Genomic DNA, 57,671 nt, shown 5'->3' with positions numbered 1-57,671 from the left:
ATGCACATCTTCGTTTCGGCGGCCGGCACCGACAATCGCCCGGGTGCGACCGGCCGCGCGGTCCCCGGGTACGAGGTGACGATCCTCGACCAGGCAGGCCGCGCGATACCGACGGGGACAGGGCGACTTGCTGTTAAGGGCCCCACCGGCTGCCGCTACCTCGATGACCGACGCCAGGCTGACTATGTCATCGATAGCTGGAACGTCACCGGCGATACCTATCGTCGCGATGAGGACGGCTATTTTCATTTCGTGGCGCGCTCGGACGACATGATCGTCTCCAGCGGCTACAATATCGGCGCGCCCGAGGTGGAAAAGGCGCTGTATGGGCATCCGGCCGTGCTGGAGTGCGCGGTGATCGGCGTACCCTGTATCGAGCGCGGCATGAAGGTGAAAGCGTTCATCGTAGTGGCGGAGGGATATACGGCTGACCCGAGCCTGGCGAAAGCGCTGCAGGATCACGTCAAGGCGGCGATCGCTCCTTATAAATATCCGCGCGAAATCGCTTTTCTCGATGCGCTGCCGAAGACCGCTACCGGCAAGATCCAGCGTTTTGCGCTGCGCCAGGCATCCGTGGAGACAAAACCTTGACTGACTTTGCAACGACCCGTGGCCTGTTCAAGCTTCCCGAGGGCATCATCTATCTCGACGGAAATTCGCTGGGCCCACTGCCACGCGGCGTCGAACGCCGGTTGCTCGACACCGTGAATGCCGAATGGGGTGATCGGTTGATTCGCGCCTGGAATGAAGCTGACTGGATGACCATGCCGCGGCGGATCGGCGATCGGGTCGGCCGCCTGATCGGCGCGCCAACCGGTAGCGTCGTGATGGGGGATACGCTGTCAGTCAAAGTCTATCAGGCTCTCGCGTCGGCGCTCGAGTTGAACCCGGAACGGCGGGTCGTCCTCACTGACAGCGGCAACTTCCCGTCCGACATCTACATGGCGGAGGGGCTGCTGACCTCGCTCCAGCGCGATTATGAACTGACCATCGTAGCGCCCGAAGAGGTCGAAGCGGCGATCGACGAGACTGTCGCCGTTCTTTTGCTGACCGAAGTCGATTACCGAACGGGCCGGCGCCATGACATGCCCGCGCTCATCCACAAGGCGCACGCGGCGGGCGCGCTGGTGATTTGGGATCTTGCACATTCCGCGGGCGCGTTGCCGGTCGATGTCACCGGTGCCGACACGGATTTTGCGATCGGCTGCACCTACAAATATCTGAACGGGGGCCCGGGTTCGCCCGCCTTCATCTATGTGGCGCCGCGGTTCGCCAACCAGGTTCGCCCCGCCCTGTCGGGCTGGATGGGACATGAAGCCCCCTTCGCGTTCGACCTGTCCTATCGTCCCGGTGCCGGCATCGAGCGCATGCGCGTCGGGACCCCACCAATCCTGGCACTCGCCACGCTCGACGCCGCGCTTGATGTCTGGGAAGGCGTCGATATGGCTGCGATCCGTACGGCGTCGCTGGACCTGGCGGAACTGTTCATCGCCGAAGTCGAAAGCCGCTGTCCTGACCTTGTGCTCGCGTCGCCACGCGACGGGGCCCGGCGCGGCAGCCAGGTGTCCTTCCGCCACCCGGATGGATATTCGGTCATGCAGGCGCTCATCGCCCGCGGTGTGATCGGCGACTTTCGCGCTCCCGATATCCTGCGATTTGGCCTGACCCCACTCTACATCGACAAGCGCGATATCATCGGCGCTGTCGACATCCTGGCCGACGTCATCGACCGCCGACTGTGGGATTCGCCCGAATATACGACAAAAGGACTCGTCACATGAGCGGTTGCCCCTACAATCCGGCAGTCGAAGGAGCAGAGATGTCTTTTGACGGCCGCATGTCCTACGGCGACTATCTCCGTCTCGACCTCATCTTCGATGCCCAGTCACCCTTGTCGGATGCGCACGACGAACTGCTGTTCATTATCCAGCACCAGACATCCGAACTGTGGATGAAACTGGCGATACACGAACTCCGCACAGCGATCGGGGCGATCCGCGACGATCATCTTCAACCCGCGTTCAAGATGCTCGCCCGAGTCTCGCGCATCTTCGAGCAATTGAATAGCGCGTGGGACGTCCTGCGGACGATGACGCCAAGCGAATATACGAGTTTCCGGGATTCACTCGGCCAGTCGTCCGGCTTCCAATCGCATCAATATCGCGCAATCGAGTTCCTCCTGGGCAACCGCAACCTCGCGATGCTCAAGCCGCATGCCCATCGGGAAGACATCACCGCGCTCCTGGAGGCGATCCTTGCCACGCCGAGCCTGTACGATGAAACGCTTCGCTTGCTGGCGCGGACGGGTTTAGACATTGGCTCGGATGCTGAACGGACCGACTGGCGCGCCTCACGGCAGGAGAATCCGCAGGTCCTTGCGGCCTGGGCGAGAATCTACCGCGCCCCGGAAGAACATTGGGCGCTTTACGAACTGGCCGAAAAGCTCATCGATCTCGAAGACTATTTCCGCCGATGGCGGTTCAACCACGTCACCACCGTTGAGCGCATCATTGGTTTGAAGGCGGGAACCGGCGGGACGGGCGGCGTTTCCTATCTCCGCCGCATGCTCGACACGGTATTGTTTCCCGAATTGTGGAAAGTCAGAACCGAGCTCTGAGAAAGTGCCGGGTCTGACCGCGCAGTCACGAGATCCTCGGCCCGCCACGTCGCGGCCCGCGCTGGCTCCATTCAGCACCGGTCACCCGAAACGGCGCCTCCGTGATGCGCATCTGGCTTTCCCAGGAATACCCGTGGGGAGCTTCTGAACCGATTCGACTAGTTCGGACTCTTTATCGCGTCCCGGCGGTCATCATCGAAAAATTACGCGAGCCGCTACCGGCAGCGAGCAGATCTGGGCGTGCAACCACCGGCGCGTCCCGCGCGGCGACGAGGGCAGCACCACGACCGGCGGCGAATGGGCGTGTGTTTCCATGAAACGCCGATCGACGAAGGGCTTGCTGGAGAACAGCGCTGTGCGGGTAAGCGAGCTTGCTCCGTTCGCCGACAAGAACGACACCGCGCACACCAAGCCGGTCCAGTATGGCGCTCGCTTCGCGCGGCGATCGTGCGGTCAGCGCGTACCCGCGCCCCATGAAGTCGCTGGTCGACAGCCATTGTGAGGCGCGCGCAACCCAGATGCGGCGTCGGCCGCCATCGGCATAGGCAGCAGCGGCGATCACCGCGCCCTCACCGCCCGCGCGGCCGTCGACCAGCCAGACGCCCGGCCTATTGACCATTGCTCGCGCAATCGCCGGAGCCCCTAGATCAGGCTTGATGGTCGCATGCATCAAGGTCGTGATTGGCACGATGAAAGCGAGGGCAACGCTTGCTGCGGCGGCAAGACGTCCCAGGCCATGAACGTTCCACAGCGTTCGGACACCCAGCGCCGCCAGTAGAACGCACCATGGCAACAACGGTAGAATATAGCGATCTGCCAGTGCGACCGGAACGCCCGCCTGGAAGATCAACGTCGCCAGGATCGTAGCGAGAGCGATTCTAACGACCGGTCCAGAACGGGGATCCCGCCAATCATGGATCGCCCCGACCGACGCGAGGAGCAGCCCTACCCAGCCGATATTGTCCCTGACCGCCGTGCAATTGGTCGCAAGCGAGGCCCAAGCATAGGCGAATCCCGGCTGGTAGTTGAAGCCGCCGGCCGAGATACGGAAGGAGATCAGATACCAGGGCAGGATCAGGAGAAAGGTGATCGCCCCAACGGTCCAGAGCCGCTTGTCCGCAAGCAGCCTCCATCGTCGCGACAGGCCGATCTCGATCGCGGGGATGAGCACGACCAGCGTGCCATTGCCCTTGACCAGGGTGGCGAAGACCGCGAGCGCGCCGAACAGCGCGTAGCGCCTCCAGGAGGGATGTTCAGCAGCGGCGAGCCAGGCGATCGCGGCAACGCCGACGACAAGCGCCACCGGCTGATCAAGCAGGAAATAGCGCGCGCTTTCCACCGTCAGCGGCAGTAACAGCACGACGAAAGCCGCCGCGATGGCGAGGCGCGGTGCGCCCGACCGGAACAGTCCCCAGCCAGTCAGAACGGCCGGCAGACCGGCAATGAACGCGCTTATCATTGCGGCGCCGAATGGTGAGGGCCGCATGATCGCGAATGGCGGTGCGAGCAGCGCATACCAGCCCGGCGGCCAATGACCGATCGAAAGCTTGGGAAAGTGCGCGTAAAAGTCCCGCGCGAAGGTCATCGGCGCTGGCAAGCCGGCGCGCAGCCAATCGGCGATGAAGAGCGTGTTGACATAATGCGCGGATTCATCGGGATCGAGGAAGCTGCGCGACAATCCGCCAGTCATGCCGGCAAGCGCAAGGGCGGCAAGCCCCAGTAGCAGCCCCAGTGCGAAAGTTCGCCGAACATGACCCCCGTAGAGCATAGGGCTGTCCTAGGAGCCGGCGCTTGAAAAATTCCTAATCGCAATATCTTCCGGCAAGTGGCCATGCCTGAAGGCACAGGGCCGATGCTCCTTGCGAAGCATCGGCCCTGCCGTTCCATATGTGAGATATATTAGCTGATGGCGGGATTATTGATCGCGTTCAGATATTTGAACCAGCTCGATCCGGCATTGACACCGAGTGCTGCCTGCTCGCTCTTTTTTTGGTTACGCCACCCGGTAACCGTCGACTGGGCCGTATCGATATCCGAGCCGGACAGGCCAAGTTGATATTTGAGTTGCGATGGCCCGGCAATCAACTGGTCGAGACCCTGGCCGTCGCGATCGATCGTGGAGCCGCTCACGATGATCTTGTCCCATGTCGGCCCGTTCCCGTTCTGCGTCGCAACCGCCGCGTAGTTTTGCGGCAGTGACGCGACCGTGCCGCTTGCAGCCGCGATCGCTGCCTGTGTCCAGATCACGAACTCATAGTCGGCGCCACCGCCCGGATTGGCGCGCGGTGCCTGATTGATTCGGCCAACGACCCGCTGCCTGTGCCTGGCGATCAGGAAGTCGAGCACGGCACCCGCTTTCGTCGATGCCGCACGCACCGCGGCATTGAAGCCGAGCTTTTCCCCGATCGACAGGGCCGTCAGCCAATAACCGGCGAAGAAGTCATGCTGGCCGAAGCCCGGGCCAACAGGGAACATCACGCCGAAGCGGGACGCACCGGCATAGGCTACCTTGGCGGTGTCGGTCTGTCCGCCAGTATAGACATTGGTTGGCGGGTTATCGAAGCCCGGCGTCGAGGTCTTGTGATTGTCGCTGAACCATTCGAAGTCCTGCCTGACGAAGGCGATCACCTCAGCCCGGCTATAGAGACGGTCGGAGTTGGAGGAGGCCGTCTTCCAGGCGAGCGCCGCATGGAGAAACTGCCACGCCCCGTCCCGCTCGGCCCACCGCGTTGCCGACGGCTCGGCGATGATGATATTCCAGTAGAGCCGATCCTGATCCCACATCTTGTGGCCCAGAAAGGCAAACTCCGGCGATTGCCAAAGCATCGAACCCCAGTGCGGAAATTGGTGCGCGTGGGCCGCATCGATCTCGTTGGTGCCGAAATAGGGCTTGTCCGCCGCCGAGCCCTTTGATGGCACATAGGTTCGGAAGGGGTTCTGCGACGCGACCAATGTGTAGGTGGGACCGCCCTGGATGTAATAGGCGCGATCTGCCGGCGTCGAGGCTTCTCCGGGTCCATAATAGTGGTTGCGCAACGTAATGACCCGCGTCGCATTGGCACCCTTGAACAATGGCACGCAGCGCCCTGCCTCGAAGCAGTGATACGGATCGCTGACATAGCCGGTGACGAAATCGAGCGCGATTACTCCATAGGGTTTCGCATCATGCGGCCTGCTGGCCGTGATGTCATACATATATTGCGCAACCGGCTCGGCGATCGCCGCGCGGTCGTCACGCACGCCGCCGGGCCCGGTGATCGGCGAACGTCCCATCTGATTGAACGGCGTATACCGCAGCCAGGTCGACGCGACCGCCGCGAGCGAATTCCCCGAATAGAGCGACGCGCGATAAGGGTCCTGCGTCACGTTGACTTGCGGAGTCAGCGTTGCGTAGTTGCTCGGCTCATATGACATGACGCGCGTGTTGCCGAAGCCGTTCAGCTGATCATTGCCAAGAATCCGCAGGTCACCGCCATTGTTCGAGTAACCGGTGTGCATCGCGTAAGGAACGGTCAGATCATATCTCGGCAACTGAGCGGTAATGACCGCCTGGGTATAGGCAGTCGGGGTTCCGGACCGCCAGATCACACCCGAACGGACGGTGCCATGCGGGTACCATTTGTTGGTCGCGTTGGTGATCGCCGCACCGTTGCCGTCATAGCTTCCCGCGAAGATGCGCGGGATATCAGTGCCGTTCAGCGCGCCGCCATCGGGACGCTGGACCCGCGCGATGAGGTTGCCGGCGCTATCCTCGATCCGCCATTTGTGCGGAACCATGTAGCTTTCCTTGCCGGTCGGATCGCCAAAGGGATTGCTGGGCATGGTGGCAGGCGTCCAGTCGTACCCGAACTGGAACTGAACGTAGCTGCCCACGCGCACCGCTTCGCAATAATAAGCGATGTTGTTGATCACGGGCACCGGGCCCTGCGGCAGGCATTCGGTCCATGGTGCCTGGAGGCTGTAGAGTTGCGCATCTTCAAACCGGCAATTCTGGCGCGCGGGCTTGGTCATGACGAGAATATTGGCGTGGCTGACCGCAGCACCCGTCGACCAATCCTCCAGCACCGCACGATAGGCGGATCCCGCGGCGACCACCAACGGCCCAACTACAACGTCTACGCCTTGCGCCGCTCCACCGCTCGGCTGGTACGTGACGGTTTTCGCAGCTTGGGGTGTCGAGACGCCCGTCGCGTCCACGTACAGATTCTGCACGCGCGTTGCCGAGGCAACGCCCGAACCGACCGGGACATAGCTGTAGCTGGGCGTGAGGACATCCAATGTGAAGCCAAGATTCCTGATCTTGAGCGCCGTGCCCCCGGCGGTGTTCCCGGTCAGCGCGTTGCTCTCCATCGCCGCCGAGGCGGTAAGACGGGGCTTGATCGTGGTCGTTTGCGCCGGACCGACTTGCACGCCGGCCCGGAGAAAGACGATCGTCCCGCCCGCGCCGCTCGCATTGTCGGTATAGCGGACCGAGACATCCTCGGACTGCGTGTTCGAAAAGGCAGCGCTGCTCGTGAACTCCTGTATCGTGCCATTGCGTTCGATGCGAATGACGACCGTACCCGCGGTCGAGTTGCCGAACAGGGTCATACCTCCTTCGCCGTAGGAATAGACCGAAGCGACAACATAGCTATTGGCCGGGATGATGCCGACGAACTTGAGGGTCATGCCCATCGGCGCCTGCGTCTTGCTGGCGTCGGGGCTGGTCGGAACATTCAATCCAAGCGCGGGACTGGCGAGATAGGTGCCTGCGGCCAGATTGAGGAAAGTCCCGTCGAAGCTCTTGCCCGACCCGATGATCGCGATTTGGGCACTGGTGGCCCCCCCGCCAGTCTGGGTCGGGGAGAACGGCCCCGTCGCGTTGCCGAGCGGATAGGCTGAACCCGTCGTTGTCGTCACCGTCGTCGATGTCCGTTCGACGAGTGACAACCCTGCGGGGACGGTCAGCGTATAGCTGGCGGCCGGGCTCGGCAGATAGATATCGAGGGGGAAACGCGTGCCGGGATCGCCGTAGACGGTTATGCTGCCCATCGGGGGCTGCGTCGTGCCGAAGTCGGTTGAGCTGTCGCCGATCGCAACGGTGAAGTCGGCGGTAGCGCCGGCACCGGCGCCGCCCGATTGTGCGCCAAAGCCCTCCAGAATCAATGGATAGAGAGACGTTGCGACATTTTCGAGCCGGATCCCCAGCCAGCGCGCAGGAGAAGCACCAGTCACCGCTCCGCTGATCTTCTTGTTGCTGAACGGTTCGGTCGCGCCGTTTGCGATGGTCAGCGTGTTCAGCGCGGTCACGGTAACGCCGTCAGTGCTGATAAGCGCCTTTGCGGTGATGCCAGTCCAGCGATCGCTGGTCTCACCGCCATAACCGACACTCATCAGGAAATCGCCAATCTGGCCGAGCGCGACGGCCGAGCCGACATCCATGATCATATCAACCGTAACCGGCCCGGTTGCGCTGCCGGGATAGTTCGGAATCCAGTAATTATTGTCCTTCACCGCCTGGACACCGACCGAGCCGCCATCGCTCAGCGCCGGCGTCGAGCCGCCAGGCTGGAAGACCCGGGTCTTGACACCAACCACGGAACTTGCGGAGATTGACGCTCCCGAGCCCGAGCTTTCGACCGCGTGGACGCCAAAATAGACGGGGTTCGCCAGTAGCGGGATCGAACCGCTGCCGGTCTGCGCCTGGACCCCAAGCGCCTTGACGATAAACGGATATTTGATCGGCACGTTAAGCAGACGAATGCCGACCCACCGACCGCTTGTGGCGCCGTTTACGGTGCCGTTCAGCTTCTTCTGACCAAATTGATCGGCGGCGTCAGGCGTGATCGTCAGGGCATCGAGCGTCGCGATCGTCACCCCGTCGGTGCTTGCCAGGGCGACTGCGGTTATACCGGTCCACTGGTCAGTGGTTTGGCCGCCATAATTAAGGCTCATGACCCAATCCACGACCTTGCCCAAGGTCATCGCCGTGCCGATGTCGAACAGCATGTCGACTGTCAGCGTCCCCGTTCCGCCGCTCGGAAAATTCGGGAACCACATATTGCCGTCCTTGATCGCCTGCACGAACGTGGCATCGCCGACCGTGAACGCAGGCGCCGTGGTGCCCGACGCAAACACCCGCGTCCTCAACCCGACGACCGACGAGGCCTGAATGGTCGGCCCGTAACTTCCGGTCCCACCAGGGCGCGTCACAACCAGGTTTGCCGCTTCAGCAGACGTCAGGGTAGCGCCAACCGCAAGCGGCGCCGAAGCTGCAGTCTTGCGAACAGAGGCGATCTGCGCGGGAATTTGGGTGACAGTAAAGCCGACCGAGCCGGTAGCGCCCGATGTCGTCACCGCCAGGTCTTTCTGCGTCGATCCATTGGCGAAGACGAGCTGATTAGGTCCTATAATCTGCATGATTGTAACTCCGGTTTCCAGAAAAGGCCAACGCGCCAACTGGAACATATAGAGAACAAATCATTTCCAACATTGCAAGCCGCATAAATTTCGTACTTGTAAAACAACGACTTCGGCTTTTCTTACGCGGAGAGTGGACTCGGTACCCGAAACCGTTCGCCTGGACCGCCAACCTCGAACGCGTCATTGCTGCTGAACGGCGCTGGCACAACGCGTTCCAGATCAATCTATAGTTTGAAATCAAACGCTTGATTCTCATTCGCGCGATGACGGGAGCCGTCCATTGTTGGCGACAGGCGGGATGCGATCGCGCTGCAGAAGGCCGATCATCGCATCGTCAGAGTCGATCGGACCCAACGCCCCTTACCCTACCTGGAGCAGCCTTTGCCGGTCATCCGCTCAGATGTCATAGCTTGCAGGTTTGTCCGGCAGCGAAAACCTTGACGACCCCGTCAGTGCGATAGCGATTCCCACCGCCGTTGCGGTGCCACACGCCGCCCCGAACGCCCGATCCCACGGTGCCCAGAAACTTTCCGCCGTTGTTCAGGAGCAGGGTGCCGATCATGTCACGTTCGCGATCGACATCAGGTCCGATACGATGCGTAATCTGCAGCGTGAACAGGCTGAGGCCGACACCCCGGTCGAAGCTTGCCGCAGCCAGCCAATCTTCGTCACCGATGCGCCACAGCCTGACATGGTGACGCTTGTCTGCGCTTTTGCCTTCCTCCCGCTCGAACGCAAGGTCTTCCTCCCGATCAGCGACGTAGAGCGGACTGACCGGCGCTTGCGGATAGGGTCGATGGAACACGACGCTTTCCGCGATCTTCAAACCGGAACCCACCGTGACGTCATCCGCACTTGTCCAGCCTCCCTGAGAGAAAGCGCAGATGATCTCGGATTTCGATCCCCTGATCCTCAGATTTATGGGATCGCCCGGAATATCTTGTGAAGTGTAGGAAACCAGTTGGTGCCTGTCCGCCATCAGCTTGTGCTCATGGCGGCTCCACAACCGCGGTAATCCGGCATAGGCCATGATGAACCAGATGGCGGGAAACAGGGCGACAGTCAGCACCGCCAGCAGAAACCAATGTCGCGGTTTAGGCGCCTTCATGAAGCAGCAGGTTGGCCAAGTGCGGCGAAGCACACAAGATCAATAGCTTCCGCAGCTGAGAAATAGATCGACGGGTGAGGCACGACGCTGGGAACGACCTTCGATGCGCCGGGTTGATGACCCAGGCGGGCAACTCTGAGATTTGAGGAGAGTATCATGAGCGTCGAAGGCAAGATCAAGGAGGCCGCTGGTTTCGTGAAGGAGGAAGCCTTCGAGCACGGCAAATCGCCGGAGAGCAAGAAGAAGGCCCAGGAGGGCCGAGACCTTCGCAACGAGGGCCGCATCGAGGATGGCAAGGCTCCCAAAACGACGAAGCCCGGCACTGGCGCAAAGTAACAATGTTTTACCATTTCGTAATGGAGCGCCGCCCTTATCAGGCGGCGCTCTTTGTGTGTGGCGCCGTGGCTATGCAGCCATGCCGTCAATTTGTGCCCGGATTTGCCTTGCCGATCAGCAATCAAAATTCGATACTCTAAAAAATCCGCCGATTTCTGCGACTGTCGGGCGGTTATCGGATTAGCTCTGTTGGTAGAGCAGCGATTTCGTACACCGAAGATCACGGGTTGGATTCCCGCAACTGCACCACACCGACTTCCTCGGGATTCGGTCCTGCATCGCGATGCCATCCTCATGCACGATAGGAGGCGTATCAGGCCGCGGCGGCCGACGGCAAATAGCCGAGCGTACGACGAAACGCCGCGGCAAATTTGCCGGCGTTCCAATAACCAACATGGCTTGCCACCTGCGTGATCGGCATCCCCGACACAATGAGCTGCGCCGCACGTTCCATGCGCAGACCGGTCAGCCACGCATAGGGCGCGAGCCCGGTCCGTGCGCGTAATGCTCTGGTGAACCCGCTGGGATCCATGCCGGCGACAGCCGCCAGGTCTACGACCGACAGCTTGTCGCCGAGCCGGGCATCGACATAGGCAAGGACACGGTTGAGCCGAGCATGCGACAGGGGGTGCGTGCGCCTGCCCGCTCGCTGTGGCGTGTCCAGTTCCAACAGCCGTCGCAGGATCAACGCGATCCCGTGCTCGAAGAACGCCGTGGAAGCGCCGTGGATGTCGGCCTCGTGGTGGAGGGCGGTCAGGACCGAGGCCAGCAACGGATCTTCGTGGAAATGGCATGCCTGCTGCTCCAGGCGACCGGGATCGATCGGCTGTGTCACGATTGCCGTATCGGGGACGATCGCCAGGCCAATCATCCGCGCCGTATCGCATGCCGCCATGCCTGAACGATCCGGCGGCGTGATCGTCAACGTGCCAGGCCGCCATACGCCTTCGAGCCGGGCGCCCCCTACCCGCTGCACCAATCGCGTGTGGCCGCCCAGGCACAGGCCGATCCGCAAATGCGGACCATTGGCGATCGGTCCTTCGAACGCTGGATAATGCGCCCGCACCAGCAGGCCCGCACCATCCGGCAGGCGATGCACATCCCCATCCGCCGCCGCGTGGGCCTCGATTCCGGCGCGATCGGCAGCGATCCTGCCCTTAAATCCCGGATCGGAGCAATTTATCCCGGATCGGAGCGGTGAATCAATCATGAGACATTATACCATAAGAATCATTCTCAACAATCGCCGTTCGGGGAACCATGCAACGCCAACGTCTTTATTCGAGTTCCGCCCTTCTCATCGCTTGCACGCTCGCTCGCCCTGCTTTCGCCCAGGATGTCAGCACGCCCGCCGTCAGTCCCCCCAGCGACATCATCGTCACCGGCACACGCCGTGACACCCGGCTTCAGGATGCCGACATGTCGGTGACGGTGCTCGACCGAAAGGCACTGGATGAGGCGCGCATCCGCGACGTGCGGCAGCTCGACGCCGTGGTGCCCAATGTGCAGTTCAATGAAAGCGGGCAGCTTGGCAGCACCTTCATCTCGATCCGCGGCATCGAATCCAATCCGTTCATCGTCAATCGCGCGGCGGTCTATATCGACGGCATCCCGTTCCGCGAGCTGTCGAACGCGGTGCTCAATCAGGTGGAATCGGTCGAGGTGCTGCGCGGTCCGCAGGCGACCCTGTACGGCGCCAACAGCGAATCCGGCCTGATCGTCATCAATACGCGTGCGCCCACCGACCATCTGGTGGCTGAAGCGCGCGCGACCGGCACCGCCTTCGGGCATGGCATGGGCGGCACGGTGGACGGGTTCGTGGGGGGGCCGCTGGCCGGCGACCGGCTGGCCGGCTCCATCGCCTTCAAAGCGGGACAGGCCGACAGCTTCCTGCGCAATCTTCAGCCCGGCCAACCCCGGGGCAGCCTGCGCGAGCTGTTCCTGCAGGGCCGGCTGCGCTGGCAGCCGACCGACCGGCTGACCGTCAATGGCACCGCCTATATCCTGTCCAAGCTCGCGCCCGGCATCTTCGACCAGGAATATGTGCCGCTCGACGTCGATCTCTACAATCGCACCTATGCCGATGCGTATAATGGCGGACGGCGAATCGGCCGGTACAGCTATATCAACGACGCGCCCAAGCGCACCGTGCAGCGCGAGATCGTGAGCGGGCTCAGCGCGAGCTATGATCCCGGTTATGGCAAGATCGACGTGGCGCTGTCCTACCGCCAATATCGCAGCAATGCGAAGGGCCTCGATTTCGACTTCACCGCTCTGCCCACCGCCGCCGGCCAGGACTACAAGAACCGTAATTTCTGGAATGCAGAGGTGCGCTTCGCATCACCGGCCGGCAAGCCATTCAACTATATCATCGGCATCACGCATTATCGCGAGGATTCCGACCGTTTCCAGACCACGTTCGTCGGGCCGGGCACGGTCGATTCCTACAAGCCCGCGCCCTTCCAATTCGCCCATTCGCGCGACTGGGGCGTGTTCGCCTCGGCCAACTGGTCCCCGGTCTTCCTGCCCAAGCTGACCCTGGGCACGGGCATCCGCTACGATTCCGCGCATCGGGCAGCACAGCAGAATGCCGGGCAGATCGATCTCGGCGGCGGCAACCTGTTCCTCTATCGCGATGCTTCACTTGCCGGGGATTTCCACGCGGTGCTGCCGCGCTTCTCGATCCGCTACAAGGCGTCGCCGCAGCTCAGTCTCTACGCCAGCAGTGCGAAGGGCTATATACCGGGCGGCTTCAACCTGACCGCGGCTCAGGCCGATCTGCCCAACGACGTGCTACGATTCCGGTCGGAAACGATGTGGAGCCACGAAGGCGGCTTCAAATGGCGCTCCGCCGATGGTCGGATACGGCTGGCCGCCGCGGGTTTCTTCATCCGTGCCAGCAACTGGCAGGAAATCCAGGTCGCGACCGACCCGTCCGGGCGGATCATCTCGTCCGACTATATCGGCTCGAACGCGTCGATCGAGAGCAAGGGCTTCGAGCTCGAGGCCTCCGCCGAGCCGGTGCGCGGCCTGACGCTGACCGCCAATATGGGCTATACCGATGCGCGCTATCGCAATCTTCAGGTGGACGCGACGACCAACGTCCGCGGACGGCGGGTCAAGCTGGTGCCAGCCTATGACGGCTATCTCGCCGCGCGCTACCAGACCCGGAATGGCCTCTTCGCGCGCGCCGAACTGTCATTGACCGGCAAGGAGTCGCTCGAGAGCCTGGGCCAGGCGGTGCAGCCGGCAACGCAGACGATCGGCCTGCAAGCCGGTTACGAGAAGGATCATTGGGCGGCGCGCCTCTTCGTCGACAATCTCACTGATGTCCGCCGCGCCACCGGCCTCGCCTTCCGTAACCTCGCCTTCGGCAACGATGGCAACTGGTACGCGCCGGTCGGACGATCCCGGCAGGTCGGCATCGAGCTGGGATGGAAGCTTTGAACGGCAAGGAGAGCGATGTCGCCAGGACCATATACACGCCCGGCGGGAGGCGCTCGCGCTGTCAAACTCGCGCCCTCAAATCTGCCGCGCTCCCGTCCTTCGGTACCGTAGAACAGAGATGCCGCCGTAGAGAAGTATCAGCAGTGCGAGATTGACCAGTTCGCCGCGTTGCTCATCCAGAGTCGCACCCATCTGGTTGATGCCGACCATCAGGCGAATGCCCGGTGTCGTCGGCAGCAGGCGGGCAATGAGCGTCAGCCACTGCGGTGTCGCTTCCATCGGCCATGACAGGCCGGAAAGAAAGAAGATCGGGACGGACGTGACGATCCAGAGCTGGATCGGCCGCTCGCGCGTGCGGAAGAAGCTGCCGAGCGCCAATGCTCCCGCCACGGTTGCCGCCACGAACAGTGTGGCGGAGACGATCAATGCTATCGGATCAGCCTGCGCGCGTGGATAATCCTGGAACCAGAAGACGAAGCCAGTGAACCACGCGATGTTCGCGCAGCCGATGACGAAGAAGGCAAGTGCGATGCCGAACAGGCTGCGCGGATCGAGACTGGGCGTGCCTTGCTGCTCGCGCATCGTTGCGGCGAGCATGGCGAGGCCGATGAGCAAGGTTTGCTGGATGATCAGAAAAGCGACGCCGGGGAAGATCGTGCTGCCATAGCCTTCCCGGGTGTTGAACAGCGGACGCTGGATCATCGCAAGCGGGGCCGGCGCGGGCGCCCCCTGCGCCATCGCCTGATCGGCAGCCGCCTCGCGTCCCACCGCGCCGAGGACCGCTCCGACGCCGGCCAATGCGGTCGAGGTGCGCAGGAGATAGGCGCCGTTGCCATAGAGTGCGACTACCCCCTGACCTCCCGAAAGGATGCGCCGCTCGAACCCCTCCGGGATCACGACGATGGCGCTGACCTGTCGCTCCCGGAGCTGGCGCAGCGCTGCGGCAGGCGAAGGAGGGCGCGAGACAATCTCCGCCTGTTGCACCGCGCCGAGGCGATTCTCCAGCGAGCGGCTGGTGCCGCTATGGTCCATGTCGACCACCGCCACCGGCATCCTGACCGGCACCTCGCCGGAATAGGCCGACGGATAGAAGAAGGCGTAGACGATGCACGATCCGATCAACAACATGAGGGCGGATTGATCGGCGAAGATCGCGCGGAACGTGGCGAGGAAGGCGCGGGCGATCATCGCCGGCCCCATGTTTCCGACCGTCGCGCAGCCGCCAGATACCGTGGCAGACCCACGCAGCCGCCGACCAGCAGGAAGGCGAGCATCGCCAGCGCCTGCCACAGCGACTGGCCGACTGGCGCGCCCATGATCCATTGTTCGGCCAGCAGCTTGGCGAAGGCCGAATAGGGCAGCAGCGCGCTCCACAATCGCGCGAAGGCGGACGCCGATTCGACCGGGAAGATCGCGCCGGCGAAAGCGAAGGAGGCACCGGCGTAAAGTCCCGCGACCGAGAGCGCCTTGCTCATCGTCAGCGTCAGCCCGACGATCAGCAGGGTCACGCCGATATAGGCGAGGTACATCGCGACATAGCCGGCGAGCAGCAGCGCAACGCTCCCCGCGACCGGCCAGCCGCGCAGCGCGGCGAGATAGCCGATCGCCAGCAGCCCCCAGCCCGTGAAGATCGCGAGATAGGGCGCAAGTTTTCCCGCGACGGCGGCAGTCGCCCGTACCGGCGTATCGCCGCCGATCCATGCGCCGATCGTGCCGTCCCGCAGTTCGCGGCCCAGCGCGCTGGCCACTGCGACCATGAAGATGAGATGGAGCAACGCGGGATGGATCAGCGCAACGAGTTGCAGTTCGTAGCTGCCCTGCGGGTTGAACAGCACGGCGCTTTGCGCGGCGACCGGCGGACGGCGTACCTTGCCCGGGCCGACGGTCGCGGCGGTCTGTGTGGCGGCGAGCGTCGCGGCATAGCCCTGCACGACATTGCCCACCTCGCGCAGCGCCGCGCCCGAGGGGGTGGAGTAGCTGGCATTGTAGAAGGTGGTGACGCTGCCGGTCGTACCGCGCAACACCGCCCGTTCGGTATTCGCCGGGATCAGCACCACGGCATAAGCGCGGTTGCGATCGCACCAATGCGCTCGGCCGCACGCATGTCTGCCGGCCGGGCGCGCGCGACGCGAAGCCCTGGCGCGGCGTCCAGCCGCCGCGTCAACTCGCGCGAGACGGCCGTGCCGTCCTCATCGACCACCACGATCGGCAGGCCGCGCATCACCCCCGAGGAAAGCTGGACCGCCACCACCGCCATCAGCAGCAGCGGCACCCATGTCACCAGCGCCAGATCCCAGAAATGAGTAGCGAGAAAACGCAGTTCCCGGCGCTAGTGAGCTGCCGAAGGCGCCTCCCACGCCGATTATGCCGGCCAGTCGAACAACACGGTCATGCCAGGCCGCAGCCCCTCGACCGGCACGACTGGCACGACGCGGACTTCGAAGCTCTTGATGTCGAACCCGCTCGATTGCCGAGTCGCGCGCCATGTCGCGAAATCGCCGGCCGGCGCGGTGTAGACTCACGCGGAAGCGTCACGCGGCGGTCGCTCGAGCGCGGGGATCGTCGCCCTCGAGTCTCCTTGCCGCGAACGCCAGCCCGTGGAGCTGGTCCTCGCGCACGTTGAGCGTCACCCACGGGTGCGCGGTGTCGGTGAGGACGAACACCGGGAAGCCCTGCGGCACCAGTTCGCCGGGCTGGGCGAGCCGTCTTGCCGAGTTCGCCGTCGGCCGGGGCGAGGACGCGGGTCTCGTCGGCGGCGGCCTTGACCTCCGCCACGGCGCCGCGCGCCTGCTGCACCTGCCCGCTCGCCGCCGCCTTGTCCTGCCGTCGCGCGCCGGCCAGCGCGAGATCATATTGCGCGCGCGCCGCCTTCGCCTGCTCAACGGAAGCGACAGCGTTGGTGCGGGCTTCGTCGGCCTTCTGCCCGGCGATGACCCCTTGCTGGTAGAGCCGCTGGGTGCGTACGCGGATGTAGTGCTGCGCCAGATCGGCGGCGGCTGTGCGCACGGCGCCATTGCGCCTCCGCCGCGCGGATATCTTCAGGCCGCGCGCCCTCGTCCGCCTTGCTCTCCACCGCCTGCGCCGCGGCCAGCACACCACCCGCCTGTTCCGACTTGGCCACAACCTCCGGACTGTCGAGCGTGTAAAGCAATTGTCCTGCCTTCACCGCCTGCCCTTCCTCGACATGGAAGGCTGCGATGCGACCCGTCACCTTGCTGGTGATGCGCACCTCGCGGGCGTCAACCATGCCCTGGATCTGGTCGGGCGCGGGGCGATAGGCGAGCCACAGGCCGAGCGCGAGCAACGCCGCGACGACCAGCGCACCGATCAGCGCGATCGGGCGCCGCCGCCTGGCGAGGCCGGGGGTTTCGTCATCGATCGCGGTATCAGTCATGGGATCACCTTATCCGCGCGGGCGAGATAATCGGGCATCCGGGACGTCTGGCCGCTCATGCTGAGCAGTTGCGCGAGCGCCTGGACATAATCATTGGCCGCCTGGGCGCGCTGTATGCGGGCCCGGCCGAGGCCCGAGTTGCGCGTCGATCACGTCGAGCGAGGTGGTCTGCTGCTCGCGATAGGAAAGCGTCTGGAGCCGCAGATTCTCCTCCGCCGAGACAAGCGCGCTGTCGAGCAGAAGAAAGCGCCTGCGCGCCGCCTCCGTCTCGCCCCATGCCTTGGTCACGCCAATCTCGAGCTGAGTGCGCGCCTCGCGCAGCCCGGCCTCCGCCTGCGCCACCGTCTCGCGGGCTGCGTCAACCTGTTGCCGCCGGCCGAGCGCCGGACATCAGCTTGTATTTGAGGCCGATGCCGGCCGACCAGTCGGGATCGGTCAGCAGCGAGTTGCGCCGGTCGAAATTATACTGGCCGAAGCCATAGATCGTGGGTCGCAGCTTCGATTGCTGGACCGTCACCCCGGCGCTGCGCCTGATCCTCCAGCGCCTTCAACCGCGCGAGCTGCGGATGAGCGTCGAGCGCCGCCGCCTTGAATGTGTCGAGCGGTTCCAGCGGGCGCGAGTTGACGCCGAGCGGGCTGACCGGATGCACGCCGGCCGGCACCCGCAGCATCCCGGCCAGCGCCGCATTGGCGGTGCCGAGGTCTGAGATCGCCTTCTCATATTCACGCGCCGCATCGTCTCGCGCCACCTCAGCCTGAAGGCGCTGCGCCCGGCTGATGAAGCGCGCTTGTTCCAGCTTCGTCGGCGTCGGCGACGTGGCGGTTGAGCCCGTCGAGCACATCGCGGCGGACGCCCAATGCGCGCGTCCGGCCAGTTGCTGGCCGTAATAGGCCTGCACGAGCTGGACGACCGCGTTGTCCACCGCGATATCCCGATCGGCCCTGGCCTGCGCGACCTGAGCACGCGCGCCGGCCTGAGTCCCTGAAATCTGCCCGCCGGCATAGAGCGGCAAGGTGGCGGTGACGATCGGCCGCGTCGACGGTCCGTTCCTGCTGGAAGCTTCAGCGGATCGCGAATGCCGAACGATTCAGCGACCGGCGCCAGTGACCCCAGAGGGAGATAAAGGGTCTTCTGATACTCGAGCAGTTGCGCCTCGACATCCACATCGGGCCGACCGAGCGTGCGCGTTGCGCCTTCCTGCGCTTCTTTGCCACGCAGATTTGCGGCGGAGGCCTCGATCGCATCGGAGCGCTGGAGGAGCCTGTCCTGCGCGGACCGATAGTCCAATGCCAGCGGTTCCGGAACTTGCGCGAAGACCGGCGATGCGCAGAAAAGTGTGTAAAACGATAACGCCCAAACGCGCATCGACCAAACCCCGCGAACGCCAAGCTCGAACTGATGACGATCATTCGGTTTTTGTAAAGAGCGATTTATTGGTGATCAGCGCGCGCGGTGGATCGGGCGTATCTCATCCATTTCCAGCGCTTTCTGTCCTGTCAGCCATAGCGCCACTGGTCGCGCATGAAATGAGCCGCTAGGCATGCCCCCTCCCCGGGGTTGCGGCTAGTGAACCGACGTCAGGCTGCCGCGGAAGCTGTCTGATCGGCTCCGAACCGTCGCCGATAGTCCCCCGGCGCCAATCCCACCACCCGGTTAAAGACCCGGCGGAAGGCCGTGGTATCCTCATACCCGACCGACCATGAGACCTGGTCTATCGGACGCTTCGTGAACTGGAGCAACTCGCGCGCCTTTTCCATCCGTACGCACTGGGCATATTCCGTAGGTTTGGTGCCGGTGGCTGCCTTGAACCGTCGCAGGAAGGTGCGCTCCTCCAGTCCCGCCTCTCGCGCCATGTCAGCCACATTGACCGCGCGCGCGCCTTTGGCTTGCAGCCAGTGCTGGACCTTCAGGATCGCCTCGTCACCATGCGTCAGCCGAGGGGCGAAGCTGCCGAAGTGGCGCTGCTCGCGCCCGCTCGCATCGACCAGGAAGAAGCGGCTGGTTTCGACCATGATGCTCGGACCGAGCAGGCGGTCGATCAGGCGCATGCCAAGATCGGTCCAGGCCATCAATCCGCCGGCCGTGATGATGTCGCCATCGTCGATCACAATCTTCCCTGGCTCGACCTTGAGGTCGGGAAAGCGGGTCTGCAAAAGGTCAGCGAACATCCAGTGGGTGGTCGCGGATCGCCCGGAGAGAAGTCCGGTCTCAGCCAGCAGGAAAGCGCCACCGCAACTGGACGCCAGAACCGCCCCACGCGCGTGCTGCGCCGTTAGCCAGCGCGCGAACGGCACGGCTTCCTCTGTGGTTACTGGGCCAGATAGTCGCCCCGGTACGACGATGATGTCGGGGAAGCCGTCAACGCCTGGATGAGTGTCGTGGCTACGATCGAACTCGCCAGCTTCGTCGGGCGACCAATGGCTCAACCGCAACGCCTGCCCACCGCGCGACAGGGAAAAGTCGCCGGCTGTAACCAGCATATCGGTCATGCCATGGACCATCGCCGACTGGCAGCCACGATAAAGCAGGATGCCAACCTCGATCTCCGGGTGCGTCCCTCGCGGCTGAACGTCGGCAGCGTGGTCTTTGACGGTCATCGCACGATCACCCGATTGTCAGTTTTGGCTCCGTTTTTGTCGGAACCGCCGATCCCGATGCTGCCGCATCCGCCGTAGCTATTCAATTGCGGGATGGAAGCAGGTCCTCCCGGTCAAACGAGAGGCTAGGACGATGGCAAAGGTCACCACCGCAGACGGCACCGAGATCTTCTACAAGGACTGGGGTCCCAAGGACGCGCAGCCACTGTTCTTTCACCACGGCTGGCCGCTGAGCGCGGACGATTGGGACAGCCAGATGATGTTCTTCCTCGCCAAGGGGTATCGCGTCATTGCCCATGATCGCCGCGGCCATGGCCGGTCGAGCCAGACCGCAGAAGGCCACGATATGGACACCTATGCCGCCGACGCTTTCGCCGTGGTCGAGAAGCTCGGCCTGACCAACGCCGTTCACATCGGTCACTCGACCGGTGGCGGCGAAGTCACTCGCTATGTCGCGAAATATGGCAAAGGCCGCGTCGCGAAAGCCGTGCTGATCAGCGCGATCCCGCCGGCCTTCATGCAGACCGAACGCAATCCCGATGGCGTGCCCAAAGATGTGGTGGACGGCCTTCGCGACGGCACCGCCAACCACCGGTCGCAATTCTATCAGGACATCACGATCCCATTTTACGGCTTCAACCGCAAGGGCGCGACGGTGTCGCAGGGCATCCGGGACAATTGGTGGCGCCAGGGCATGATGGGTGCAGCGATCGCCCAATGGGAATGCGTCAGGGTGTTGTCGGAGACCGAGTTCTATGACGATCTCGCCGTGATCGAATGCCCTGTCCTGGTGATGCACGGTGAAGACGATCAGATCTGTCCCTACACGATCACGGGCGCGCGCTCGGTGAAGCTTGTCAGGGATGGCCGCCTCATCTCCTATCCCGGATTACCGCATGGCATGCCGACCACGCATGCCGATATCATCAATCGGGACCTTCTCGACTTCATCCGGAACTGATCCGAACAACATTTCCCGGGAAACAACGGGTCGAGGGTGAAGCGCCTACCCTCGACCCACTCCTGTCTGCCTCGAAGGTCATAGTGGAATGGCCGCTTCTAGGATCGACGGCTGCACCCTTGGGCAACAACCATCGGCGGACCGGGGTGTCCGCCGCACAAGCCGCCTGCCCCAGGGCCAGACAACGGCGATCTCCGATCATCTCGCTGATGGGCGATGGCTGCATCGCCCGATCAATTCCGGCTGGCACGTGACGCTGGGCATATCGTCGGCAGGACAATTGCTCCAACCCTCGCATCGGATCAGTGCCGGGTGCGCCACCAGTCTGCATAGACCCCAGGCTCTGCCGCACCGTCCATCGGCAGGTGGCGAATGATCATCGACTGAGCGTCGAATGGCCGTGCGAGATCGGCATAGATCGCGGCGGTCGAGAGGCCGAACGGCTCGGCTTCCTCATTGGTATAGGCGAAGGACACTCCGGCCACCCCGGCCATCCGCATCGCCGCCATGCACATCGGGCATGGATGGCCACTGGCATAGACCGTGCACCCCGAAAGGTCGGCCGAACCGAGCTTCCGGCTCGCAGCGCGGATCGCGCCCAATTCCGCATGAGCGGTGGGGTCGTGGGTGGCGATGATCTCGTTGACGCCGGTCGCGATGATTGCGCCGTCCTTCACTACCACCGCGCCGAACGGCCGGCCGCCACATGCGACGTTTTCCCGCGCCAGATCAACCGCAGCGCGCAGGAACCGGTCGTCGTCGCCCGTCGTCACTTGGCCATTTCCGCGTCCCAGCGCGCGACCTTCGCCCTGGTCTCCGCCAGCAGCCGGTCGAGCGCCGTGCGATCCTTCACCGCGCCGCGCAGGATCACGGTGTCGATGCTCTGCGTCGCGCTGATGTCCTCAAGCGGGTTGCGATCGAGCAGCAGCAGATCGGCCTGTTTGCCCTTTTCCACCGAGCCGTAACGATCGAGCACGCCGAACCATTTCGGCCCCGCACGTGTCGCGGCGGCAAGCGCCCCGGCAGGGCTCAGTCCGTTCTTCACGTAGAGTGCCAGTTCCTGATGAAGGGCCAGCCCAGGATAATCGAACGAATTGAGGAAGCCCGCGTCGGTGCCGGCCATGATCGTCACACCCGCCTTCTCCAGCATCGGCATCACCGCCGCCGTCTTCTGATATTGCTGGTGCCGCGCCTCGATCTCCGCCGGCGTCGCCTTCGCGCTACGGTCGACGCGCCATTGATAGGTCTTGCGGATTCCCGGCCCGATAAGGCCAAGGAAAGCGTCCTTCGAATGATCGTCGCTGTCGAGATAGGCGAGCGTTCGTTCGATATTGAGCGTCGGTGTCACGAACACGCCGCGGTCGCGCAGCCGGGCATAGGAAGCCATCGCGGTTGCCGGGTCGAAGCCGGCGGCAAGCTCGGCCTGTGCCTGCGCGCGATCAATGCGGCCGGCGCCGAAATCGGCCGCGATCCGCGCCTCGTCCTTCACGCCCGCTTTATAGGCGTAGCTCAGATGCTCGATCGAGTTGATCCCGGCATCGACCGCCTGCCCTACCGTGAGCGCCATCGGGATATGGCCCGAAGCGCGCAATCCCGCCGCGCGCACCTTGCCGACCGCGTAGAGGAACAGTTCCGGCTTCAGCGTGCTGTCGGTGATCTTGACGAAATCGACCTTAAGCCCGGCCAGCTTCGCCACCGCGGCGTCGACATCGGCTTCGGAACCGGTTTCCAATGTGCCCTTCCAGACGGGCTTGATCCCCTCGATCTTCGGCCCGGAGGTGAGCAGTCGCGGACCAAACAGCTTGCCGTCAGCGATCTCCTGCCGCCAGCCAAGCACATCATAGGGCATGTCGCCCGCGCAATCGCGGATAGTGGTGATACCGTAGGCGACGTAGAGCGGCAGCAGCGCCTTATTCTCCTCGGCCAGGTCCGGACCGCCACCGAAATGCACGTGCATGTCCCACAGGCCGGGGATCAGGAAGCGGCCCTTCCCGTCGACCTCACGCCCTGCCCCCCACGCCTTCGCTACCTCCGCGTCGTCGCCGACCGCGACGATCTTCTCGGCGCGGGTCGCGACCGCCTGATCGGGGATGGTGCGGGCATGTTCGACGTCGATCACCGTGGCATGCCGGATCAGGACATCGGCCTGTTCCCGCGCCACGGCCTGGAACGGCTGGAGCAGCATGGCCGCCGACAACATGATGCGAGCAATCTTCACCTGCGCCACCCTTCTTTGATCGCGCAAGACCTATCGCGGACAGGCGCCCATGCGCAAATTAGATGTTTTGATGCATATCATCCACTATGTGAATGTCGCCATGCTGGACCCTCGTCTTCTTCAGGCCTTCGTCGCCATTGCCGAGCACGGCGGCTTCACCAGTGCCGCGACCGCGCTGAACATGACGCAATCGACGATCAGCCAGCAACTGGCGCGGCTCGAGGAAGCGGTGGGCCAGCGATTGATCGACCGGAGCGCTCGGCCCGTCATGCCGACGCCAGCGGGCGAACGGCTGCTTGGCCATGCACGGCGTATTCTGGCACTGCAAGCGGAGGCGGCCCACCTGCTCGCCGACCCCGCCGGCTCGCATGCGGTGGGTATTGGCGTCGCCGAAGACATCCTGACCCCGGCGATGGCCGGCGTGTTCGCGGCTTTTTCCGAGATGGATCGGGCGATCCGGCTGGACGTGACGACTGGGCTCAGCCGTGATCTCTCGCGCCGGTATCGAAATGGCGAGTTCGACGTGATCGTCGTCAAGGAGCCCTTGGCGAACAGCGACTGCCGAGCATTCTTCGTGGAGCCGATGGCGTGGTTCGAAAGTGCCTCGGCCACCCGCGACTGGCCCGACCCGATCCCCCTGGTGACGTTTCCCCCGGGCGCCCTCTATCGCGAAGAGATGTTCGAACGGATCGAACGCGAAAAACGACGCTGGTACATCGGATTCACCGGCAACAGCCTGTCGAGCGTTCTCGTGGCCGTCGAGGCCGGCATGGGGATATCGCTTCTGCCCTGTCTGTCGACCCAGGGGCGAGACGTCCGCATCCATCGCGCTTTGGGTGAAGAGCAACCGATGGCCGTCGCACTCTACGCCTGGGAAGCGAGCGGCCGTATTGGGCAACTCGTCGCCGAGATGGTTGTGCTGCTGGCCTGGAGAAGCGCCCAATACGGGTCGTAACGTCTCGCCGGACGACTGGCTCGACCAACGACACCCCCATCTCCCCCATATCGAGGTCGCTATCGGGGCTGCGACGCCCGCATCTTCATCGGCCCTGCCCAGCGCTCACGCGCCAGTCCGCGCCTTGCGTTTGCGGCTGCGGAATTCGGCGACCTTGGCCTTGTTCCCGCACCCCGACATCGAGCACCAGCGCCGGTCGCCCGATCGCGACGTATCGACAAAGAACAGGGTACAAGCCGGCGACTGACATTGCCGGATGCTGCCGGCCATCTCACTCCCGAAAAGATAGATCGCCTCGCGCGCCAGCGTCGCGAGCAAAGCGCTGGCCGGCCCCATCATTCCGATCGTGCCTTCCGGCGACAAATGGGGAATCGCCGGCGGATTGGCGGCGATTGCATTGACGATCGCACGCGCGGCGGAAGGGTCCGCCCCTTCCGAAAGCCGGGCGTTGGCCAGGGCATAGATTGCCTCCCGCAAGGCGTGCGCCAGCGCGAGATCTGCCTCGGTGGTTTCGGGGAGCGTCGGGGTCAGGCCAGCCGCCACCAGCCAGCGCGCCAGATCCTCCGGCGCCTTCAGCAATTCTCGCGGTGCTGGCTTCAGTCGGGCCTGCAGCGTCGCTGGCAAATCGATCGCACTATGTCCGCCACGAAACCGGAAGCCATCGCGCTCATCGGCCGGATGTCCATGATTTTTGGCCTGCATCATGTAACCCTATTGACAGGTTTCTCATCTCCGAGCAATCAGTAACCTCATTAACAGGTTACACGTTCACCGGAGGAATGAGATGAGGTTGCCCCATGCCGTCGCTGCCGTTCTGGCCGCGACCCTCGCGATGCCGACCGCCACTCAAGCCGAGGACTTGGCTTCGCTTCAGGGCAGATGGGTGATGGACTCGGCTTACGAGATTCATCCCGACGGGAGCCGGACCACCAATTATGGCGAACATCCGAAAGGTTTGCTGACGGTCGACTCGTCCGGGCACTATAATCTGCAGATCTTCAGGGTCGGCCGTCCGGCTTTCGCCAGCGGCGACAAAACAAAGGGCACAGCCGAGGAGTATCGCGCGGCCGCGCTCGGTTCGAGCACGCATTTCGGCACGGTGGCGATCGACCGCACCAGGCACCAGCTCGTCTTCATGGTCGAGGCAGCGTCCTTTCCCAATTGGGAAGGGAAGACTCAGGTACGCGATTATACGTTCACGGACGGCGTACTGACCTACGCCGTTCCAGCCAGCGCTTCCGGCAATGGCACGACCGCCTATTCCGTCTGGCGGCACATCCCGGACGCTGTCCGGTGAGAAACGGGGCCACCAATCTGGCCTGGACCGATCACCACACCCGTTTTTCGGCGAGCGTCGCCGACAGCGCAGCGGCTCTCGCAAGGGAGCATCGTGGCAGCGCCCGGCGGGCAGATCCAATACGCGCAGGGGAATAATCCTGATGACCGGAACTCTGAAAAATCAAACCGTCGTCGTGTTTGGCGGCAGTGACGGAATCGGTGCCGCAGTCGCCGAATTGGCAAAGGTCGAGGGCGCTCGCGTCGTGGCGTTCAGCCGCTCGGGCGGCGCCCCCGACGGCGTCGAAGGAAAGGCCGTCGATGTCACTGACCGCGTGGCGCTCGCCGCGGCATTGCAGACGGTCGGCGCGATGGACCATCTGGTCTACACCGTGGGTAGCCGGATGGGGTCGGCGCCTCTCGAATCGCTTGGCGACGAGGTGCTGCAACATACGTTCGAGACCAAGTTGTTCGGTGCTGTCAGGGCGGTACGCACGGCGCTGCCGTATCTGGGACCGACCGCCTCCATCACCTTCACGTCGGGGCAGGTGTCGCGCAAATATGGTGTCGGGACGTTGGTGAAGGGCACGGTCAACGCAGCCGTGGATGCCGCGGGCCGTCATCTCGCCAAGGAACTCGCGCCACGTCGAGTCAACGTCATCAGTCCAGGTGTCGTCGATACGGGCCTGTGGGGTGAAATCGGGTCGGAAACGCGCGCCGCTACCATCGCGCGCGTGTCAGGCTCCCTGCCCGTCAGGCGGATTGGTGCGCCACGGGAACTGGCTCAGGCCTATCTGTTCGTCATGACCAACGGCTTCGTCACCGGGGCGCTGATCGACGTCGATGGCGGGGGCCTTTTGTGAAACGCTCCCTGCGCATCGTCGCTGCGCTGGGATCTGCGGCCATGTCGCTCAGTGGGGCGACGGCCGCACAACCCGGTGCGCGTATCGATGCGTTCCACAAACTGCTGTCCAAGCAGTGGGAGCATCAGCTCCAGACGAATCCCGAAGCCGCTACGCTATTGGGCGATCGCCGCTACAATGATCGATGGACCGACGCCTCGCTGGCGCATGTCCGGTCGGAACGCAGCGCGACGGCGGCGTTCCTCAAGCGATTTGCCGCGGTGGATACCACCGGTTTCTCCAGCGAGGACAAGCTCTCCCATCTCCTGATGGTCCGCCAGTTGCGGACAACGCTGAAAGGATTCGATCTCAAGCTCTATGAGATGCCGATCTACCAGTGGCGCAGTTCGACGCCCCTGGCGCTCCCCACTTATGCGGCGGATTTCCCGTTCGACACGGTCAAGGACTATGAAGAGTATATCACGCGCCTGAAGCGCATCCCCACAGTTCTGGATCAAACGGTCGAGGTGGCGCGACAGGGCCAGCGCGACAAGCTGATGCCGCCGGCATACCTGTTGAAAAAACTGGTCGCGCGGATCGACGGCCTGGTCGTGCCATCCGGCACGGACAGCGTCTTCGCCCAGCCACTGACCCGCTTTCCGGCAGGTATACCGTCGGCAGCGCGAGATCGCATCAGCGCCGAGATGGTGACCGCCATCGATGACGTGGTCAGGCCCGCCTATCGACGTTTCAACCGCTTTCTGGCGAACGATTACGCGCCCCATGGTCGCGCCGAACCCGGTCTGTGGAGCCTGCCGAACGGCGATGCGATCTATCGGTATCTGGCCGAGCAGCAAACGACCACCACACAATCCCCGGAACATATGCACGAGGTCGGACTGGCCGAGGTCAGCCGGATCGAGGCGGAAATGGCCCTGATCGCCAAGGGGCAAGGTTTTTCGGATCTCACAAGCTTCCGCGCGGCGTTGAAGACCGATCCCAGCCTTCATGCCTCCTCACGCGAGGATATGTTGAACCGGTATCGCGGCTTCATCGCGCAGATGAAGCCCATACTCCCCAAATTGTTCGGAGCCTTGCCCAGGACCGATCTGGTGGTCGTGCCGGTTCCCACCTTCCTCGAATCCGCCGCGCCGATCGCCGACTATCATCAAGGGACGCCAGACGGATCGCAGCCCGGCAGGGTTTACGTCAACACCGCCAATTTCGAGACTCGCTCAACGCTGTTGCTTGAATCGGCCGCGTATCACGAAGGCGTTCCGGGGCATCACCTGCAATTTTCGATCGCCCAGTTGCTGCCCGGCTTGCCGCCCTTTCGGCAACAGGCTGACTATACCGCCTATATCGAAGGTTGGGCGCTCTACGCCGAACTAGTGGGCAAGGAGGTCGGATTCTACAAGGATCCGCTGTCCGACTATGGTCGACTGTCCAGCGAACTGCTTCGCGCCGACCGGCTCGCGATCGATACCGGGGTTCACTTCAAGCATTGGACGCGCCAGCAGATGGTGGATTTCTTCCACGCCCATTCCGGCGAGGATGAAACCCAGATTCAGGCGGAAGTCGATCGCTTCATCTCGATCCCTGCCCAGGCGCTGTCCTACAAAATCGGCGAGCTCGAGATCCTGGAACTGCGCGAGCGCGCCAGGTCCCGGCTTGGCGACCGGTTCGACATCAGGGGCTTTCACGACCGGATCATCGGCGACGGGGCACTGCCGCTGGACGTGCTTGAGACCCGCATCGATGCCTGGATCGCCGGGACTCGAACCACTCTACCCGCTTCACCACGAAAGGATCGATTCTGATGAACCGCCTTGTTTCTGGCCACAGCCGCATGCTGTGGACCGTCTGCCTTGCCGGCGCCGTTGCGGTCACCGCATATCCAGCCCTGGCGCAGCGCGAAGGCTCCGCTCCCGTCACCAGCACGGCCGCCACACGCCCCGACGCCGACAAGGCGCGCGATGTGGACCGCAAGCCGACGACCATGATGCAGTTCGCCAAGGTCAAGCGCGGTCAGACCGTGGTCGATTACCTTCCCGGCAAAGGGTATTTCACCCGGCTGTTCAGCGATGCCGTCGGTCCCAAGGGAGCGGTATATGCCGTATGGGACCAGATCCTGATCGACCGGCTGAAGGGCAAGCCGCTTCCGCCGTCGGTTTCCGGAGAGCCCGGACGCAGTAACGTCCATGACGGCGTCGCCAATGCCGATACGCTGGGCGTGCCCGGCAAGGTCGACCTGGTCTGGACCTCCCAGAATTATCATGACGTCCATAATTGGGCAGGCGCACAGGGCACCGGCGCGCTCAACAAGGTGATATTTGCCGCCCTCAAGCCAGGTGGACTCTATGTCATCGTCGATCATGCCGGAACGCCGGGACTCGACGATGCAGGCATGGCCAAAGTGCACCGGATCGACGAGACATTGGTCAAAAGCGAGGTCGAGGCGGCCGGGTTCGTGCTCGACGGCGAGTCCTCGGCCTTGCGCAACGCCGCCGATCCCCGGACCGCCGCTGTTTTCGACCCCGCCATTCGCGGAAAGACCGATCAGTTCGTCCTGCGCTTCCGCAAGCCCCGCTGACCTCCGCCCCGCTCGTGAAAATCATAGCTCGGCCGCAGCCTGCGGCACGGCCGCCGGCTTCAGGCGCTCCACTCGCTATCCCGAGCGGGTAACCCAGATGCGGTCGTGCCCCAGATCGAAGATCACCCGGGCGTGCCTGAAGGCGTAGAGTCCAACCATCGGCCGAGGTCCGTCCGTCACTTCTGTTTTGGGGACCTCGACGCCCCCGACCTTCACCGCGTTCGCGGGCCCGAAACCGGGAGCGGTGATGCCCCCGACACTGGAGAGATCGAGGCGCGCGCTCAGCGGCGCGCCACCATCCGCCGCAATGTTCACCGACAGCGTCCCGTCAGGTTCGTGCCTGATCGCGATCTGCTGGGAACGACGTTCCAGCCGACGCGCCTCGCTTGCCGAAAGCGGTTGCAGCACATGATGGGCGAAGTCGATCTCGATCGGGTTCTCGTCGAGCAGGTCCTGCCCGATCCGCAATGCCGCATCCGGGCCGGGCTCTGTTTCGACCGCCGCGACCCTTGCGCGAAATGACTCGGCACGGAGATGAATTGCTACGTCGGGGCCGCCACCCCGCATCTTCACATGGTCCGCCAGATCTGGAGTCATGGCCGAGGTGGCAATGCCCGGCGCAACCGAAACGCGAACCGTCTTTTCATCGACTCGTCCGTGCAGCAGCAATGCCGCCCCAACCAGGATGAACTTGCCGCTGGTCGCCCCGATCACGCCCGCCATGATTCAATTCTCCACGACACCGCCGCCCGCAGCCTGAAACATCGCGACGGTGTCCGTCAGGCGTGCTGCACGGGCCTGAATGAGCTGACCCCGCGCCTGCGCGTCGGCGGCGGTGGCGTTGAGCAAGGCGAGCGTGCCGACATCCCCCAACTCTAGCTGGCGTCGGATGAACCCCAGCGCACGCCCCGATGCGTCGCTCGCCCGCGCCGCGGCATCGAGCGCATCCGCGTCGGTACGCAGGCCCGTGAGCGCGTCGGCGACGTCGCCAAAGGCTTGCAGGACCGCCGCGCGATATTGCGCCTTGGCACCGTCCAGCGCGGCTTCGGCCGCATGCTGTTGGTGACGCAGCGCGCCCGCATGGAATATCGGCTGCGTGACACCGCCGACCAGCGACCAGAATGGATTGCCGCCCTGGAACAGGTCGAACAGATGCTGCGCGGCGCCCCCGGCGCTCGCGCTGAGCTGGATATTCGGCAGCCGGGCCGCAATCGCCACGCCGACATCGGCACCCGCCCCTTCCAGTTGCGCGCGCGCTGCCCGGATATCGGGGCGGCGCGCAACAAGATCGGACGGAAGCGCCAGCGGCAGGTCGTGCGGCAGGGCAAGGGCGCCAAGGTTCGGCAAAGGCGGCAGCTCGACGCCCGCCGCGCGGCCGAGCAAAGTACCGATCACGATGCGCTGGTGCGCCTCCGCCCGAACCAACGCCGGAAGCGCGGCTTCGGCGGTCGCCAGCGCTGTCTGCTGCGTGGCGATATCGGCCGCGCCGACCGCGCCGAGGCGCTGGCGCTGAAGCAGGTTCCGCAGGATATCGCGATTGACCGACACACTTGTCTCGCCCGCTGTGACCTGGTCGGCCAGCGAGGCGCGCTGGATCACTGCTTGCACGAGGTTTGCCGTCACCGCGGCGCGAGCTGCCTCGAGCCGATGGCGCTGCACCTCGGCAGCCGCGCGCGCCGAGCGAATATGCGCATGCGTCCCGCCGAACAGGTCGAGACCGTAGCTGACCGTCACCTGCGCGGTGTGCAGCGTGTAGAGATATTGCGATGAATCAGTGACCGCAGGCGCAAGCGCGTTCGAGACACGCGTTCGCTGCGCCTGGTAGCTCGCATCGACCTCCGGCAGAGCCGCACCGGCGGCCGCGCCGGCCTGCTCCCGCGCCTGGCGCAGGGCGGCGTCGGCGACGGCAATATCCGTTGCGTGCGCCAGTGCCTCATCCACCAGCGCCATGAGCTCCGGCGATCCGAAGGCACGCCACCAGTCAGCCGCGACCACGGTATCCACGGTCGCCTGCTCCGGCCCAGCCTGCGGCGCGAAGCGTTGCTGCTGTTGTTGCGGCGGCAAGGTCGCCTTGGGATCGAGATCGCGCGGGCCCGCCGCGCAGGCGGTGACCATCAACGCGAGCAACGGAAGAAAGAGAGGCTTCATGTCCGAACCTCCCCATGATCGGCTTCGGGCAATGGCAGGTGCCCGACATCTCGGCCATGCGCGCCCCGATATTCCGGCGCCACGCGCCTGGAGAAGCAGTCGATCAGCACAGGCAGGACCAGCAGGATGAGAAGCGGCGCCAGTGTCATCCCGCCGACCACGACCAGCGCGAGCGGCTTCTGTACCTGGCTGCCGATACCGTTCGACAAGGCAGCGGGAAGCAGGCCGATCGCCGCGACGAGACAGGTCATCACCACCGGGCGCAGGCTGTGCCGCACCGTCGTCGCCAACGCGTCCCGCCGCGTCACGCCTTCGTCGATCGCATGATTGTAGGTCGTGACGACCAGGATGCCGTCCATCACCGCGATGCCGAACAGCGCGACGAACCCGATCGCCGATGAAATGCTGAATGCCGTCCCGGTCAGCGCAAGCGCAAGCACACCGCCGACGATCGCCATGGGGATCGCCGAGAAGGCGAGCAGGCTGTCCCGGATCGAACCGAAATTGGCGTAGAGCAGCAGCAGGATCAGCAACAGGCTGACCGGGACGACGATTTCGAGCCGGGCGACGGCATTGTTGAGATTGTCGAGTTCGCCGGCCCATTCGAGATGATAGCCCGAGGGCAGATGGACATTGCGGGTGATCCGCGCCCTCGCCTCGTCCACCGCGCCACCGAGATCGCGCCCGCGCACCGAGAATTTTATCGGGATGTAGCGTTCCTGATGCTCGCGGTAGATGAAGGACGCGCCCGAGGTCAGCCGAACGTCGGCCACTTCGGACAGCGGGACCTGGATCGTACCGGTGCCGTTCGGCGCGGGCGCGCCTACCGTGATGCGGCGGATCGCATCGACTGTGTCCCGTTGCTCGGGGCGCAGGCGCACGACGATCGGGAAGTGCCGGTCGGTGCCCTTCTCGTACAGCTCGGCACTGGACTGCCCCCCGATCGCCGCAGCCACCGTCGCATTGATGTCGTCGGGGGTCAGCCCGTAACGTGAAGCTCGAGCACGATCGACGTCGATGCGCACGGTCGGCTGGCCGAGCGACTGGAACACGCCGAGATCCTCGATCCCCTGCACCTTCGCCATCTCGGCCTTGATCGCATCGGCATATTTTTCGAGCGTCGGCAGGTCGGGTCCGAACAGCTTGATCGAGTTCGCGCCCTTCACACCCGACGCCGCTTCCTCGACATTGTCCTCGATATATTGCGAGAAGGAAAAATCGACGCCGGGATAGCCGGCCTGCAATTTACTGGAGAGTTCGGCCGTCAGCGTTTCCTTGGTCACACCGGCGGGCCAGGTACCGAAAGGCTTGAGCGGCACGAAGAATTCGGCGTTGAAGAAACCGGTGGAATCCGTGCCGTCGTCGGGGCGGCCATGCTGCGAGAGCACTGACTCCACCTCTGGATATTGCGCGATCATCCGCCGCACGCCGTTGACCACGGGCTGGCCGGCCTCGAGGCTGATCGAGGCCGGCAGGCTCGCGCGGATATACATGTTGCCTTCTTCCAGATGCGGCAGGAACTCGATGCCGAGCGACCGCACCCCGACGACCGCCGCGCCGAGGAGCAGCAGCGCACCACCAAGGGTCAGCACGCGGTTGGCCAGCGCGAAGGCGGCCGCTGGCTCGTACCAGCCCCGCAGCCGAGCGACGATGCGGGTCTCGACCTCCGACAATTTGTCCGGCAGCAGCAATGTCGCCAGCACCGGCGCGACGGTGAAGGTCGCGATCAGCCCACCCGTGATGGCGTAGGCATAGGTCTTGGCCATCGGTCCGAAAATATGCCCTTCGACCCCGGCCAGCGTGAACAGCGGCAGGAAGCTGGCGATGATGATCGCCGCCGCGAAGAAGATCCCGCGGCTCACTTCGTGGCTGGCGCCAAGCACCGCCGAGAAACGGCTGGCCATGGTGTAGTGGCCGTGCCCGTTTTCGACATGCGCCGATCGTTCGACCATGTGGCGGAAGATATTCTCGACCATGATGACGCTTGCGTCGACGACCAGCCCGAAATCGAGTGCCCCGACTGACAGCAGGTTCGCGCTCTCGCCCTGAAGCACCAGGATCAGGATCGCAAAGGCGAGCGCGAACGGGATTGTCGCCGCGACGATGATCGCGCTGCGCAGATTGCCGAGAAACGCCCATTGAAGGATGAAGATCAGCAATATCCCCGCGAGCAGATTCTCCAGCACGGTATGGATCGTCAGGCGAATGAGATCGGAGCGGTCGTAGACCCGGTCGAGATGGACGCCGGGCGGAAGCGCGCCAGATGCGTTGATATCGGCGACCTCCTTCTGCACCGCCTGGATCGTCGGCATCGACTGCGCGCCGCGCTGCATCAGCACGATGCCCTGCACGATGTCGTCGCGGTCGTTGTAGCCGGCGATGCCGAGCCGCGGGGCGTTGCCGATCTGAACATGGGCGACGTCCTTCAACAGGATCGGCTGCCCGTTCGCCGTGCCGACCAGCACATTCTCGATTCCGGAAACTGACTGGATAAGCCCGACCCCGCGCACGATCGCGGCCTGTGCACCGAAATTGATCGTCTGCCCGCCAACATTGCCGTCGCTCTTGCCGAGCGCGGCGAGCACCTGCCCGACCGAGACGCCGTGCGCGGCCAGCCGGTCATTGTCGATCACGACGTCATAGGCACGAAGCTTGCCGCCCCAGCCGGTCACGTCGATGACCCCGGGAATGCGCTTGAAGCGACGTTGCAGCACCCAGTCCTGCAGCGTCTTCAGGTCCATCACCGAATAGCCGGCCGGCGCGCTGAGCTTATAGCGATAGATTTCCCCGACCGGGCTCGTCGGCGACAGCGTTGGCTGCGCGCCCCCGGCGAGCGGCGGCAGTTGCGAGAGGCGGTTGATGACCTGCTGCTTCGCTGCCTCGTTGGTCAGGTCGTAGCTGAACTGTATCTTGATGTCGGACAGGCCGAACAGCGAGATCGCGCGGATCGCCGTCAGGTGCGGGATGCCCGCCATGCCGACTTCGATCGGGATGGTGACGTTGCGCTCCATCTCCTCGGCCGAAAGCCCCTGCGTCTGCGTGACGATCTCCACCATCGGCGGGACGGGATCGGGATAGGCCTCGATGTTGAGGTTCCAGAAGCCGACCACGCCCGCGAGCAACATCGCGGAGAAGATGCCGACGATCAGCAGGCGCTGGCGCAGCGAGAACTCGACGATGCGGTTCATTCGCCAAGACCCGCCTCGTTCACGAACAGCGCTCCGGCCGTGACGATGCGCTCGCCGGGCCTGAGGCCCGTAAGCACGACGACCGCACCGTCCTGCGCGTCGCCCGCGGTTATGGCGCGTGCCTGCAACAGGCCGTCGGGACGGACGACCCAGACACGCGCGGAATCACCCTCATGGATCACGGCAGCGGAGGGAACGCGCAAGGCATTGCCGCGCTGCGGCCGCTGGATCGAGAAGCTGGCGAACATCTGCGGCTTCAATGCGCCATCGGGATTGGCAATGGTCGCGCGCACCGGCAACCGATGAGTCTGCGGATCGAGCGCCGCCCCGACGAGATCAATGGTGGCGTGGAAGCTGCGCCCCGGAAGAGCCGGCGTCGTCACCGTCACCGCATCGCCCAGATGCACCCCATTGGCATCGCCTTCGGCGATCTGCGCGATCAGCCAGACGTGCGACGGGTCGGTGATGGTCATCACCGGCTTGTCTCCTCCCTGCGAGACATATTGCCCCGCCGAGACATCGCGCGAGGCGATCAGCCCGGCGATCGGCGCATGCAGCGTGGTGCGATCGTGGATGCCGGAGACTTCGCCAGCCCCTTCAAGCTGCCCGATCTCACCGGGCGACTTTCCGAGGATCGCAAGCTTGTCGCGCGCCGCGCCTAGCGCTGCCGCCGTGGTCCTCGCGGCGGCCTGCGCCGCGACCAGATCTGTCTGCGCCTGCAAATAGTCCTTTTGCGCCCCGCCTGCCGTTTCGAAGATCTGGCGCTGGCGTTCCGCATTGCGTGTGGCGGTGGCGAGTTGCGCCTGCGCGTTCTGGAACGCGGCGCGCGCGGCGAACAGCCCGCTGCGTGCATCGACGAAGTCGCTCGTCTTGACCAGCAGCAGCGGCTGGCCCTGCCGCACATATTGACCCGCATCGGCGAGCACACGCACGACTTGCCCAGCATAAGGCATCAGCACGGGCGTGCTGCGGTCGCCATCGACCGTGATCGCCCCGCTCGCCAGGGTGCGGTCTTCCGATGCCGCATAGCCGACCCGGATCGTCTTCAGCGCAGCCATCTGCTCTGCGGTCGGCCGGAAGGTGCCCGGCGGCGAGGCAGGAGGGGCGACCTGATCGCGACGCGTCATGCTTCCGATCGCCAGCCACAGCACGACGATGCCGACTATGACAGCCACGGCGATGGCAAGCCAGCGCACCTGCTCGCGGCGTGGCAACGTCTGTATCGTGGGCAGCGGGTGTGGCGATGATGGAGCGTGCATCGGAAGGCCTGTTACGGTGGGGCTGGCACCCCTAGGCAGGCTCGCTTACAGCGGGCTTACAAATTGCTGCGTTGCGGAAGAGCGAGACGATGCGAATTCTGCTGATCGAGGACGAAGATGCAGTGGCAATGCCGCTCGTCGACGCCTTGTCGCGGCGCGGATTGACGGTCGATCGCGCACGTACCAGCGAGGAGGCCGAGGCATATCTCGAGGCGATCGACTATGCGGCCGTCCTGCTTGATCTGGGTCTGCCTGACGAAGACGGCATCTCGCTCCTCATGCGCATGCGCGCGCGCGGCGATGCCCGGCCTGTACTGGTGCTGACCGCGCGCGGCTCGATCGACGCGCGCATCCTTGGCCTGAACGAAGGGGCCGACGAATATATGGTCAAACCCTTCGACGTCGACGAACTGCATGCCCGCCTTCACGCGATCCTGCGGCGGCGCGACGGCTATGTCGGAAAGTCCCTCCGTTGCGGCGCGCTCGAGTTCGTCGTCGAGACCCGCATGGCCTATGTCGAATCGCAAGCGCTCAGCCTGTCGGTGCGGGAAACCGAGTTGCTGGAACTATTGTTACGCCGGGCGGGCAAGGTCGTGCCGAAACGCATCGTCGAGGACCAGCTGTTCGGCCTGGACGGCGATCTCGGCTCCAATGCGGTGGAAGTATATGTCCATCGTTTGCGCAAGCGGCTCGAGGATTCTGAGACCCGCGTGCGGATCGAAACCGTGCGCGGCGTCGGCTATATGATCGTTCCTGTCGCATGAGGTTGGCGATACCTCGCTCGCTGCTCGGGCAGTTCGTCGCGCTCCACGTGGCGGTCGCACTGGCGGCGGCGATCACCCTCTTGTGGAGCGCCTCCGCCCTGCTCCACCAGACAGCCGATCATTTCCAGCGCAACCTGCTGCGCCGGCAAGCCGTGCTGTCGGCTGCATCGGCAGGACCGGACACCCGTAATGCACAGCCCGTCGTGCTGACTAACGGCATGGCGGTCAGCACGATCGGAGCGGACCGCCGCGTGGAAAGATCCTATGGCCCGCCGCGTCCGGAAATACTGGCGGTGGCGCCGCTTGACCGGACAGCGCATTTCTTTCGCAGCGGTGTGGTCGAGGGCTATAGCGTGCCCGTGGGGAGCGGCTGGATCGTCGTTTCGCAGGACGATGCCGACCCGGCAGTCGTCACCGACGATATCGTGCGCAGCTTCCTGCCCAGATTCGCGCTGATCTGCCTGCCGATCGCGGCACTCGTTCCGCTGATCGGGGCGCTGATCGCACGTCGCATGACGCTTCGGATGCGCGCCGTCTCGGCGATCGCCGCGACGATCGGCCCGCGTTCGCTCAACACCCGCCTGCCGAGCGGCCTCCTCCCGGTCGAGGCCGAGCCGTTGGCGGAGGCGACCAACGCCGCGCTCGACCGCCTGGCCGCAGCGATTCATGTGCAGGCGGCATTTGCCGCGGACGTCGCGCACGAACTGCGCACGCCGCTTGCCGTCGTCCGCCTTCGCGCCGATGCGGTCGCGAACCCGGAACTTCGCACGGCGATGATGTCGGCGGTGGATCGGGCTGCCCGAGTCATTGCCCAGTTGCTTGCGCTCGCCGAGATCGAGCGCCCGGTCGAGGATGGCGGAACCTCGGTCGACCTCCACGCACTGGCGGAAGGCGTCGTCTCCGACCGGGCGCCCGGAATCATCGCATCCGGCCGCTCGATCGCGCTTGAACGCGCGGACACACCGGCACGGGTACGCGGTTACTCCGAGGCACTGACACTCGCGCTCGAAAACCTGATCGACAATGCCGCGCGCCACACGCCCCCCGGCACCGCGATCGTGGTCAGTTCCGGCCCGGGAGCGCTCATCGCGGTCGGCGACAATGGCGATCCGATCCCGGAGGCGCATTTCGTGCGGCTCAAAGACAGGCTGTGGCGGGGCGCGGGGGCGAATATCGAAGGATCGGGGATCGGCCTTTCGATCGTCGAGCGCGTTGCGCATGCCCATCATGGCGCGCTCACGGTGCACCGCGGATCGGGACAACGTGGCCTCGTCTTTCTGATGGCGCTTGACGATCTGTAGGACGGCACGAGCCTCAGGCGATGAATAGGCGAGGCGAGGATGAGATGGAACTGACGGGATTCATCGGCCTGGGCGTCATGGGCCAGCCAATGGCGCTCAATCTGGCGCGCGCCGGCACCAGGCTCATCGTCTGGAACCGGACTGCAGAACGGAACGGCCCACTGCGGTCGGCCGGCGCGACAGTGGCCGACAGTCCGGCTGCCCTGTTTCGCCAGGCGCGGATCGTGATCCTGATGCTCGCCGACGAAGCGGCGATCGACGCGGTCCTGGGTCGCGGCACGCCCGACTTCGCGGCCAATGTGACAGGTCATGTCATCGTCCAGATGGGTACGGTCCCTCCCGCCTATTCCCGGGAACTGGGCGCCGAGATCAGCAATGCCGGCGGCGCTTATGTCGAAGCCCCCGTTTCCGGCTCACGCAAGCCGGCCGAAGCCGGAGAACTCGTGGCGATGCTCGCCGGCGACGAGAGCGTCATGGACGAAATAAGCCCGCTGCTGACACCAGTGTGTCAGAAGATATTCCGCTGCGGCCCGGTTCCGGCTGCCCTCACCATGAAGCTTGCGGTCAACAGCTTTCTGATCACCATGGTCACCGGTCTGGCGGAAGCCGCTCACTTCGCTGAACGCCACGGCCTGGACATGAATCAATTCCGCGCCATTCTCGATGCCGGACCGATGGCCAGCAGCGTATCGCGTATCAAGCTCGCCAAGCTGGTGGAGCAGGATTTCGACGTACAGGCGGCGATCTCCGACGTGCTCAAAAATGCCCGGCTGGTCGCGGACGCGGCACGGGAGGCGGAGATTGCGTCGCCGCTGCTGGATGCCAGCCACCTTCTCTACCGCGAGAGCGAGGAACTGGGGCATGGTCGCCTCGACATGGTGGCCGTGGTCCGCGCGATCGAGGCACGAACCCAAGGGAAGCAACCATGAGCAGCCGTGAATGCGACTGGTATTTTGATGTCATCTCCCCCTTCGCCTATCTCCAGTGGAAGACCCGGAGCCGGTTCGGCGAGCGCGTTCGCCTCACGCCGGTCCCCGTCGTGCTCGGGGCATTGCTCGGCCATTGGGAACAGAAGGGACCAGCCGAAATCGCCCCCAAACGCCTCCATACCTATCGGGCATGCCAGTGGCGCGCCGACAGGCTCGGGGTCCCGTTCCGCTTTCCGCCGGCCCATCCGTTCAACCCGATCGCGGCATTGCGCCTGATCGTCGCGCTCGGTGCGACGCCGGCAGCGGTCGATACCCTGTTCGATGCCGCCTTCTGCGACGGGCTGGACATCTCCGAACCTGATATTCTCGAGACGATCGGGAACAGCCTTGGCCTCGAGGACGTCGCAGGCGCCATCGCCCAGCCGCATGTCAAGGACCGGCTGCGGGCGAACACCGACCGCGCGATCGAGCGCGGCGTATTCGGCGTGCCGACGATCGCGGTCGGCGACGACCTGTTCTGGGGCGAGGACAGCACGGAGATGCTGATCGACTTCCTCGACAACCCCGCCCTGTTCACGACCGGGGAGATGGCCCGGCTCGGGTCGTTGCCCACCGGCGTAACGCGCCCGCACAAGCGAGGCTGAGACGAAATCGCCGTGGAAGGGGCGTCCGACGTCGCCCCTCCCCCGTCCGGCCCGTCGTCAGTGGCTTACCGTACCGGCCTTGGTCGCGTAGTAATTCGCCAGAACGTCGAACGCCTGCTTGCGCTGCCCGGTTTCCGAGATGAGCCCCTTGCGGTTCCAACCCTGCTGAAAATCGGGGTTCTGCCGGCGTGGAGAACGGAAGTCCTTGAGGATCCATGGCGACATGCCGCGCAGCGTCGGCACCGAATCCGCCATCTTGAGCGTCGCGCGGTAATAGTCCGCCTGATACTCCTCGGAGAATTTCTGCGGACCGGTCAGGTCATGGAACCCCGCCCGGGCGTCGGCGCCGAATTCGGAGAAGACCAGCGGCTTGTCGGCGGGCACCTGCCAGACGCTGGCGGGCAGGTCGGTCAGCCGGTCGTTAGTATACCAGCCGTTATACGTATTGATTGCCAGCACATCCAGCACATCGGCGAGTGGATCGGCCAGGGTCATCGTGGGAGTCTTCGCGTCCTTCGAACGCTCGACCAGCAGCGCCGCGCTGACCAGCCTCGTATCGTCGAGGCGGCGGACATCGCCGACGAGCGTGCGGAGGAAGGTGTTGCGCGCGTCGGTGACGGGGGTCTCGTTGGCGACGCTCCAGATCGCGATCGACGCGCGGTTGCGATCGCGCAGGATGTTCTCGGCCAGCATGTTGCGCGCGGTCGCCAGCGTATCCGGATTGGACCAGGCGACGAGCCAATAGACCGGCACCTCGCTCCACACGAGCAGGCCGAGTTCGTCGGCGGTGCGCGTCATCATCTCGGTGTGCGGGTAGTGCGCCAGGCGGACATAATTGCCATGCAGCCCGTCCTTGATCTCGCCGAGCAGGGCCCGCGCCGCCGCCGGGCTGATCGCCCGGGTCGGCTCGCTGCCCAGTTCCTCCTCGTGCAACGAGATACCGCGCAGGAAGATCGGCTTGCCGTTGAGCAGGATGTCCGGACCGCGCACCTCGATGGTGCGGAAGCCGATGCGATCACGCCACTGGTCGTCGCCCGTCGCAATCGTCACGTCGTAGAGCCTGGGACGCTCGGGCGACCAGCGGACCATCGCGCGCGGCGCGACCATGGTGGCGCGCCAGTTGCCCGCGGCGTCGGTGGTGCCGGCCTGGTCGAGGCCAAGCTCGGCAATACGCAGCCTGACCGCGCGATTGGCCGCCTGCGGTCCGTCGAGATGCACATCGACTGCCATCCGCCCATCCCGCGTCAAACGGACCCAGGCGTCGTCGACATAAGTGTCCGGCGTCGAGATCAATCGCACAGGCCGGGTGATCCCGCCATAATTTTCCCAGTCGGTGACGGGCGGGGGCACGGTCGCCTCTGTCGCCTGCGAATCCACGCCGACCGTGATCTGGTTGTTGCCGTCGCGCAGCAGGCGGGTCACCTCGAAAGCGAAGGGCGTGAAGCCGCCTTCGTGGCGCCCGACCGGCTGGCCGTTGAGGTAGACGACGGTCGTATAATTGGCCGCGCCGAAGCGGAGGAAGGTACGCCCCTTGCGCTGCGCCGGCACCGGAAAGGTGCGCTGATACCACATCAGCCCCTGATAATAGCGAAGCTCGGGCGCCTCGGTCAGCCAGGACGAGGGCAATGTGGTGACCGGCGAATGGGCGAGGTCGAATTCATAGAGGACCCGGCTGTCCTGCGCCATTTCCTTGCGCACATCGACATCGCGGTAGCGTTGCTGGCCGCGATCAGGCGTTTCACCGTGGAAGCCGGCGAGGCCGGAGCGGTACGGATCGATCGAATAATGCCAGGCGCCGGACAGGTCGGTCCCCTGGCGCATGTCGGCCGAGACAAGCAGCGGCCCGCTCTGCGCCGTCGCCTTAGGCAAGGCGGGTGCCGCGACCTGCTGCGCGGCTACGGGCGCTGCCCACAAAATGGCGGCGGCGATGAGCCATCCGGGCTTCATTCCTTCAAGCACATCCCTCTCCCATTCCTGTTCGTGATGATATCCCGGGTGTCGCGTGGGCGATCCCGCGTTCGAGCCCGCGCAGTTCAGCCAGCCCCCGCATGCGGCCAAGCAGCGAATAACCGGGGTTGGTCGCTTTGGTCAGGTCGTCGAGCATCTGATGGCCATGGTCAGGGCGCATCGGGATCGAGCGACCACTGCGCTGCTGCAACCGATGGACCGCCGCCACGATCCCGGCCATCCCGGCATCGCCTTCGAGGTGGGCCGCCTCGTGAAAGGCGTCGTCCGGCTCGCGCTGCACGGAACGCAGATGCAGGAAACCGATCCGGTCGCCCAGCCGCTCGATCATGCCGGGCAGGTCGTTGTCGGACCGCACGCCGAACGATCCGGCGCAAAAGCACAAACCGTTGGAAGGATTGGGGACCCGGGCGAACAAGGCAGCAAGATCGGCCTCGTTGCTCACCACGCGTGGCAGGCCGAAGATCGGGAAGGGCGGATCGTCGGGATGAACGACGAGCCGCAACCCGAGTTCATCGGCAACGGGGCACACCGCGGCAAGGAAGTCGGCATGGTTGGTGCGGAGGCGCTCGGCGTCGATATCGGCATAGGTGTCGATCGCGGCAAGGAGCTCGGCGGAGGTGAAGCTCTCCTCGCTGCCCGGCAGTCCGGCAATGATCGTCCGCTCAAGCCTGTGGCGCGCCGCTTCGTCCATCGCATGAAAGCGGCGCGTCGCGGCCTCGACCATGGCGGGCGTGTAACTGGCATCGGCGCCCGGCCGGCGCAGGATGTGGAGGTCATAGGCCGCGACCGCCTCCAGCTCGAAGCGTAGTGCCAGCGCGCCATCGGGAAGCGGCCAGGCAAGGTCGGTCCGGGTCCAGTCGAGGATCGGCATGAAATTATAGGTGACGGTGGCGATGCCGCATGCCGCGAGATTGCGCAGGCTCTCGCGATAATGCTCGATCAGCCGGTCCCATGCCGGCCCGCGCGTCTTGACATCCTCATGCACGGGCAGGCTCTCGACCACGGTCCAGCCCAGCCCAGCCCGCTCGATCTCGCGCTTGCGCGCCGCGATAGCCTCGCGCGTCCAGACCTCGCCGTTGGCGACCTCGTGCAACGCGGTCACGACCTCGCTCGCGCCCGCCTGGCGGATATCGCGCAGCGAGACCGGATCGGGTGGACCGAACCAGCGCATCGTCTGCGTCATGAACATATACTGGCACTCCCTTGCCGACATCCGCGTCATGCGATGGCGACCTCTTGCTCGTCGTCTAGGACGCAGGTTTGAACTCGAATGACATGCCCGACGCCTTGTTCGGCTGGAATCCCTTCCACAAGGTCGCCGTCGGGGGGCCGGGACTGTAGCCGGCATAACGACCCGGCGGTGCGCCAGCCCAGATACCGTCGTTCGAATTTGGCACGAGTCCGTCGATATAGGCTGCCTTCCTCATGTCGCCCTTCACGTAGCGGTCGAGAAACGCGGCGATGAAATGCGTCTCGATCGCCATCAGCCGATCCTTGCGCCAGACCGAATCCTCGAACCAGTCCTTGTCCCAATAGTCCGCCCGCATTTCCGGCGGCGCGCCGATCAGGCCGATGCTGTGCCCGGCCTCGCGGAAGGTCAGCAGATACCGTGCCGCATGCACCTCATCGTCGAACAACGTACGGACGCCGGGATCGTAGCCGACCGTGTGGTCCTGGCTGCCGACGATGAACAAGGTTGGCGCGCGAATCGCCCCGACACCGGGCGGCGCCCACATATCCGCCCCGCGCAGCGCGCGCGGCGGGGCGATCGCGACCACCGCCTTGAGACCCGCGACCTTGAGCTCGCCCGCCCTGGGCCCACCGGCGATATAGGGTGCGAGCACATCGCGGGTGGCAGCGGCCAGGCCGGGATGAAGTGGCGCGCCCGCCGCGGTGAGCACGCCATAACCGCCCATCGAATAGCCGATCAGCGCGGTACGGTCGGCATCGGCGGTGGCGAACGGCCCCTGCCCTTCCCGCGCCCGACGCTGCGCCTCCGCGGCGACGAACACGATATCGAGTGGTCGCCGGGCGATCGGGCCTGCCGCGGCGGCCGCAGTGCGGACGGTGATCGGCGGGTCGCGAAAGGCTGGTGTCACGACGACATAGCCCTTGCTCGCGAGATTCTCGCCGAGCCAGGAAAGGACCTCCGGGGTGTTGCTATAGCCATGCGCGAGGACGACGAGCGGGAAGCGCCCCGCGGCAGCACGCGCGTCCGGCGAGGCTATGCCGGGAACGGTGAAGGCGATGTCGGAACCACTCTTCCTCGGCAGCGCCGACCGGTAGAGTGTGCCGGCTCCCGCCGCTGCGGCCGGATACCAGATGCTGAGCGGCAGATGGCGATCCACCGCGGCGGGCCTGTCCGCCCCCTGCAGAGGATCGAGCTGGCCGGGCTGCACGAACTCGGCCCTGGCAACGCCGACCGGATACGAGCCGAGCGCGGCGAGTTCCGGCGCATCGACACCGGGTTTCGCCGGCGCATCCTGGGCAGGCGGGCTCGCAGCCGACAACATTGCCGCGGCGCCCGCCATCGCCAACGGCAGCGCAAAACGAAACATCACATTGCCCCCGATCCATGGTGTGGCGGGGCGACGTGCGCGCCCCGCCGTCATCAGAAATTCACGCCGAGCCGCAGGCCGCCATAGCGACGGAAGTCGCGCGGCAGGAGCGCCTGGGTCGCCAGCTTGTTGCCGAAATTGCCCGCCGTATTGACCAGCGAGGGGAAATATTGCTGGTCGAACAGGTTGTTCACGAAAGCGACCACTTCCCATCTGCGGTCGCTGTCGCGCACGCCAAGCCCGACATTGACGATGCTATAGGCCCGCTGGAACGTCTGCGGATCCTCCGCCACATAATAGACATCGCCCTGATACTGCCAGTTGGCCTGCATCACGCCGCGCAGGTCGCCGCCCAAAGACGGCGAATAGTCGGCGCCGACCGAGAACTTCCATTTCGGCGCCTGCACGGCACGCGCGCCGGTCAGGTTCTGATAGGCAGGCTGTGCCGGCTTCGTGGGCGTCGCGGGCACCGCGGGCACGCATCCCTGCGCGGCGGTTTGCAGCGGATAGCATTGCCCGACGGGAAACGAGGTATATTTCGCGTCGAGATAGGCGACCGATGCGTTGAGGTTGAGGTCGCTGCCGATCCGCGCCGAACTGTCGAACTCGATGCCCTTCGTGTTCAGCCCGCCGACATTCGTCAGACGGAAATTGGACGTCCCGTCGGCGAGCGTCTCGATCGTCTGTGCCTGCAGATTGTCATAATCGGTATCGAACAGGGTGACGTTGACCGTCACGCGCCGGTCGAGGAACTGCATGCGCGCGCCGATTTCCCTGTCGCGCGACCGTTCGGGCTTGATCGGCCCGGCCGCGGCCCGGTTCGCGTTGAAGCCGGTCGTCAGGTCGTAGGTCTGCCCCTTGTAGCCGGTCGAATAGGTCGCGAAGAACATGATGTCGGGCGTGACCTCATAGCGCCCGCTGAAGCGATAGGTGCCGGCGGTATCCTCCGCATTGCCGCTGAAGAAGGAGGAGGCGGGCGCGGCGAGATTGTCGCGGAAGGTGTAGTAGATCTTTTCGTTCTGGACGCGCCCGCCGCCGGTCAGGGTCAGGTGCGGAACGATCTCCCAGTCGACCTGAGCGAAAGCGGCGATCTGCTCCGACTTCGATGTCGCATACCAGTTGGCCAGCGAGAAAGCAGGGCCGCGAAGGAAAGGCCGCTCGAACGCCACGTTCGCATAATAGGCACCCAGCGTATAGCGGAACGGCTTGTCGCCGGGCGAGAGCAGGCGCAGTTCGTGCGTGAACAATTTCGACCGGAACTGGCCGACCTGGATGTTGTTGCCGTTGGCCGTCGGGGAAGATGTGTCGTCCTGGTCAAGATAGTCGTTGAGGCGGAACTTGTCGTACGAGGTGATCGACACCAGGGTCATGTCGCCCAGTCCGACTTCAGCGCGCAGCGACCCGCCCCCGCCATGATATTTGGTACGGGAGTCGTAGTTGTTACTGATGTTTTGATTGCCCTCGCTGACCGTGACGCCGGGGAATACGACCCCCGCCGTCTGCCCGGCGACGCCGCGCAGCAACGCGGTCGGATCGAGGCGGATGAACGGCCGCCCGACGCTTGTGTTGCCGTTGAGATAATTGCCCGACAGCGTGATGGTGACGTTGGCGGCCGGTTCCCAGCGGAGCTTGCCGCGGGCGTTGACCGCCTCGCGCCCGTTCACTTTCTTCCCGTTGAACAGGTTGCGGACGTTGCCGTCCCAGTTGGAATAGCTGGCCGACAGGACATAGCCGAGGTCCTGGCTGATAGGACCCGATACGCTGAAATTGCCGCCATATTCGCTATCGGTCGTCGCCAGCGCATTGGCGCGGAAGTGGAAGGTGTCGGTGGGCTGGCGGGTGATGATGTTGATCAGGCCGGCCGAGGCGGACTTGCCGTACAGCGTGCTCTGCGGGCCGCGCAGCACTTCGATCCGCTCGACGTCGGGCAAGTCGGTGAAAGCACGGGCCTGGAAGGCGAGCGGGACTTCGTCGACCAGTACCGCGACGCTGGGTTCCACGCCGATGCCGAAGGCGAAGGTGCCGACGCCGCGCAGCGACACGTTGGCATTGACCGGATGCTCGGCCGGACGAACCGTCAGCGAGGGCGCGATCTTGCCGAGATCCTGGAACTGCCGGACGCCCGTCGCATCGAGCTGCGCCTGGGAGACCACCGAAATAGCCAGCGGCACGCGCTGGACGTTCTCGGCGCGCTTCTGTGCGGTGACGATGATGTCGCCGCCCATGTCCGGCGACGGCGCGCTCTCGCTGGTCGGGCCAGTCGAGGCGCTTTGCGCTGAATTGGCAAGAGCTTCGGGTGCGGCATCCTTCGCAAAGGCAGGCGAGGCGCCGAGCGCGAGCGAGGCGATCAGTGCGGCGCGGCAAACGGAATCGTGATATTTGCTCATTTCAACCCCCTCATATCGGTCGCGGATTCTGCCGTCCGTAAACCTGTCTGACGTGTTGGTAGCAAATGGTCTTACCAAATACAAGCTTTCGCGATCGACCCACTACGGCCCGTTGCGGCCGCGTGTTGCGGCACGGGGGCGCCGATGCTAGTCTCACTGTATCTTATGCCGAAAAAACAACTGACCAGACCAATCACCGCACCCTCGGCCGCCACCCCGCAGCCGGACTCGCGCAAATTATACCAGCAGGTCGCGGCAGCTGTCGCCGGCGCGATCCAGCGCGGCGAGTTCGCGCCGGGCCAGCGCATTCCATCGGAACGTGACCTGGCCGAGGAATATAAGGTCAGCCGCCCGACGATCCGCGAGGCGATGATCGCGCTGGACGTGATCGGACTGGTCAAGACTCGCCACGGTTCGGGCATCTTCGTCGTCGACAATCCGCCCAAGGACGCGGCGATGATCGGGCTCGACATCGGCGCCTTCGAACTGACCGAGGCACGCCGCCTGTTCGAGGGCGAGGCTGCGGCGCTTGCCGCTGTCTCGATCACCGACAACGAGATCGCTGAGCTCGAAACGCTGATCGGTGAGATGGAGCGCGAGAATCTCGAGAATATCAGCGGCGAGCACGCCGACCGATCCTTTCACCTGACCATCGCGCGGGCGACGCGCAACTCGGCCGTGGTGGATGTCGTCGAGTCACTATGGGACGCACGCTACCGGTCGCCGCTCTGCGCGCACATGCTTGAACGGGCGCGGAGCGTGGGTGTGCAGCCACGCATCGACGAGCATCAGCGCATCCTAGCCGCGCTCCGCGACCGCGACCCCCATGCGGCACGGCGGGAGATGCGCGATCACCTCGCGCGCGTGATCGATGGCCTGCTGACCGCGACGGAGACCGACGCATTCGAGCGGACGCGTGCTGAGGTTGAGGCGAAGCGGAGCGATCTCGCGCGCCGGGTAGCGGTCTGAACTCGGCATGACGCAATGATCGTAAATGGCTGAGATTCGTCGCCTTCGAACCTCAACTGGCACACGCACGCTCATCCAAGAGTAGTGCCAAACCACGTGCTGACGCGTGAACCGTGTCGCCGATGCGACAGGTCAGACGCGCCGTCAAAACGGATTTTTTTCCAAAGGCTCCATCCGGACTTCGCGCTGTTACAATCACCTCGGCAGCATCCCATTTCGGGTTTGAGTGCGGAGCGATACTGACCACGACGGCCCACACCTCGCGCTTTGGCTGCTCCGAGCAAGCCGTCAACGCGATCATCCCCGCTAACAGGCCCAAGCAAGATCTTTGCATAGCTCATATTGAGCACTTTAGCAGGGCGTCCGCAATTGGCGTGCATCCGATCGTTCGCTCGTGAAGCGCCGCTAGACCGCCAGGCTCACGCCGCGACGTCCATCGTGAGTCACGCCATCGCCAACGCCGCCATTCACCTGCAACATACGTTGATCGCCGGGCGGCAGCAGGAGGGTAATAGCCGCCTCCCCCAACTGTCCCTGCCCTTCGCGTCGCACCGTGACCGAAACGCGTTCCGCGTCCGCGTAACCATCGACATGCCAGCGATCGACCGGGGCATCGCCGTCACCGACATCCTCCATCGCGCTCCAGGCGAACGCGCCCTCGCGTGGCGGAAACAGCCACACGCCGCGGCGATAGGGTTCGGGCCGCCATCCACCCTTCGCGAGATCGACCAGCATCGCCGATCCGGCACGCGCGAGCAGCGGCGGCGGCCCGTCGAGCGGTGCCGGGAGGGTGACCTCAGCACCGCCCCCAACATGCTCGCCGGTCCACACATCGACCCAGTCAGTCCCGGCCGGCGTCCGCAAAGTCCGCGTCGTGGCCCCCGGCTCCATCACCGTCGCGACCAGCAGATCGGAACCGAGCAGATGCTCGTCATTCTCCTCCCAGGTACGCGCGTCGCCGGGGAAGTCGAGCCAGGTCGGCCGCACCATCGGCTCGCATGCGGCATGATAACGATGCAGCAGGTCGTAGAGGAACGGCACCAGCGTCTGGCGCAGCGCCAGCAGCCGGCGGATTGACGGCAGGATTTCGGGGTACATCCACGGCTCGTTGACGGTGCGGTCGTCGTTCCAGCTATGGATGCTGAACCGTGGCATGAACACGCCTGCCTGCACCCAGCGCAGCAGCAGTTCCGGCTCCGGCGCCGGCCCGGCGAAACCGCCGACATCATGCCCGCTGTTCGAGACCCCCGACAGTGCCAGCCCGATGGCCATCCGTGTATTGTAGCGGATCGTCTTCCACTCGGTGCGATTGTCGCCGCTCCATGTCTGCGCATAGCGTTGCAGCCCGGCCATGCCCGACCGGGTGACGACATAAGGCCGAGAGCCCGGCGCGGCCTCCTGTTGCGCCCGCCGGGATGCGCGGGCCATCAGCATCGGCTGCACCGGTCGCATCGCTGCGGCGGAACATGGCGAGCCGAAGCCGTGGAAACGGGCGCGCCTGTCCCAGATCTCATATTCGTTATTGTCGTTCCACGTCGCGACAATGCCCTGGTCGAGCAGCGCCGACTTGACCTGGTCACGCCACCAGGCGGCAGCCGCCGGGTTGGTGAAGTCGATATAACTGCCGACCTCGTCCCAGAACTGCGCCTCGACTGGCGCACCCTGCCCGTCACCGACGAACAGGCCGGCGGCGGCGACCTCGTCATAGCGCGGATGGCTGCGCAGCAGCGCGGGCTTGATATTGGGCACGAGCCGCACGCCCGCCCCGGCATAGCTGGCGACGAAGGCGGCCGGGTCAGGGAATTTGTCGCGGTTCCAGTGGAACACATAGCGCTTGTCGCCGATCGAAGTGTAGCCGGACGACAGATGGAACGAGGTGCAGCCGAGATCATGCTCGCCGAGCTTGTCGAGGAACCCAGCCATCTGCTCCGCCGCGTCCGGCGCGTCGGTGTAGCTCATGGTCGACCCGGAATAGCCGAGCGTCCAGCGCGGCATCAGCGCCGGACGTCCAGTGAGCCAGGTGAACCGCCGGGTCACCGCCAGCGGATCGGGCCCGGCGATCATCCACAGGTCGAGGTCCCCGGTATCAGCGACGATATGGCGGTAGTGCCCGTGATAATTATCGAGCTCGCGCCCGAAGTCGACGCTGACATCGGCAACGCTGTCGTAGAAAGCGCCGTGGCAGCGGCCCATGGCGTCAGCGACGAGGATATAGGGGATCGACTTGTAGAGCGGGTCGCTTTGTTGGGCGTCATAGCCCATCGGATCGAGGTTGGTCAGGCGGAAGCTGCGCCCGGCGCGATTGCTGTCACCCGTCCGGTCGCCGAGCCCGTAATAGCGTTCGCCGGCCTGGCGCGCGCAATAATGGTAGACCCGGCCGTCCCACCAGCCGAAATCATAGGCCTGGGTCGGGCGATCCGCCGCCATCAGCCGCCATTGTTCGCCATCGTGCTGCTCCCAGGTACAATGCAGGCCGTGCAGGCGGATGGTGATGCGCAGCAGCATCGTCTCGATGACGATCCGCTCCTCCCCGACAGCAAGGGCGAAGTCCGGGCAGGTGAACCCGTCCACATCCATCCGGTCGCGTCCGGGCTCGGCAATGTCACTTGCCCCCGCCGCGATCGCCCAACTCGGCGGACTCGTCACAACGCCGTCGGCCAGTAGCAGGAGCCGCGCGATATCTTCCTCCAGCACGAAGATATGCGCCACGGCGCCGGTATCGGCGACGAGGGTCAGGCGACCGCGACGTTGCTCCGCCAGCGAAAACAGCGGCGGGTTGGAAAGCGTGGCACGTCTCATCGGCGGGGCTCCGGAACAATCAGGTATCTTATGCCGACGATCAGGACGACGGCACCGATCAGGTCGAACACCGACAGGGCAGCGAACAGCGGCGCATAGCCGACCGTGTCCGCAAGCTGGCCGATCAGCAGCGAGAAAAGCAATCCGCCGATCCAGCCCGCCTGGCCGACGAACCCGTTGGCGGTGCCGACCTCCTCGGGCGTGAACACGTCGGCCGACAGCGTGTTGATCAGCACCGAGATCATCTGATGGGCGAAACCGCCGACGCAGAACAGGGCGATGGCGGTATAGGGGCTCACGGCGAGGCCGATGCAACCCGGCGCGATCATCAGCACGGCGGCAAGGCTGATGCCCGCAACGCGCGAGGTGATGAGCCGAACGCCGAAGCGCCTGACCAGGAACGGCGACAGATACCCGCCAAGCACGCCGCCGATGTCAGCCGCGAGGAACGGGAGCCAGGCGAACAGCGCGATCTGCTTCAGGTCCATGCCGCGTTCGGTGGCGAGATAGAGCGGAATCCAGAAGCTGAACGTCTGCCATGCCGGCTCGGCCAGGAAACGCGGTACCGCGATGACCCAGAATTTCGCTGAACCGAGAATCTCGCGGGCACTCGCACGCGGTCCCGGCACGCTCGGACGGTCGGCCGCGATCAGCGCCTGCTCCTCGGGCGTGATCGCCGGGTGCGCCGCCGGGCTCCGATAAAAGGCATACCACGCAGCCGCCCAGATGAGGCCGACCGCGCCAGTGACGATGAAAGCGACCCGCCAGTCAGCCCAGAGCGATACCGCGATCACGACCGGCGGGGCGATCAGCGCGCCGAGCGACGTGCCGGCGTTGAACCAGCCGACAGCCACCGAACGCTCACGCGCCGGGAACCATTCGGCGATCGCCTTGATCCCCGACGGCACTGCAGCGGATTCGGCCAGCCCGAGCAGCCCGCGAAAGAAGGCTAGTCCCAGCCAGCCCGCAGCAAGCGCATGCAACATGTTGGCGACCGACCAGGCGACGCCAAACAGCGCGAACCCGACGCGCAGGCCGAAGCGATCGACGACGAATCCCGCGATCGGCTGCATCACGGTATAGGCAAGCTGAAACGCGCCGACGACATAGCTGTATTGCTGAGTCGTCATCGCCAGGCTGGTCTTCAACTGCGGCGCGAGCACGCCCAGCGAATTTCGCGCAAGGTAGTTCGCGATCGTGCCGGCACAGACCAGCGCGACGATCCACCAGCGCAGATGGGGTATCCGCTTCATGCCTCTCCCCTTCCCCTCCACGTCACATTTTCTCGACGCTTTGCGCCCCCGTGAAAGTCGGCAACGGAAGGCAAGCCCCCGCGGTCATCCACGCATGAAGGCTACCGCACCTGCAATGGCCTGTCCAGATAGGTCAGGCCAATTACCATGTGGGCTGACTGGCAGCATCCATCGCCTCGCACAATGATGGCCGAGCTTGAAGGACGGTATCCCGTCGAGGTGATGTTAGGGGAGTTCGCGCGGTCCCAACGAAGCCGATCAGGCTGGCATTGATCTCCAGACAGTCAGCGACAGGCCGAGCCGCCAGCAAACCGCCTCAGGCAATGCTATCGGGGATTGCGGACGAACGGCTTCCGACATGTCCGGCGCCATCCTGCGATCAGCCGTACTGCGGGAGCATGCCAGCCCCCGTGCCGCTATTTTTTCGGCGTCACCCAAACCGATACGGGCACCGCAAATTTGCCCGGCGCCGGCTTTCCGACCTCGACCCGGTCGGCAGTCACCAGTTCGCCTGTGTCCAGGTTGAAGGAGACCCATGGCTTCGGCATGCGGCCGAAGGTGAATTTCTGGATGGGCTGACCGGTGGCCGTATTCATGATGGTTGCGATGACACTCATCCCCACGCCGATAGCCATCAGCATGCCGGACTGTCCAGCCAGCATGAGGTGAGAACCGGTGATCAGCTCATAACTTGTTGGCTGAACAGTTAGTAATTGAAGTGCTCGCCACTTCGTGCATTATCGCCGCGCTCACAAGCCACCGGGGGGAAGTCTGCCGGACAAGAAATCAGGCATAGAGCTTGATCGGCACGGAGCAGGAAAGGATGTTCCATGTTGAGGCAACCCAAGGCACTCCCGTGGTTTCGACGCATCGCCAGGGCCTTTGCGCCGCTGGCGATTGCCGCAGGACTCGGCTCGGCAAATGCCCAGGCCCAGTCGCCCACCAGTCCAGCCACACAATCCAGCGCCAGCAATTACGCCAAATATGCCGACGCCGGCCGATGGGTGTGCCTGCCCGGCCGCGACGATGCCTGCTCGCGCGACCTGCACGCCATCCAGTTGCTGGAGAACGGGTCTTCGGTGCCTGTTCCGCCCCGCGCGACGGCCACCTCAAGCCAGGTCGATTGCTTCTACATCTATCCGACGGTTGGCCTGAACCTCATTCCGGGCAATCCCGATCCCTATTACACGGATACCAGCGCGATCGAGGCGGCGACGGCGGCTCAGGCGGCCTCGTTCAGCAGCGAGTGTCGCCTGTTTGCGCCCCAGTACCGGCAGGCAACGATCGCGGCGTATGCGCTGCCGGAATTCGTCAGGCAGCTCTATATTCAGGTAGCGGCATCCGATATTCTCGCCGCCTTCGATTATTATCTGGCGAACTACAATCAGGGCCGCAAGATAGTCCTGATCGGCCACTCGCAGGGCAGCGAGATGCTGATCAAGCTTATCCAGGGCAGGTTCGACAACTCGCCTGAATTGCGCAGCAAGCTGCTTCTGGGGATACTTGCCGGTATCCCGGTCAATGTGCCGACAGGCCAGAAACTCGGCGGCACATTCACCAATGTTCCGGTTTGCACCCTTCCCGGGGAGGTGGGGTGTTTCATCGCCTTCAGCAGCTATGCGGAGGGATCGAATCCGGCGACCGATACACGCCTCCCGACTCCTGCCGGTCAGGAGCGTGTCTGCGTCAATCCTGCCACCCTCGATGACCAGTGGCTTTCTCCCGATGCCCGTCGAAACGGACGCAAGCTGCTGCAGGGAACGCTCCTGATGCCCGCCGCAAACTCGTCCGGCTTCGTTCGAGACGATGCGCAGACCAAATCCTTCACCCGTCTGAGCGCTGCATTCAGCGGCGCTTGCGCCACCGCGACCGACCCACGCATGCGCTTCTTTTCGATCAGGGAGGAAATGGTGCCCACCGATCCTCGCCACGGTATCGTCAAGCTCTCTCCGAATGCGCTGGACCAGATCGGCCAATTGGTGACCGGGAACATCGGGCTTCATGTTCTCGACATGCAGTTTCCAATGCAGGAGTTGGTCTCGCTGGTATCGACGCGACGTCCCTGACACCGATCATCGCCAAGCCTCGCCAGGTTTCGCGCCTTCCCAAACGGCGGTTCTTCCGGAACTTTCGGAGGACCGCCGTCTCGGAGCGTCGAGCCGGCATCTCCCGATTCAGGCAGCAGACCAATATGCAGAAGAAGAGCGCCTTGCCGGGCGTCGCACTCGCCGCCTTGATCATCCTGGCCCTGACCTGCCTGTTCTGGTGGTCAGGCGATCGCGGCGTGGAACAGGGGCACGACGATGTCGTCGTGGTACAAGCCTCGGCGCGCCCGGAGGCATTGCCTTCCATCCCGATACCGGCGGCCGGCACCAGCGCGGCAGCGCTCGCCCTTGTCGAAAAGCAGATCCTCGAAACGATCGGCGAGCCGGGGACGAGCCTTCGCGACGTCCGCATCGTCGACCGGGAGCGTCAGATCGCCTGTGGCGAGCGTACGAGCCATGGCACCGCAACCCTTCGCCGCTTCGTGTGGCTGAGCCAGCTGCGCCAGGTCGTCACTGACGATGGCGGTCAGGATTTCGCCATCCTGGTCCATGTCTGCACCCCGCCACCGCATTCCTGACGAGAACCACTCCCCTCGTCGAATGCGACGGCGCTAGTCGCCTCAGGTCGAATCACACAAACTGGCTGGACGGCCAGTAAATTTATGTTAGAGGGTCGGGATGATCGCAAAGCGGTCGTCCGGGCGTGCAACGGAGCGCCTACAAAAAAAGGGAGAGGCGTTTGTGATGCTGAAATTTCAGATGATGAGTTCGACGTTTGCCCTTGGGGTCGCACTGCTCGCACCGCCCGCCATTGCACAGACGACGAACCCGGCCGATGTCGGTCAGCAGGGCCCGGAACAGGCGGCCGATACGGGCCTGGACGACATCATCGTCACCGCACAGCGCCGTCCGGAGACATTGCTGAAGGTGCCGGCCTCCGTCGAGGTGCTCAGCGGCGACCGGCTCCGGGCAGCGCACATCAACAACCTCGCGAACATCCAGGAAGTATCGCCGAGCCTGATCGTCACCCAGTCCTCGAACCCCAGCGCCGGTGTCTTCACGGTGCGCGGGATCGGGACGGCGGTCACCGACCGTGGTTTCGAGCAATCGGTCGGCGTCTATATCGACGGCGTGTTCCGCGGCCGGCCAGGAGCGGCGTTGCAGGATCTGCTGAACATCGAACGTGTCGAAGTCCTGCGCGGCCCTCAGAGCACCTTGTTCGGGCGCAACAATTCGGCCGGGGCGATCAACATCTCGACCGCCCTGCCCAACGCGAAGGCGCTGGGGATGTATGCCGAGGCGACCTATGGCAATTACGACACCGTTCAGGCTCGGCTCTCGGTCAATGTCCCACTGGTCACCGACAAGCTCGCGGTCAGCGTCGCCGTGGCGGAGAATTACAACCACGGCTTCATCGAGGCGCCGAATCTTCCCCGGGGAAGAACCAACGGCCGCGATCGGCAGAGCGTCCGGTTCCAACTCTACTGGACGCCGACCGACCAGACCCGCGTAAGGCTGATCGGCGACTATTCGCAGCTCAACGATAGCTGCTGTTCGTACCTGCCGCTGTTCGTGTCCGACACGGCCGCGACGGGTCCCTTCGTGTTCAACGTGCGGGGCGGGTTTATCGGTTATACCGGTCCGACACCGGGCACGCCTGGCGTGTCGCCCAGCAACCCGGCAAGCACCGGGACATTCTATCGACCGTTCAACCGCAGGACGACGCAGGATTCCCCATCGAACGAGAAGACGACCGACAAGGGCGTTTCGCTCCAGGTCGATCAGGACTTCGGCAACCTCACCCTGACGGCGATCGGCGCACATCGCCGCTTTCAGTCGAACATCAGTCTCGACATCGACGGCATCAACTCAGCCGTCACGAACGTCCGGTCCGATCCGTCGACCAATATCCGCGAAACGTCGGCGGAGATCCGGCTTCAAAATGCGGCGGGCAGCCCAATCGAGTTCGTCGCGGGTGCGTATTATTTCGACCAGAAGATCGTCGATACCAACCTGTTGCAGATACGGATCAAGCCGGTGGCCACCACGGTCACCTTCTATAATTCGACCGGCATCGGGACGGCGGAGAGCGGCGCCATATTCGGCCAGGCAACCTATAACCTGACAAGCGCTTTCCGCGTCACCGGCGGCCTGCGCTACCTTAAGGAAAAGAAGACGGCCAACGTCACCGTCGCGCCCGGCTCCTTCTCCTTCCCTGGCACCGCCGAGAGGAATGACGACGCGCTGATGGGATCCGCGACGATCGCCTTCCAGCCGATCCCGGAAGCCAATCTCTATCTGCGCTATGCGCGCGGCTACAAGTCCGGCGCGATCAACCTTCTTCTGACCTCGCCGACCATCGCAGCAAACCCTTCGGTCAACCCGGAGACGACCGACGCTTTCGAAGCGGGCGCGAAGTTCCGCCTGCTCGGCGACCGGCTCAGCACCAATATCGCTGTCTATACCCAGACCGTGAATGATCAGCAGGTTCAGGCTTTCAACAGCCAGACATCCTCGTTCGTCACCCTGAATGCCGCCAAGGTCCGGTCGCGCGGCGTCGAGGCTGAAATCCTCTACCGGCCGGTCAAGCCACTGACGTTCAACGGCAGCGTGAGTTATCTGGATGCGACCTACCTCAGCTTCCCCGGTGCTCCGCCGCCTGCCGGGGGCATTGCCCCCAATCAGAATCTGACGGGTCGGACGCCGCCCAATGCGCCGCGCTGGACCATTGTCGGCGGTGTCAGTCTCGACCAGCCCCTGAACGACGAAGTTCGTTTGCTTGGCAACGTCAATTTGCGTCACACGACAAGCTATTACACCGACCTGGCGCTGACAGAGGCTTTCCGAAACGGGAACACGAACTTTCTCGGTGCCAGTGTCGAGTTCGCGCTGCGGAACGGGTTCGGCATCCAGTTCTGGGGGCGTAACCTGACCCAGCAGAACGCCTATCTGAGCGGCATCGGCACGCCGCTCGGCAGCGGAAGCCTCTCAGTATTCGTGAACGAGCCGAGGACCTACGGCGTAACGCTACGATTCCGGCATTGATCGTCGAACCTGGCCGCGGCCTCACTGTCGCGGCCACCTCGCCTTCGCCGAAACGATTCCGGGGGCCATGCGAATCCTCAGCCCTTGAGTTCACAATGCCCGCAGAGACACCCGCACCATGACCCTTTTCCGCGCCCCGTTCATCTGGACGCCACAGCAGCCGATCGCCGAGAACTGGCTGCTCGCCTCAAGGGATCTGCCTGAACGAGACGATGGCAAGAACCGGTGGTTCCTGTTCCGGACCGAGGTCGAGCTTGAGACACCGCCGATCGCGGCTCTCACCGACATCACGGTCGATGGACGCTATATCCTGTACGTGAATGGCGAGGAACAAGGGCGGGGCCCGGTTCGGTGCAGTCCCCTCGCCCAGCGTTACGACACTCATGACATCGCGTCCGCGCTTCGGCCGGGGCGGAATGTCGTCGCCGTCCTGGTTCACACCTATGGCGTCGACACCGCCTTTTACGAAGGTGTCCGCGGACTATGGCGTCCGGTCTTCGGCGACGGCGGGCTGTGGGTCGAAGGCCCCGTGATCGACACCCGCCAGGCATGGCGCTGCACGCAGTCGACCGCCTGGGTCCAGGACGTGGCGCAGGCCAATCACAGCCTAGGGTTCATCGAATCGCTGGATGCCAATGAATTGCCGGCCGACTGGGCCGCATTGGGTTTTGACGACAGCGCCTGGGACGTCGCACGCCCCCTGCTTGCCGGCGGAGGCGGTCCGGAATCACTGTACCAGGGCGTGATCGTCCGTCCGTTTCCCATCCTGCTGCCTCGCGGAATTCCCGCGCTTCGAGCGTTCCCGACTCACGCGCGGCGCATTCGCTGGATCAGGGGTCAGCTACCCCAGCCCGATCTGCCCCTGCACACGCGACTCTATGAGGAGCAGCTTGTACCCGCCCCGCTCGGCGCGGCGCGCAATGTCGAGGATCTTTTGAGCGACGCCAAGGCGTCGACCATGATCAGCACCTCTGACGGCGTCGATACCGCCTTCACGCTCGACTTCGGCCGTATCTTCTCGGGCCACCCCTTCTTCGAGATTGAGGCGAGAGGCGGGGAAGTGATCGAGATCGCGTGCGCCGAACGACTGCCCGACGAATGGTTCGGTGAGGTTGCCGAAGACGCGCGGATCGAACGCAGGCCCTATATCGGCACCGACGCCCATCTCTGCCGCTATGTTGCACGCGCCGGCCTACAGCATTTCCAGCGCTTCGAGTGGTGCGCCGTCCGCTATATGCACGTCGTCGTGCGCAACGCCCCGGCCGGCATGACCATCCGCCGCCTGGGCGCGATCGAGACCCACTATCCTGTCGACGAACGTGGCAGCTTCTCCTGCTCGGACCCGATCCTGACCAAGCTATGGGCTGCCGGAGCCTATACGCTCAAACAATGCATGCACGATGCCTGGGAAGACTGCCCGAGCCGCGAGCAACGCCAATGGCTGGGCGACGTGACGGTCGAAAACCTCGCGGGACACGCGGCATTCGGCAGCTCAGCGTCGGCACTGACGGCCAAATATCTGGTGCAGGCCGCCGAAAGCCAGCGGCCCGACGGGTTGACCCAGATGTTTGCGCCCGGGGATCATGGTCACAATGCCCGGCTGATCCCCGACTGGACGCTGCAATGGATCCTGTGCGCGGCCGACCATTGGCAACTCACCGGCGATCT

The 57,671-nt window shown here is 64.4% G+C and carries 49 protein-coding genes (2 of these 49 running past the window's edge); 22 read left to right on the top strand and 27 right to left on the bottom strand.

Features of this window, described 5'->3' with window-relative positions; genetic code table 11:
* The 3 genes in view from P0Y59_04530 to kynA are tightly spaced (at most 38 nt apart) and all read left to right on the top strand, a layout consistent with a single transcriptional unit that may run on beyond the window.
* Window positions 1-591 carry the 3' portion of an AMP-binding protein gene (locus P0Y59_04530; GenBank protein ID WEK00967.1) on the top strand. 1,020 nt of this gene lie to the left of the window's left edge, so only the last 591 of its 1,611 coding nucleotides appear in the window; the start codon falls outside the window, past its left edge; its stop codon occupies window positions 589-591.
* A complete protein-coding gene (gene kynU, locus P0Y59_04525) occupies window positions 588-1,781 on the top strand; it encodes a kynureninase (GenBank protein WEK00966.1) in 1,194 nt (397 codons plus the stop codon). Before P0Y59_04530 ends, kynU begins: the two co-directional genes overlap by 4 nt.
* Before the next feature lie 38 nt (window positions 1,782-1,819).
* Window positions 1,820-2,617, top strand: coding sequence for a tryptophan 2,3-dioxygenase (kynA, locus tag P0Y59_04520; protein WEK00965.1), 798 nt, complete (start codon window positions 1,820-1,822; stop codon window positions 2,615-2,617).
* Window positions 2,618-2,789: 172 nt separating this feature from the next.
* Here kynA and P0Y59_04515 read toward each other — a convergent pair whose 3' ends face one another.
* The 3 genes from P0Y59_04515 to P0Y59_04505 all read right to left on the bottom strand — a co-directional run bounded on the left by P0Y59_04515 (window position 2,790) and on the right by P0Y59_04505 (window position 10,127).
* Entirely contained in the window at window positions 2,790-4,385 is a 1,596-nt protein-coding gene (locus tag P0Y59_04515) for a glycosyltransferase family 39 protein (protein ID WEK00964.1), read from the bottom strand.
* A gap of 131 nt (window positions 4,386-4,516) precedes the next feature.
* Complete coding sequence (locus P0Y59_04510) at window positions 4,517-9,016, bottom strand: hypothetical protein (GenBank protein WEK00963.1); 4,500 nt, start codon at window positions 9,014-9,016, stop codon at window positions 4,517-4,519.
* A 406-nt stretch (window positions 9,017-9,422) separates the two neighbouring features.
* A complete protein-coding gene (locus P0Y59_04505) occupies window positions 9,423-10,127 on the bottom strand; it encodes an LssY C-terminal domain-containing protein (GenBank protein WEK00962.1) in 705 nt (234 codons plus the stop codon).
* A gap of 156 nt (window positions 10,128-10,283) precedes the next feature.
* Between P0Y59_04505 and P0Y59_04500 the strand changes: the two genes are divergently transcribed.
* Window positions 10,284-10,463, top strand: a complete 180-nt coding sequence (locus tag P0Y59_04500) for a hypothetical protein (protein ID WEK00961.1) — start codon at window positions 10,284-10,286, stop codon at window positions 10,461-10,463.
* A gap of 313 nt (window positions 10,464-10,776) precedes the next feature.
* Here P0Y59_04500 and P0Y59_04495 read toward each other — a convergent pair whose 3' ends face one another.
* Window positions 10,777-11,562 (bottom strand): AraC family transcriptional regulator, encoded by a 786-nt coding sequence (locus P0Y59_04495; GenBank protein WEK00960.1) that lies wholly within the window; start codon window positions 11,560-11,562, stop codon window positions 10,777-10,779.
* Between the two features lie 161 nt (window positions 11,563-11,723).
* On the opposite strand from P0Y59_04495, the gene P0Y59_04490 reads away from it, so the two are divergent.
* A complete protein-coding gene (locus P0Y59_04490; GenBank protein WEK00959.1) occupies window positions 11,724-13,910 on the top strand; it encodes a TonB-dependent receptor in 2,187 nt (728 codons plus the stop codon).
* 75 nt (window positions 13,911-13,985) lie between these two features.
* Here P0Y59_04490 and P0Y59_04485 read toward each other — a convergent pair whose 3' ends face one another.
* The 3 genes from P0Y59_04485 to P0Y59_04475 are packed head-to-tail and all read right to left on the bottom strand — an operon-like array spanning window position 13,986 to window position 16,182.
* Entirely contained in the window at window positions 13,986-15,098 is a 1,113-nt protein-coding gene (locus P0Y59_04485) for an ABC transporter permease (protein ID WEK00958.1), read from the bottom strand.
* Window positions 15,095-15,967 carry an ABC transporter permease gene (locus tag P0Y59_04480; protein ID WEK00957.1) on the bottom strand — a complete coding sequence of 291 codons (873 nt, stop codon included), beginning with the start codon at window positions 15,965-15,967 and terminating at the stop codon, window positions 15,095-15,097. Before P0Y59_04480 ends, P0Y59_04485 begins: the two co-directional genes overlap by 4 nt.
* The gene (locus P0Y59_04475) at window positions 15,958-16,182 is read right to left on the bottom strand and encodes a hypothetical protein (GenBank protein WEK00956.1); all 225 of its coding nucleotides are present in this window, start codon (window positions 16,180-16,182) and stop codon (window positions 15,958-15,960) included. Before P0Y59_04475 ends, P0Y59_04480 begins: the two co-directional genes overlap by 10 nt.
* A gap of 118 nt (window positions 16,183-16,300) precedes the next feature.
* On the opposite strand from P0Y59_04475, the gene P0Y59_04470 reads away from it, so the two are divergent.
* Window positions 16,301-16,426: a hypothetical protein gene (locus P0Y59_04470; GenBank protein WEK00955.1), complete on the top strand. Its 126-nt coding sequence runs from the start codon at window positions 16,301-16,303 to the stop codon at window positions 16,424-16,426.
* 15 nt (window positions 16,427-16,441) lie between these two features.
* On the opposite strand, the gene P0Y59_04465 is transcribed toward P0Y59_04470, so the two are convergent.
* The 6 genes from P0Y59_04465 to P0Y59_04440 form a co-directional block, all read right to left on the bottom strand.
* Window positions 16,442-16,591 (bottom strand): hypothetical protein, encoded by a 150-nt coding sequence (locus tag P0Y59_04465; protein WEK00954.1) that lies wholly within the window; start codon window positions 16,589-16,591, stop codon window positions 16,442-16,444.
* A gap of 197 nt (window positions 16,592-16,788) precedes the next feature.
* Window positions 16,789-17,304, bottom strand: a complete 516-nt coding sequence (locus tag P0Y59_04460; GenBank protein ID WEK00953.1) for a biotin/lipoyl-binding protein — start codon at window positions 17,302-17,304, stop codon at window positions 16,789-16,791.
* A 90-nt stretch (window positions 17,305-17,394) separates the two neighbouring features.
* The gene (locus P0Y59_04455; GenBank protein ID WEK00952.1) at window positions 17,395-17,646 is read right to left on the bottom strand and encodes a TolC family protein; all 252 of its coding nucleotides are present in this window, start codon (window positions 17,644-17,646) and stop codon (window positions 17,395-17,397) included.
* 16 nt (window positions 17,647-17,662) lie between these two features.
* Window positions 17,663-17,821 carry a hypothetical protein gene (locus tag P0Y59_04450; protein ID WEK00951.1) on the bottom strand — a complete coding sequence of 53 codons (159 nt, stop codon included), beginning with the start codon at window positions 17,819-17,821 and terminating at the stop codon, window positions 17,663-17,665.
* Entirely contained in the window at window positions 17,766-18,317 is a 552-nt protein-coding gene (locus tag P0Y59_04445; GenBank protein ID WEK00950.1) for a hypothetical protein, read from the bottom strand. The genes P0Y59_04450 and P0Y59_04445 overlap by 56 nt, the downstream gene beginning before the upstream one ends.
* A 565-nt stretch (window positions 18,318-18,882) precedes the next feature.
* Window positions 18,883-19,794 (bottom strand): GlxA family transcriptional regulator, encoded by a 912-nt coding sequence (locus tag P0Y59_04440; protein ID WEK00949.1) that lies wholly within the window; start codon window positions 19,792-19,794, stop codon window positions 18,883-18,885.
* 3 nt (window positions 19,795-19,797) lie between these two features.
* Between P0Y59_04440 and P0Y59_04435 the strand changes: the two genes are divergently transcribed.
* Entirely contained in the window at window positions 19,798-19,980 is a 183-nt protein-coding gene (locus tag P0Y59_04435; GenBank protein ID WEK00948.1) for a hypothetical protein, read from the top strand.
* A 55-nt stretch (window positions 19,981-20,035) separates the two neighbouring features.
* A complete protein-coding gene (locus P0Y59_04430) occupies window positions 20,036-20,863 on the top strand; it encodes an alpha/beta hydrolase (GenBank protein ID WEK00947.1) in 828 nt (275 codons plus the stop codon).
* Between the two features lie 302 nt (window positions 20,864-21,165).
* On the opposite strand, the gene P0Y59_04425 is transcribed toward P0Y59_04430, so the two are convergent.
* Both P0Y59_04425 and P0Y59_04420 read right to left on the bottom strand, forming a co-directional pair.
* Entirely contained in the window at window positions 21,166-21,636 is a 471-nt protein-coding gene (locus tag P0Y59_04425; GenBank protein WEK00946.1) for a nucleoside deaminase, read from the bottom strand.
* A complete protein-coding gene (locus tag P0Y59_04420) occupies window positions 21,633-23,081 on the bottom strand; it encodes an amidohydrolase family protein (protein ID WEK00945.1) in 1,449 nt (482 codons plus the stop codon). Before P0Y59_04420 ends, P0Y59_04425 begins: the two co-directional genes overlap by 4 nt.
* 49 nt (window positions 23,082-23,130) lie before the next feature.
* Between P0Y59_04420 and P0Y59_04415 the strand changes: the two genes are divergently transcribed.
* Entirely contained in the window at window positions 23,131-24,036 is a 906-nt protein-coding gene (locus tag P0Y59_04415; GenBank protein ID WEK00944.1) for a LysR family transcriptional regulator, read from the top strand.
* Between the two features lie 105 nt (window positions 24,037-24,141).
* Here P0Y59_04415 and P0Y59_04410 read toward each other — a convergent pair whose 3' ends face one another.
* Window positions 24,142-24,738: an ABATE domain-containing protein gene (locus tag P0Y59_04410; GenBank protein WEK02491.1), complete on the bottom strand. Its 597-nt coding sequence runs from the start codon at window positions 24,736-24,738 to the stop codon at window positions 24,142-24,144.
* A gap of 82 nt (window positions 24,739-24,820) precedes the next feature.
* Here P0Y59_04410 and P0Y59_04405 point away from each other — a divergent pair, with 82 nt between their 5' ends.
* The 4 genes from P0Y59_04405 (at window position 24,821) to P0Y59_04390 (ending at window position 28,746) form a co-directional block, all read left to right on the top strand.
* Window positions 24,821-25,333: a lipocalin-like domain-containing protein gene (locus tag P0Y59_04405; GenBank protein WEK00943.1), complete on the top strand. Its 513-nt coding sequence runs from the start codon at window positions 24,821-24,823 to the stop codon at window positions 25,331-25,333.
* A gap of 142 nt (window positions 25,334-25,475) precedes the next feature.
* Window positions 25,476-26,174, top strand: coding sequence for an SDR family oxidoreductase (locus tag P0Y59_04400; GenBank protein ID WEK00942.1), 699 nt, complete (start codon window positions 25,476-25,478; stop codon window positions 26,172-26,174).
* Entirely contained in the window at window positions 26,171-27,973 is a 1,803-nt protein-coding gene (locus P0Y59_04395) for a DUF885 family protein (GenBank protein WEK00941.1), read from the top strand. The genes P0Y59_04400 and P0Y59_04395 overlap by 4 nt, the downstream gene beginning before the upstream one ends.
* Window positions 27,973-28,746 carry a methyltransferase gene (locus tag P0Y59_04390; protein ID WEK00940.1) on the top strand — a complete coding sequence of 258 codons (774 nt, stop codon included), beginning with the start codon at window positions 27,973-27,975 and terminating at the stop codon, window positions 28,744-28,746. Before P0Y59_04395 ends, P0Y59_04390 begins: the two co-directional genes overlap by 1 nt.
* 75 nt (window positions 28,747-28,821) lie before the next feature.
* Here P0Y59_04390 and P0Y59_04385 read toward each other — a convergent pair whose 3' ends face one another.
* The 4 genes from P0Y59_04385 to P0Y59_04370 are packed head-to-tail and all read right to left on the bottom strand — an operon-like array spanning window position 28,822 to window position 35,341.
* Window positions 28,822-29,469: a hypothetical protein gene (locus tag P0Y59_04385; protein ID WEK00939.1), complete on the bottom strand. Its 648-nt coding sequence runs from the start codon at window positions 29,467-29,469 to the stop codon at window positions 28,822-28,824.
* Window positions 29,470-29,472: 3 nt separating this feature from the next.
* Window positions 29,473-30,894: an efflux transporter outer membrane subunit gene (locus P0Y59_04380; protein WEK00938.1), complete on the bottom strand. Its 1,422-nt coding sequence runs from the start codon at window positions 30,892-30,894 to the stop codon at window positions 29,473-29,475.
* Window positions 30,891-34,082, bottom strand: coding sequence for a CusA/CzcA family heavy metal efflux RND transporter (locus tag P0Y59_04375; protein WEK00937.1), 3,192 nt, complete (start codon window positions 34,080-34,082; stop codon window positions 30,891-30,893). The genes P0Y59_04380 and P0Y59_04375 overlap by 4 nt, the downstream gene beginning before the upstream one ends.
* Window positions 34,079-35,341 (bottom strand): efflux RND transporter periplasmic adaptor subunit, encoded by a 1,263-nt coding sequence (locus P0Y59_04370; protein ID WEK00936.1) that lies wholly within the window; start codon window positions 35,339-35,341, stop codon window positions 34,079-34,081. The genes P0Y59_04375 and P0Y59_04370 overlap by 4 nt, the downstream gene beginning before the upstream one ends.
* A gap of 89 nt (window positions 35,342-35,430) precedes the next feature.
* Between P0Y59_04370 and P0Y59_04365 the strand changes: the two genes are divergently transcribed.
* From P0Y59_04365 to P0Y59_04350, 4 genes are read left to right on the top strand one after another with little or no spacing between them, the layout of a single operon-like run.
* Window positions 35,431-36,105, top strand: a complete 675-nt coding sequence (locus P0Y59_04365; protein WEK00935.1) for a response regulator — start codon at window positions 35,431-35,433, stop codon at window positions 36,103-36,105.
* The gene (locus P0Y59_04360; protein WEK00934.1) at window positions 36,102-37,406 is read left to right on the top strand and encodes an ATP-binding protein; all 1,305 of its coding nucleotides are present in this window, start codon (window positions 36,102-36,104) and stop codon (window positions 37,404-37,406) included. Before P0Y59_04365 ends, P0Y59_04360 begins: the two co-directional genes overlap by 4 nt.
* Before the next feature lie 44 nt (window positions 37,407-37,450).
* Window positions 37,451-38,335, top strand: coding sequence for an NAD(P)-dependent oxidoreductase (locus tag P0Y59_04355; GenBank protein WEK00933.1), 885 nt, complete (start codon window positions 37,451-37,453; stop codon window positions 38,333-38,335).
* A complete protein-coding gene (locus tag P0Y59_04350) occupies window positions 38,332-38,979 on the top strand; it encodes a 2-hydroxychromene-2-carboxylate isomerase (protein WEK00932.1) in 648 nt (215 codons plus the stop codon). Before P0Y59_04355 ends, P0Y59_04350 begins: the two co-directional genes overlap by 4 nt.
* Before the next feature lie 57 nt (window positions 38,980-39,036).
* On the opposite strand, the gene P0Y59_04345 is transcribed toward P0Y59_04350, so the two are convergent.
* The 4 genes from P0Y59_04345 to P0Y59_04330 are packed head-to-tail and all read right to left on the bottom strand — an operon-like array spanning window position 39,037 to window position 45,892.
* Window positions 39,037-40,926 (bottom strand): glycoside hydrolase family 2 TIM barrel-domain containing protein, encoded by a 1,890-nt coding sequence (locus tag P0Y59_04345; protein ID WEK00931.1) that lies wholly within the window; start codon window positions 40,924-40,926, stop codon window positions 39,037-39,039.
* Window positions 40,927-40,930: 4 nt separating this feature from the next.
* Window positions 40,931-42,136, bottom strand: a complete 1,206-nt coding sequence (gene uxuA, locus P0Y59_04340; GenBank protein WEK00930.1) for a mannonate dehydratase — start codon at window positions 42,134-42,136, stop codon at window positions 40,931-40,933.
* A gap of 58 nt (window positions 42,137-42,194) precedes the next feature.
* Complete coding sequence (locus P0Y59_04335) at window positions 42,195-43,559, bottom strand: dienelactone hydrolase (GenBank protein WEK00929.1); 1,365 nt, start codon at window positions 43,557-43,559, stop codon at window positions 42,195-42,197.
* A complete protein-coding gene (locus tag P0Y59_04330; GenBank protein ID WEK00928.1) occupies window positions 43,559-45,892 on the bottom strand; it encodes a TonB-dependent receptor in 2,334 nt (777 codons plus the stop codon). The genes P0Y59_04335 and P0Y59_04330 overlap by 1 nt, the downstream gene beginning before the upstream one ends.
* Window positions 45,893-46,036: 144 nt before the next feature.
* Here P0Y59_04330 and P0Y59_04325 point away from each other — a divergent pair, with 144 nt between their 5' ends.
* Window positions 46,037-46,861 (top strand): FadR/GntR family transcriptional regulator, encoded by an 825-nt coding sequence (locus P0Y59_04325; GenBank protein WEK00927.1) that lies wholly within the window; start codon window positions 46,037-46,039, stop codon window positions 46,859-46,861.
* A 405-nt stretch (window positions 46,862-47,266) separates the two neighbouring features.
* On the opposite strand, the gene P0Y59_04320 is transcribed toward P0Y59_04325, so the two are convergent.
* The 3 genes from P0Y59_04320 to P0Y59_04310 form a co-directional block, all read right to left on the bottom strand.
* The gene (locus P0Y59_04320) at window positions 47,267-49,660 is read right to left on the bottom strand and encodes a glycoside hydrolase family 31 protein (GenBank protein ID WEK00926.1); all 2,394 of its coding nucleotides are present in this window, start codon (window positions 49,658-49,660) and stop codon (window positions 47,267-47,269) included.
* The gene (locus tag P0Y59_04315) at window positions 49,657-50,913 is read right to left on the bottom strand and encodes an MFS transporter (GenBank protein WEK00925.1); all 1,257 of its coding nucleotides are present in this window, start codon (window positions 50,911-50,913) and stop codon (window positions 49,657-49,659) included. Before P0Y59_04315 ends, P0Y59_04320 begins: the two co-directional genes overlap by 4 nt.
* 416 nt (window positions 50,914-51,329) lie before the next feature.
* Window positions 51,330-51,530, bottom strand: coding sequence for a hypothetical protein (locus P0Y59_04310; protein WEK02490.1), 201 nt, complete (start codon window positions 51,528-51,530; stop codon window positions 51,330-51,332).
* Between the two features lie 387 nt (window positions 51,531-51,917).
* Between P0Y59_04310 and P0Y59_04305 the strand changes: the two genes are divergently transcribed.
* The 4 genes from P0Y59_04305 to P0Y59_04290 form a co-directional block, all read left to right on the top strand.
* Window positions 51,918-52,979 carry a DUF3089 domain-containing protein gene (locus P0Y59_04305; protein WEK00924.1) on the top strand — a complete coding sequence of 354 codons (1,062 nt, stop codon included), beginning with the start codon at window positions 51,918-51,920 and terminating at the stop codon, window positions 52,977-52,979.
* 125 nt (window positions 52,980-53,104) lie between these two features.
* A complete protein-coding gene (locus tag P0Y59_04300; GenBank protein WEK00923.1) occupies window positions 53,105-53,536 on the top strand; it encodes a hypothetical protein in 432 nt (143 codons plus the stop codon).
* A gap of 166 nt (window positions 53,537-53,702) precedes the next feature.
* Window positions 53,703-56,003, top strand: coding sequence for a TonB-dependent receptor (locus P0Y59_04295; protein ID WEK02489.1), 2,301 nt, complete (start codon window positions 53,703-53,705; stop codon window positions 56,001-56,003).
* Between the two features lie 118 nt (window positions 56,004-56,121).
* Window positions 56,122-57,671, top strand: the 5' portion of a protein-coding gene (locus P0Y59_04290) for a hypothetical protein (protein ID WEK00922.1). The gene runs 976 nt beyond the window's last position; the window shows 1,550 of its 2,526 coding nt (coding positions 1-1,550); its start codon is at window positions 56,122-56,124; its stop codon lies beyond the right edge, outside the window.

The organism is Candidatus Sphingomonas phytovorans, from assembly GCA_029202385.1.
GTDB lineage: Bacteria > Pseudomonadota > Alphaproteobacteria > Sphingomonadales > Sphingomonadaceae > Sphingomonas > Sphingomonas phytovorans.
This window is presented reverse-complemented; position numbering and strand designations above follow the sequence as displayed.

What these genes read in the sequence shown, in the direction of transcription:
- P0Y59_04355 (WEK00933.1), top strand. Translation starts at nt 37,451, where the DNA reads ATGGAACTGACGGGATTCATCGGCCTGGGCGTCATGGGCCAGCCAATG.
- P0Y59_04350 (WEK00932.1), top strand. Translation starts at nt 38,332, where the DNA reads ATGAGCAGCCGTGAATGCGACTGGTATTTTGATGTCATCTCCCCCTTC.
- P0Y59_04485 (WEK00958.1), bottom strand. Translation starts at nt 15,098, where the DNA reads ATGATCGCCCGCGCCTTCCTCGCCACGTTCCGCGCGATCTTCGCCGAT.
- P0Y59_04505 (WEK00962.1), bottom strand. Translation starts at nt 10,127, where the DNA reads ATGAAGGCGCCTAAACCGCGACATTGGTTTCTGCTGGCGGTGCTGACT.
- P0Y59_04440 (WEK00949.1), bottom strand. Translation starts at nt 19,794, where the DNA reads ATGACCGATATGCTGGTTACAGCCGGCGACTTTTCCCTGTCGCGCGGT.
- P0Y59_04500 (WEK00961.1), top strand. Translation starts at nt 10,284, where the DNA reads ATGAGCGTCGAAGGCAAGATCAAGGAGGCCGCTGGTTTCGTGAAGGAG.
- P0Y59_04400 (WEK00942.1), top strand. Translation starts at nt 25,476, where the DNA reads ATGACCGGAACTCTGAAAAATCAAACCGTCGTCGTGTTTGGCGGCAGT.
- P0Y59_04335 (WEK00929.1), bottom strand. Translation starts at nt 43,559, where the DNA reads ATGACGGCGGGGCGCGCACGTCGCCCCGCCACACCATGGATCGGGGGC.
- P0Y59_04365 (WEK00935.1), top strand. Translation starts at nt 35,431, where the DNA reads ATGCGAATTCTGCTGATCGAGGACGAAGATGCAGTGGCAATGCCGCTC.
- P0Y59_04405 (WEK00943.1), top strand. Translation starts at nt 24,821, where the DNA reads ATGAGGTTGCCCCATGCCGTCGCTGCCGTTCTGGCCGCGACCCTCGCG.
- P0Y59_04510 (WEK00963.1), bottom strand. Translation starts at nt 9,016, where the DNA reads ATGCAGATTATAGGACCTAATCAGCTCGTCTTCGCCAATGGATCGACG.
- P0Y59_04435 (WEK00948.1), top strand. Translation starts at nt 19,798, where the DNA reads ATGGACCATCGCCGACTGGCAGCCACGATAAAGCAGGATGCCAACCTC.
- P0Y59_04315 (WEK00925.1), bottom strand. Translation starts at nt 50,913, where the DNA reads ATGAAGCGGATACCCCATCTGCGCTGGTGGATCGTCGCGCTGGTCTGT.
- P0Y59_04325 (WEK00927.1), top strand. Translation starts at nt 46,037, where the DNA reads ATGCTAGTCTCACTGTATCTTATGCCGAAAAAACAACTGACCAGACCA.
- P0Y59_04490 (WEK00959.1), top strand. Translation starts at nt 11,724, where the DNA reads ATGCAACGCCAACGTCTTTATTCGAGTTCCGCCCTTCTCATCGCTTGC.
- P0Y59_04345 (WEK00931.1), bottom strand. Translation starts at nt 40,926, where the DNA reads ATGAAGCCCGGATGGCTCATCGCCGCCGCCATTTTGTGGGCAGCGCCC.
- uxuA (WEK00930.1), bottom strand. Translation starts at nt 42,136, where the DNA reads ATGTTCATGACGCAGACGATGCGCTGGTTCGGTCCACCCGATCCGGTC.
- P0Y59_04515 (WEK00964.1), bottom strand. Translation starts at nt 4,385, where the DNA reads ATGCTCTACGGGGGTCATGTTCGGCGAACTTTCGCACTGGGGCTGCTA.
- P0Y59_04470 (WEK00955.1), top strand. Translation starts at nt 16,301, where the DNA reads ATGCCAGGCCGCAGCCCCTCGACCGGCACGACTGGCACGACGCGGACT.
- P0Y59_04385 (WEK00939.1), bottom strand. Translation starts at nt 29,469, where the DNA reads ATGGCGGGCGTGATCGGGGCGACCAGCGGCAAGTTCATCCTGGTTGGG.
- P0Y59_04330 (WEK00928.1), bottom strand. Translation starts at nt 45,892, where the DNA reads ATGAGCAAATATCACGATTCCGTTTGCCGCGCCGCACTGATCGCCTCG.
- P0Y59_04375 (WEK00937.1), bottom strand. Translation starts at nt 34,082, where the DNA reads ATGAACCGCATCGTCGAGTTCTCGCTGCGCCAGCGCCTGCTGATCGTC.
- P0Y59_04360 (WEK00934.1), top strand. Translation starts at nt 36,102, where the DNA reads ATGAGGTTGGCGATACCTCGCTCGCTGCTCGGGCAGTTCGTCGCGCTC.
- P0Y59_04380 (WEK00938.1), bottom strand. Translation starts at nt 30,894, where the DNA reads ATGAAGCCTCTCTTTCTTCCGTTGCTCGCGTTGATGGTCACCGCCTGC.
- P0Y59_04300 (WEK00923.1), top strand. Translation starts at nt 53,105, where the DNA reads ATGCAGAAGAAGAGCGCCTTGCCGGGCGTCGCACTCGCCGCCTTGATC.
- P0Y59_04320 (WEK00926.1), bottom strand. Translation starts at nt 49,660, where the DNA reads ATGAGACGTGCCACGCTTTCCAACCCGCCGCTGTTTTCGCTGGCGGAG.
- P0Y59_04410 (WEK02491.1), bottom strand. Translation starts at nt 24,738, where the DNA reads ATGCAGGCCAAAAATCATGGACATCCGGCCGATGAGCGCGATGGCTTC.
- P0Y59_04415 (WEK00944.1), top strand. Translation starts at nt 23,131, where the DNA reads ATGCGCAAATTAGATGTTTTGATGCATATCATCCACTATGTGAATGTC.
- P0Y59_04310 (WEK02490.1), bottom strand. Translation starts at nt 51,530, where the DNA reads ATGAGTGTCATCGCAACCATCATGAATACGGCCACCGGTCAGCCCATC.
- P0Y59_04370 (WEK00936.1), bottom strand. Translation starts at nt 35,341, where the DNA reads ATGCACGCTCCATCATCGCCACACCCGCTGCCCACGATACAGACGTTG.
- kynA (WEK00965.1), top strand. Translation starts at nt 1,820, where the DNA reads ATGTCTTTTGACGGCCGCATGTCCTACGGCGACTATCTCCGTCTCGAC.
- P0Y59_04390 (WEK00940.1), top strand. Translation starts at nt 27,973, where the DNA reads ATGAACCGCCTTGTTTCTGGCCACAGCCGCATGCTGTGGACCGTCTGC.
- P0Y59_04295 (WEK02489.1), top strand. Translation starts at nt 53,703, where the DNA reads ATGCTGAAATTTCAGATGATGAGTTCGACGTTTGCCCTTGGGGTCGCA.
- P0Y59_04430 (WEK00947.1), top strand. Translation starts at nt 20,036, where the DNA reads ATGGCAAAGGTCACCACCGCAGACGGCACCGAGATCTTCTACAAGGAC.
- P0Y59_04460 (WEK00953.1), bottom strand. Translation starts at nt 17,304, where the DNA reads ATGACTGATACCGCGATCGATGACGAAACCCCCGGCCTCGCCAGGCGG.